This window comes from Flavobacterium sp. FlaQc-52, assembly GCF_044007495.1.
GTDB classification, from domain to species: Bacteria; Bacteroidota; Bacteroidia; order Flavobacteriales; family Flavobacteriaceae; genus Flavobacterium; species Flavobacterium cupriresistens.
The window spans coordinates 865,070-922,740 of sequence record NZ_JBIPCV010000001.1 but is presented as its reverse complement, the minus strand read 5'-3'; the positions used below and the strand labels follow the sequence as shown (position 1 = coordinate 922,740).

Here is a 57,671-nt window from a genome sequence, read left to right as displayed (position 1 = left end):
TTTGTTCCTGTGGTAGATATGGATTATGTGCTTCATGTACAGGCTGAAGGGCAAAGTTTTACTGCTGTTGAAAAGTTAACTTCCGTAACTCCAATTAATAAAGTAGAGCAAAAATATGTACCGGATATATCAGGTCCTGATGTGCTTGTGGTTCAGATTTATTTTAATGACCCGGCTGATAAGAGCAATTATTATCTCACAGATTTCAAAAGTGATTTTTTAAAGTTTCCTCTTTATGTAAATTCAGATGATGAGTTATTAAATGGGAATGAAATAAGTATTCAATTCGGAGATACAGATTTAAAACCGGGTAAAACCATTGCTATTGTGAATCGTGGTATTTCGAAGAACTTTTTTAACTATATGAAGCTAATTTTGGAAGCTTCACAAGGAAATCCTTTTTCTGTTCCGCCAGGCAATATCAGAGGCAATATTGTCAATACCAAAAACGCTGATAGTTACGCGATGGGGTATTTTAGGCTTTGTGAAGCAGATGCTGTTTCTTATTTAGTGAAATAAAGATTTTAATCCTCAGTGATTGATTTGTGATTACATCTGGCATATTCGTATTTATGTCAGATGTTTTTTTTTGAGGATAGTGGAGGAGAGGTTGAAAGTCACAAAGCCACAAAGGCTCAAAGTTTTTAGCGTCTGCCGCTGTATCTTTTGGACCTTTGAGCCTTTGCCTCTTTAAACCTTTGTACGAAACAATTATTGCTCTATCCATTCCCGAAAAGATGCGGTATTGCTTTGACTGGTCTTCAGGTGTTTTTCATATCCTTTTATTTTTAAAGCAAAAGCATTTTTAGAATAACGTTCGACTCTTTCAACATATTTTTTATGAACCAGTTCACTACGGTTAATTCTGAAAAAAGCCCGTGGATCGAGTAAAAATTCAATTTCTTTAAGCGTTGTCTCATTCAGCAAATGTTTTTTTCCCGTTGTGTCAAAAGCAAATAACACCCCTTCGTTGGCTTCAAAAAACAAAATACCATTTGTTTCTATAAAATAAATCCCTTTCGGACTACTGATCGTGAAACGTTCTTTATAGGTTTTTACCGGATTATTGTTTTGAAGAATCTGATTTAATTTAGCGACCAAATCACTTTCATTAGAGTTTGATTTTCCTAACAATAGGTACTTGTCCCAGGCTTTTTGAAAACGTTCCATCGAAAAAGGCTTCAAAAGATATTCGATACCATAATTCTCAAACGCATCCATCAGAAATTGATCGTAGGCCGTGGTGAAAATAATCGGACAGTTAATTTTAACTTGCGTATAGATTTCAAAAGCATTTCCGTCCAGTAATTCAATATCCGAAAGGATCAAATTTACTTCTGTTGTGTTCAAAAATGCAATTGCAGCCTCTACAGTATCTATTTCGCCCACTACTTCAATACTTTCGTTAAGCTGACTGAGAAATCTTTTCAGTTTGTTTCTTGCCGGAATTTCATCTTCTATGATTAGCACTTTTATCATTGTGGTTAGTTTGAAATTAGAGGTATAGAAACAGAAAAAGTAGTAGCCGTTTTTTCAATTTCGATTTGGTCTTTTGTTAACAGAAAGTATTGCTCTTTTAAGTTCTGTAATGCCCTTCCTGACAAGGTTTTTGAATTGCGTTTTGGTACAATAGTGTTGCTTACCGTGAGTTTAGTATCTCTGTTTATTTTTATACGAATCGGATTTGCCTCTGTTCCTAAATTGTGTTGAATGGCATTTTCTAAAAGCAATTGTAATGTTAACGGTACAATACTTCCGCTTAGATCTAAAGTTTCTGTTTGCAATTGGTAAGCAGTCCCGTATTTGTATTGCATCAGGTTGAAGTATTTTTTAGCAAAAGCATATTCTTCTTCCAAAGCAATTATTTTTTTGTCTGAAACTTGTAAAACATAGCGGTAAATTTCAGCAAACTCATTTAAGAAATCAGAAGCTTGCAGTTGATCTTCTTCAATAAGCTGATCCAGTACATTAAGATTGTTAAACAAAAAATGAGGGTTAAGCTGTGCTTTAAGCCGGTCAATTTTAGTTTCTGCCAAAGCCTGATTGTAAACTATAAGTTGCTTTTGATTTGTTTTGTTTTTTTGATAATAGTAATAAGTCAGAAAAAAACTTCCATAAATAATTGCATCCATTAGTTCCGAAAAGGTTGATAAAAGCAGCGTTTTCTGATTGAAGTTGCGCTCAAATGTATCAAATAGGAGGGCAAGCAGCAGCCCTATAGTTTTCATTGTTGTCAAAAAGACCAACAAGGAGAAGCTGAATATTTTTAATACTTCTTTGAAACTAAAGAGCTCTGATTTTTGCCAGCGTTTGATAAAAAAATAAAGGATCAGGAATAAAACACAGGACGACATAAGCGAAGCTATAGCAGCCTCCGGTGTAAAAATAAACCAGTTTAATTTCTGTCTTATTAAAAAACGGACTTGTATCGATTGTGCGTAAGAGAATAAAAAGACAAACAGTAGAAAATACCGGGCTTGTTTAAGTTGAGATAGCATGTTTTTCATTTTCTATAGACGATGTATCAATACAAAAATAGCATTTCTAATTTTGCAGCACTATTGACCTGAAGTTTATTTGGTTTTATTTTCCGGGAATGAAGCAATGATGGCACCGTTGTCGTCAAAGAAGTCCAATTTGGCTTTGTTTTCTTTATCTACATAAAACATCGCTTTTGGTTTTCCTTTATCATCAAATAAAAAGAGCCCGTTGTTTTGGCTTCTGGATTTTCCGAGCATGACGCGTGTAGCGCCTCCTAACAAGCCTTGTTCTTCATACTCCTTTAGTTTTTTCTCCATTGCCTGTGGATCTTTTTTGCGTAATTCTGCCAGTTCTTGTGTTATTTCAAAGGTTTTCAACTGTGATTCTTTTGCCGGGCGATCGTTAAAAGCAAGAGTGCTGGATACGACTCTTTTGTCTCCCTTAATGTAATCTTGTGTAAGCAATTGCATGACCTGATCACCATCGTATTGGTCGTAGGTAAGTGACAAACCGGCTGAGTGCCCGTTTTCTTTTTTCTGACCGTCATAGATAAAACCGCCGCATTCAATACCTTCTTCATTAAAGAAAAGCATGCCCGAACGTTTTTTTCGCCCTTCATTAGTAGGCCTTTTATTGATGATATCCTTTCCGTTTGGAAAGCGGTCTACATTGGTAATAATCATTTTTACCGTGCCGTCTTTTTCTACAATATTGAGGCGTTCTACATCAATTTCAGTAAATTTTGTATTGCTTTTTTCTTTGAAAGCGGAGCTTGTAAGGACAACCATTCCTAACGAGGTGGCGATAGCGAATGTTCTTAAAAAAACTAATTCTTTATTCATTGTTTTAGTGTTAAAGGGGTGAATTTATAAGACAAAACTATTTGAATAAGAACGGTCCGGCAAAGACAAAACAATAAGCTAAGGAAAAAAAAGGATGAATTAAGTATTTCAGGAAATGAGTTAAAATTGTATGAAAGAAAATCAGCAGAATCTGCGTGAAAAAATCTCTTAACCTAATGCCATTGAGCTAAAGCAGAAAGCCATTCAAATAGTAACAGATTAAAAAAAACTAACAACTTGAATTAGTTAGTTGATGATTGCCAACAGATAAACCCAAACAATAAAAAGGATTTGTAATGGAATCCTAAAATACAAATAAGTCGTTCCGTTTCCGTCAAAAGTCCCTTTTTGATAATCGATCTGTTTAGTAGCGGCGTATATATTAGCCGGAAGTATAAGAATAAAAAACACAATGAGCAGCCAAGCGGTTATTATTCTGATTTGCGGAATTAAGAGTCCGATCGCAGCAGCAATTTCAATGAATCCGGTTAACCAGATAACGACCGTCTTATACGGAATAAAGTCCGGTAACATCATACTCATTCCCTTTGCAAATACAAAATGTGCTATAGCCGTGAACAGTAACATCGCCGACATCGCAATTCGTGCCGCCAATGCAAAATTGTAATCTCCGGAAAGAAGAATAATAGAAACTAAGGAGATCAGAAAAACGCTGATTAATACTAATAGTGGTTTCATATCTTTTAGAAGGAAGGCTTTAGTGCTCCATTCAAAAATATAAAAAATAATTCAGCTTGTATGCTTTTTGGAAAGTAGAAGAGGGAGTAAATAAGATCCTTAGTTCTTTTTAAATGGCGGGTTAATGGATTTAAGTCGAATTGGTTTTCGGTTGATTGTTGTTAGAGAGGTGAAAAGTCAATGTGTTTTAAATCAGGTATTTATACTCTTTTTTGGTTCGTTTTGTTTAACGAGTTTTGTTGTGTTTAATGAATAAATCTTACAAAAATTAGAGTTTTTGTAAATAAAGTTGAACAAGTTTATTTTTCGAATACCAACGGATTACAATAAAACTATTCTTTACTAACCCTTAACCAACTGGAATTATGAAAATCAAAACAAATGTATTTTCTGAATGCTCTGGGATTATGAGTGACAGAAGTCCGCCTTTTTCTTATGAAGAGTTTATGAGAACAAAACAACCCATTAAAACAAAAATCATATGAAAAAATTATACAAATATATGCTCTTTTGCGTATGTGGAATAACGTATTCCCAAACGCAGAATGATATTCAAAAGATTAGGCAAAATTCAAATATAACAGAGCTGGAAGCGCTAAGTAAACAATACAAGAGTGAGTCAGACCGAAATAAGGACCGAGCTTTAAGTCTGGCCAAAACCAATGGCTGGAGTACCACATTTAAAAATAAAGACGGTACTGTGAGTGAATTGATGGGCGTTTCCGCAGATGGTAAACAACCTCTTTATTTTACACCTGAAAACGTAAATGCTGCCAAATCGACCCGTACAAACTTTCTGAATTCAGGCGGTGGTTTGGGACTCAACTTAAATGGACAATCAATGACTGCTTATGTCTGGGACGGTGGAGCCACGCTTCCTACTCACAATGAGTTTGGAGGAAGGGTTTCTATTTCTGATGGTGTTACCACTATCATAACGACCAGTAATAACAGCCAACATGCGAACCATGTTACAGGTACTATTGTTGCAGCTGGTTTAGTCGCCGCTTCAAAAGGAATGGCCAATATGGCAACTGCAAGAACAAATGAATGGAATTCTGATTTAGCTGAGGCTACGACCGCAGCCTCAAACGGAATGTTGCTGTCCAATCATTCCTACGGATGGGGATTAAGAAATTCTGTAGGAACTGTTATAATGGCACCTTGGCGATTTGGAGCGTATGAAACTTTCGCAAGAGACTGGGACAATTTAATGTTTAATGCGCCTTACTATTTGATGATAAAAGCCGCCGGTAACGACGGTACTGACAATACCGCAAATCCGAGTCCGCTGGGAGGGAATCCGAGCTACGATAAATTGACGGGATATGCGACTGCGAAGAATAATTTGGTAATTGCTAATGCCAATGATGCTGTGATCAGTTCAGCCGGAGCCTTAACCAGCGTAACGATTAATACTTCGAGTAGTCAGGGACCAACAGATGATTTAAGAATCAAGCCGGATCTTACCGGAAATGGAACCTCTGTTTATTCTACCGCTACACTTACGTCAGTAATTACGCCATTGACCAATACGAGTTATGGTAATGCAACGGGAACTTCTATGGCATCACCAAACGTTACCGGTACTTTACTTTTATTGCAGCAGCACTACAAAAATCTGAAAGGAAATTTTATGCGTGCGGCAACTTTAAAAGGATTGGCTTTGCATACTGCAGATGATGCCGGACCGACAGGCCCTGACGCTATATTCGGATGGGGTTTGTTAAATGCAAAATTTGCGGCAGAAACTATTACGAAAAATGGAACTTTAGCCATCATTCAGGAACATACCTTACCAAACGGTGGTTCTTATAGTTTTCCGGTAACATCAGATGGAGTAAATCCGTTAATCGCTTCGATATCCTGGACAGATCCTGCCGGAACTGCCAATCCGGGAAGTATTGTAAATGTGGGTACAGCCCGACTTGTAAATGACCTCGACATACGAGTAACAAATACGGCAGGTACAGTTTTCCCTTACAGATTGTTGTCAGCCACAACAAACGGATTGGGAGATAATACCAGAGACCCTTTTGAAAGAATTGCTATTGTAGGCGCTGCAGGTGTCTATACGGTAAAAATTACGCACAAAGGAACGTTGGTGAATAGCAGTCAGAAATATTCTGTAATTGTTACCGGTATCACTTTGCCAATAGCGGATTTATATATCAAAGACAGACCTTTTGATACAGGTTTAGAGCCAAATCCTGATTTAGGTCCAATGTGGATCAGTGATGACATTTGGGTAAGACAAAGTATCGATGCGGGACTTTCACATCAGAACCCTGAGTTTAAATTGAGTTCTCCAAACGGAGTATACATCAGAGTTTATAACAAGGGAACAAGTCCAAGTTCTTCTGCAAAAGTAAGGCTCTATTTTGCAAAAGCGTCATCCGGATTGGTATGGCCTACTAATTTTGTGAACTTTAGTGTCGGAGCAGTAAAACACGGTGATGAGATTGGTGAAGTAAGTATTCCATCAATACCAGTAGGGGGTAGCACTATAGTAATGGTGCCATGGTACCCGCCAAACCCGGCAGATTATACGTATGATCAGCACCATTTCTGCTTAATTGCCAGAATCGAATCTCCAAGAGACCCAATGCCTAATGAAGTCAATGGTGTTGTAATTACTCCAAATGCTAAAAACAATAACAATATTGCCTGGAAGAACCTAAGTGTTTATAATTTAAATACAACCGATTTTGTTCCGCCTACAGCAGTATTTATAAGAGGAGTGAAGTCTAAAACTATTAATATAAGATTTGTAGACAAAGGATTTAATGAAGAGCTTAAAAACAACTTCTTTGAATTAGGGGGAACAATCGTAGCGACACTGGATGACCGTCTTTTTGAAAGAGCGCAAGCAAACGGAAGTCTGAAAGGAGTTCAGATTATTGATAAAAACAAAATTCTGATCACCAACAGAGAAGGTGCAATTGCAAATTTACCGATTGACAATGAGGAAACTTTCGGAATAACATTTGACTTTAAAGTAGCGAAAGATTTCCCTCTGGATCAGCAGATCACATTAGACCTTATTCAGGAAGATGCTCTAAAAGGAGAACTGGAAGGCGGTGAACGTTTTGCCCTTGTAAGAGCCGAAAAACAGGCCAATACCAAAGGAAATGAAATTGCTCTTAAAGAAGCAGCCGAATCTCAATTGTTTACAATTTATCCTAATCCGACAGACGGAGTGTTTAAAATCAGCATTAACAATGAGCAACAGGGAACTTTAAGAATAGTAAGTATTTACAACAGAGTTGTATTTAAAGAAAGAACCGCTAAACAGAGAGATTTTGATGTAAACATTGCGAATCAGGTTCCCGGGGTTTATTTAGTTCAGTTTATTTCAGATAACGGAACAGTAACCACCAGAAAAATAATTAAAAAATAAAATTTAAAATTTTAAAAAGGATTGATAATGAATTGTTCAATTCATTGTTTTGATCAATTTTAATAACAAAAAGAGGCTGTTTTACTTTTGGTAGGACAGTCTTTTTTGTTGTATATTTTTATTTTCAAAGTGAAAAAGGATCAAATTATTTTAAAGCATTATACAATATGCTCACGGGATGTTGTGCATTTCGGTTAGTACCGTCTTTTATTTGATGTCTGCAACTTGTTCCTGATGCCGAGATTAAAGTAGCTTCCTTTTCGGAGCGAATGGAGGGGAACAAAACCAATTCTCCAATTTTCATGGAAATGTCATAATGTTCTTTTTCATAACCAAATGACCCCGCCATACCACAACAACCACTTGGAATATTTAGAACGGTATAGTTTTTCGGAAGCATTAGAATTTTTTTCAAAGGAACTAAAGAAGACAACGCTTTTTGAAAACAATGACCGTGCATGCGTACACGTTCTTCTTTATTTGTAAAACTAGCAGACGATATACGTCCTTCGTCTAATTCACGGGCCAAAAATTCTTCAATAAGTAACGTTCTGCCTGCAAATGTTTTAGCTTTTTCTTTCAATATGCCACGGCATAAATCAGGATATTCATCGCGAAACGATAAGATGGCAGAAGGCTCTATTCCGATTAGAATAGCATTCTCCGGCATTGTTTTTTCAAAAGCCAGTATGTTTTTTTCGGCAATTTCACGGGCTTCTTTTAACATGCCTTTTGACAAATAAGTTCTTCCGCTTATGCCAATTTGTGGAACTATTACTTCATACCCTAAATGGTTTAATAATTGAACAGCCGTTTGACCTATTTCGACATCATAATAGTTTAAAAATTCATCGTTGTACAAATAAACCTGACCGTGGATAAAATTCCCTTTTTGAACGTGTTTTTTAATCCATTTTGCAAAAGTAATTTTATGCATTTGCGGTAGTTGTCTTTCAACCGCAAATCCGGTTGATCTTTTGATGAGGTTACCCAAAAAACCTTTAGTAGATAAATTATAAACCCACGGAACTGTAGCAAAAACAGCATTTATTTTTGGTGTATTTCCAATCAGACTGGAACGAAATTTGACTCCATTTACATCATAGTTTTGTTGTAAGGTTTCCGCTTTTAACTTGGCCATATCAACATTAGAAGGACATTCGGATTTACAACCTTTACAACTCAAACACAAATCGAGTACTTCAAGAAGTTCTTCAGCGTCAAATTTGTTTTCTTTTGTTGAGGTAGTGATGGTTTCTCTGAGCATGTTTGCTCTTGCGCGAGTGGTGTGTTTTTCGTTTCGCGTAGCCATATAACTGGGACACATCGTACCACCACTTTTCTCGGTTTTTCTGCAATCTCCCGAACCATTACACATTTCGGCAGCACGAAGGATACCGTTATGTTCTGAGAAATCAAAGTAAGTTTCCGGCATTGGAGTATCCTGTCCCGGAGTATATCTTAAATTGGTGTCCATTGGAGGCGTGTTCACAATTTTTCCCGGATTAAAAACATTCCAGGGATCCCAGGTGTTTTTAAGTTGGATAAACAGTTGATAAATTTCTTCTCCGAGCATCAATGGAATAAACTCACCACGAAGTCTTCCGTCGCCATGTTCACCGCTAAGTGATCCTTTATATTCTTTTACCAAATGCGCAATGTCTGTGGCTATAGTTCTAAAAAGGGCGGCACCTTCTTTGGTTTTTAAATTGATAATAGGGCGCAGGTGCAATTCACCCGTTGCAGCATGTGCGTAATGAACACAACTTAAATTGCGTTGTTTTAATATCGCATTAAAATCTTCGATAAAGGCTGGCAAATCATTTACATCAACAGCCGTATCTTCAATAACCGCGACTGCTTTTGCGTCTCCGGGTATATTAGACAATAATCCAAGTCCGGCTTTTCGTAAATTCCATACTTTGTTAGTCTCTTCGCCATAAACAATCGGAAAATGGTAGCCTAAGTTTTTAGAACGCATTAAAAGCTCCATTTCTTTGGCTATCGTATCTATTTCTTCTGGTGTATCTCTTAAAAATTCAACCACAAGAATGGCTTGAGGGTCTCCTTCTACAAAAAAACGATTCTTACTTTGTTCCAAATTCTCTTTGGTACATTCCAGTATATAATGATCAATAAGTTCAACACTATCAGGATTGAATTTCAGGGCTTCCAAATTAGCTCTCAAAGAATCGTTAAGACTTTCAAAATGAATGCAGACCAGAGCAGCAAAAGGTTTCAGCGCAGGAACTAAGTTTAGTTTTATAGCGGTAGCAAAGAATAAAGTTCCTTCTGATCCGGCAATTAATTTGCAAAAATTAAACTTCTCATCAGTAGCAGCAAACGGCATACTGTCGACTAATAAATCTAATGCATAACCGGTGTTCCTCCTTGGAATTGATTTTTTAGGGAAATTTTTATCGAATAAATGTCTGTTGGTTTCAGATGATACTACTTCTTTAATTTGAATGTAAATCGATTGCTCTAACGGACTTACCGTATCAATGCCGTTGCATTTATTTTCAAATTCGGTGTTGGTTAATGCTTTGAAAGTGACTTCATTTCCATCAGCCAAAAAGCCCTTTATTTCTAAAAGATGTTCTCTTGTCGAGCCGTAGACAACCGATCTGGCACCACAGGCATTGTTTCCTACCATACCGCCAATCATACAACGATTGCTGGTAGACGTTTCAGGCCCAAAAAAGAGTTGATAGGGTTTCAGATGCAGATTAAGTTCATCACGAATTACACCCGGTTCAACCCATGCGGTTTTATTGATTTCATCCACCGAGATAATTTGGGTGAATTCTTGTGAGATGTCTACAATAATCCCATTACCCACTACCTGACCCGCAAGCGAAGTCCCAGCCGCACGCGGAATCACACTGCTCTTATTTTCGCGTGCAAAAGCAATGATTTTCTGAATGTCTTCCTTTGTTTTAGGAATCGCAACAGCCAACGGCATTTCTTTATAAGCACTTGCATCTGTAGCATATAACAAACGCATGGTATGGTCATAAAATAATTTACCTTCCAATTGTTTTTCTAAATTTTCAAGATGTGAAATTGGTTCCGAAAGCGGATTATTATTACTATTATTCATTTTAATACTTTTTAGGCAAAAGCCTTCTAAAAAATCATTTTCAGGTCAATCCTTAGCACTTAAGAAGGTTTCACAAAGCTTCACAAAGGTTGCACAGAGATTCACAAAGTTTTATGATTCTTTGTGAATCTCTGTGTGGCCTCTGCGAATCTCCGCGGAATTCTTATTCAAATCTTCACAAAACAACCATCCCACACAGAAAAAGAAAAATCCGCACAAATCCACGTTTTCGCATAGCGAATCCGTTTCATTCGTGTGCCAAACTTTTAGCTAATTAGTTCCTTGATTCCTTATAATTCACTCAATGCCTGATCTAATAAAGCAACCATTTCATCTGCATTTTGTTTATTAAAAGGCATAGGAGGCTTTATTTTTAAAACATTATACAAAGGCCCGTCTGTACTCAGTAAATACCCTTTCTCTTTCATTTTTTCTACGACACGATCAATTTCAGATACTGCAGGTTCCATGGTAATTGGGTCTTTGACCATCTCTGCACCAATAAACAAACCATGACCTCTAACATCACTAATAATCGGGTGTTTGGCCATTAAATTTCTTAAACCATCCATTAAATGATTCCCAACTTCGAGAGCATGTTGCTGCATTTCTTCTTCCTGAATTACATCTAAAACTGCCAAACCTGCTGTCATAGATACTGGGTTACCGCCAAAGGTGTTAAAATACTCCAAACCGTTATTGAAGGCATCAGCAATTTCATTAGTAACAATTACTGCTGCCAGCGGATGGCCATTTCCTATAGGTTTTCCTAAGACAACAATATCCGGAACAACATCTTGCAGTTCAAAACCCCAAAAATGATCCCCAATTCTTCCAAAACCAACTTGGACTTCATCGGCAATACAAACGCCTCCTGCAGCTCTGACATATTGATAGGCTGTTTTTAAATAATTCTCAGGAAGCGGAATCTGTCCGCCAACGCCTAAAAGAGTTTCGCAGATAAATACTGCCGGAGCTTTTCCTTCTGTTTTTAAATCTTCGATAATGCGTTGCACATCGGCAGCATATTTTTCACCTGCATTTGCATCCCCGTATTGGTAAGGACCACGATATAAATCGGGATTAATGGCTTTATGTATCCAGGGCATTTTACCAAAACCTCCTTTACTGTCAAATTTGTACGGACTCATTTCCATAGCCACCGTCGAAGTTCCGTGATACGCATGATCTAAAACAATTACATCTTTCTGTTTGGTATAATGACGGCTCATTCGGATGGCAAGGTCATTGGCTTCGCTGCCGGAATTCACAAAATAACAAACACTTAAAGCAGGAGGTAAGGTTGCCGTAAGTTTTTCAGCGTATTCAATAATAGTATCATTTAAATAGCGGGTATTGGTATTTAGCGATGCAATTTGTTTTTGCATTCTTCGAACGACTACCGGATGGCAATGTCCTACGTGTGAAGGGTTATTTACGCAATCCACAAAAGTGCGTCCTTGATCGTCATACAGATATTGCAAAGCGCCTTTTACAATTTTTAGTTTGTCTTTGTAACCAATGCTTAAATTACGACCAATCTTTTCCTGACGGACTTTTAAGAGGTCGCTATAATCGTTTTCTTTAATAATACCTTCAAAACCACAAGCTTTTCTAAAAGTATCCTGCGCTTTAATCGGGTTAATTTTGATAAGCTGATACAATAAATCCCAAGCCGGTCTTTCGGTAATAAAATGATGTTCGTTGTCACTGTCCAAAGAAGCATTGTAAGCCGATTGTGTAACGCTGATGCAAAGTCTTCCGGCTATTAAATAATACAGCAGATCTGTTTCCTGTTCGGTAAGAGGGTAGGCTTTATGGTATCCTGCTACAATTAAAGCCGCACAAGCCAATGGATCTTCCTGATCCAGCATAGCATATGTACAAGCAATCGCAAGATTGTTGATTAGGGTGGTAAAAACCATATCTCCGAAATCAATCAAACCACTTATCTTATCCTCCTGAACAAGTACATTATAATCATTGGCATCATTGTGAATATAAGCATGACGCAATTGATGTATTTTAGGAACAATTTCAGTATCAAACTGCAACAGGAAGTAAGCGGCAATACGCCTTCTCTCATGATTTAAAATGTACTTAAGACCATCGTTTGCTTCACTGGCACGACTAATATCCCAGGTATAGCTGCGATGCATTGCCGGGTGCGAAAAATCCTGAAGTACTTTATCCATATTCCCTAAAAAGGAACCTAGATTATGAAATAACGAATTAGGCTTATGCTCTTTTTCGACCCAAAAAGTACCTTCCAGAAAGTTTAAAATTCTCAGGTAATAGATTTTAGAATCTTTTTCAATTTTGGTTAGTTCTTCTCCTTCTTTATTAAGGCAAAAATGTTGAAACAAATCGGCCATATTGCTTTGGGACAAATGTCTGATAATTTTGACCTGCGCTTCCAAAAAGGGAAAGGAATGACTTTCGTTGGATATTTTTAGAATGTATTTTTCATTTTGATCATTAGACAGAAGAAAGTTTAATTCATCATATCCATTTAATGATTTGACACTAACGTTTAATCCGTAATGTTCCTTTACTAAGGTTTGAATAGCTGCTTCTGAAAAAGTCATTATTTTTAGTATTTATTTTTATATTTCTTTTTAGTGGTCTAGTTAATAACTAAAAGTACACACTTTTGTTTGTTTTTTTGCCACAGATTAAAAGGATTAAAAAGATTTAATTCGTGGAAATTAGTGCAATTATTTAACTGTATAAACTTTAGTCTGTTTAGCCCAAATTACAAACTTGTATCTACTTTTTTTGCCACAGATTAAAAGAATTAAAAAGATTTAATCTGTGGGAATCAGTGTAATCTGTGGCATTATTCATTTACATAAGTTTTAGTCTGTCAAGCTCAAATTACACACTTTTGCCTACTTTTTTTCACGCAGATTTAGCAGATCTAGCAGATTTTTTTATCGTTTCTTTTACGGAAATCTCCAAGATCTGCAAAATCTGCGTGCTATTTTTATTCTGTCAAAACTAAATTATAAACTTGTACCTACTTTTTTTGCCACAGATTAAAAGGATTAAAAAGATTTAATCTGTGAGAATCAGTGTAATCTGTGTCATTATTCATTTGCATAATTTTTAGTCTATCAAGCTCAAATTACACAATTTCGCCTACTTTTTTTCACGCAGATTTAGCAGATTTTTTTATCACTTCTTTTGCGGAAATCTCCAAGATCTGCAAAATCTGCGTGCTGTTTTTATTTTGTCAAAACCAAATTACAAACTTGTACCTAATTTTTTTGCCACAGATTAAAAGAATTAGAAAGATTTAATCTGTAGGAATCAGTGTAATCTGTGGCAAGAAAATAATTCGTGCCAATTAGTGAAATTCGTGGCAAAAGATCAGGATAATCAAAAGACCCTGAGAGTAATAGTTTATTTCCAAATTACCGCTTGTGCAGGTAATAACGGGTTTTGTCCAACCAGTATTTTACTGCCTTGCGGAATAGGTAAATTAACAGGTTCATTAGTATAATTTACACCCACATAAAAACCATCTCTCCATTCGATAAAAACACCTTTTGGTAAATTTTCAATAGCAACATTGGCACGAGTGTACATCGTACGAACAATTTCTCTTTCTAAGTTACCGTCATTGCTTTCAACACCAACGTAGGTAATTGTTCCTTTGCCTAATTTTCGAGTTACTGCTGCGGCTTTTCCTTTATAAAATTGATCTTCATAAGTCGCCAGAACTTCTGTTCCTTGTTTGGGTGTAAGCACATCTGCCCAAGTATTCCATTGAAAAGTAGTGTTTCCTGCTTTTACAACTCCATTCACATCCGAAACCAGCATATCGAAGAAATCCACGTCAGCACCTATTAGCGGTACGATTGGTGCACCCCAGTTGGCTTCAAAAAAATGTCCGTTTTTGTCTTTTTGTCCGGTACGGCAAGATAAGATTAGGTGACCTCCATTTTCAACATATTTTTGCCATTTGGCAACTAATTTTTGATCAATAAGCTGATAAGCCGGAGCGACGATAAACGGATAATCAGCAAAATTGTCTGCTTCGGTAATAAAGTCCATCGGAGCTCCCGTAGATTTAATAGCAGCCGTATAGGTATTTCTATGTTTCCAGGTATTCCAGAATTTCGTTTGTTTTTGGTTTTCTAAATCCCAAAGGTTATCATGACTCCATAAGAAACCGGTCTTTCTTTTTACAAGATTTTGAGGCAATACGGCTTTAGGATCGTACGCTTTACGCAACAATTTCATGTCTTGTATCGATTCAACAAATTCCTTACCACCTTGTGAAAGTGTAACGCCATCTGTACCCACAATGCCATCATGGTACATTTCACTACTTCCCAGCGGATGTCTGTATCGGTAGGTGCAAGTAAAAGAACAATTACCGCCAAAAGCCTGAGAAAGCCACATGTGCACGGTTCCCGGTAATAACTGCGGATTAATGCCCGCCCAGTTTACCTGTCCCGGTTGCAGTTCCATAACACCGGTTACACCAGTTATGGAGCGGTAATAATCGTTGGCTTCTGAAATTTTGCTTGGAGACCCCATTCTAAAACTCTGACCACCCAACTGATTCTGACCGCTTACGGGATACATGGTGTAGGTAATGAAATCCATTTTGTCGGCACTCCTTGGGTTAGCATCATAAATTACATTGGTGAAATTGGTAGTGATCCATTGTTTCGGATCAATGTATTTTCTAAGTATTTCGGCTTGTCTGTTCAGATACTCGGCTTGTGCGTCTGAGGTAAATCGTTTGAAATCCAAAACCGCATGTGGACTTAATTTGTCTTCAAAATAAATCTCGGCATTAGGCAAAATTATTTGTTCGAAATTGGAATAACGCGTACTCCAAAAACTACCGACCCATTCGGTATTTAATTTTTCGATGGTTCCATATTTAGCTTTTAACCAAACTTGAAAAGCTTTGCGGGCAGAAGGACTAAAATCGGCTGTTGCCAAAGGCTCATTATCGATTTGCCAACCCATAATGTTTTTGTTTTTTCCATATCGTTTTCCCAATTCAGCAACAATCTGATCGGTAAATTCGCGGTATTTTTCATTCGTTACCGATACATTGGCTCTGTTGCCATGTTCTCTGCGACGGCCATTAGCATCAGTAAGATAGATCTCCGGATATTTGTCGCCCATCCATGCCGGAGGCGTTGGTGTCGGGGTACAAAGAATTACTTTTAAACCTTCTTTTTCGGCTATTGCCAAGGCATCATCAAGCCATTTAAAATCATATTTTCCCTGTTCAGGTTCCATATAAGTCCAGGCAAATTCGGCGAAATGGGTGAACTCAAAACCTAATTTTTTAATGTTTTTTAAGTCGCGTTCCCATTGCTCCCTTGGCCATTGTTCGGGATAATAATAAACACCAATCTGCATTAAATCAGATTTGGTGAAAAAACGTTTTGGATCTGCTTTCTCTGTTTGTGGAGTTTTCTTTTCCTGTGCAACTAAAGAAACAGAAAAGCCACCCGACAGCAGTACTATTGATGCTATAAACTTGGTTAATCTCGAATTGTAATGCTTCATTTCTTAATTGGTTTTATCAATTTTTATAGTGTTGAATTATCATGAGGACGCAAAATTTTAAACCATATAAGTTATTTAAGAAAATATAAGCTTTGTTTTAAATGAACTTACATTACTTACATGGTTTAACTATTTATTATTGCTTCTGCACATGCTTCATTTCTTACTTGGTTTCATTAATTTTTATGGTGTTGAATTATCATGAGGATGCAAAATTTTAAACCATATAAGTTATTTAAGAAAATATAAGCTTTGTTTTAAATGAACTTACATTACTTATATGGTTTAACTATTTATTATTGCTTCTGCACATGCTTCATTTCTTAATTGGTTTCTCAATTTTTATATTGTTGATTAGGTTTGGACGCGGATTGTACGGATTCACTATCGTGAAGACGCGGATAAAAACGGATTTTTTTAATTTGTTTTATCTATGTTTCTTTCTTGACCTACAAGCTGCTGACTGCTATCGAGTCTTTGTTTAAATGCAAATGAATTTAAGCAAAGAAATAAACCCATTTTAAATAAAAAAAAATCCGTTTTTATCCGCGTTTGTGCGCCAGCACACCCGCATAATCCGCGTCCCATTCTATGTGTTCTTCAACCCCTAATCATTTAAAAGTAAAAGTAAATAATGTGCCGCTGACCAGCTAAAATTTTCCGATTCTAAACCTTTTCCGGTAATAGGATGGTAATTTTCGCGAATCGATTTTCCTTTCTCAAAAGCGCCTTCTGCATTGTGAATAAGTTTGTTTGAAAGCTGATTGGCTTCGTTCACATATCCATATTTTCGTAAACCATCAATTCCGAAATAACTTTGATCGAGCCAGATTGGACCTCTCCAATACCCATTATCCGGTTTGAATTTTGATTGATTTGCGGCTAAAGTCGGCAAAGGAACAAACGTGTTAAAAGATAATGGATCTAATAAGTTGTTTTTTATAGCTTTTGCCTGCTCGCTGGTTGCAGCTTCTACCCAAAGTGGTAAATAACCTTCGCAACCCATATCTTTTATAAAATTCTTGCCATCAATTGTAGTATCGTAAAACCAACCTGAACTGGCGTCCCAAAATTGGGTCTGAATCTGATTTTTTAATTGCTCACTTTCTGTCTTCCAATTTTTCTCGTCGTCAGCCAATTTTAAAACGTTAGCCATCATAGCCAAATAGTTTTTTTCGGCATATAAAAAAGAATTTAAATCAACACTTTCCTGATCCATTGAATACGCATTTTCACCGTTTTTAAGTATTTTACTATTGTCAAAACGTACGGCGTTATCCATACCACTTTCCCATTTTCCGGCAATTAAAGTACCGTCTGTTGAACCAAATTCGCAAAGACCATCCTGATCATGATCGCGATCTTTATACCACCACGCATGGTATTTTTTCAACTTTGGATAAAATTCTTTTATGAAATCAACATCTTTAGTCTGTTTGTAAATTTCCCAAACCGCCCAAGCGGCAAGAGGAGATTTTGTATTTCTGTAATTGTTAGGTTCAATGGAAGTATCTCTGTAAATACAATCCGGGATAAAACCATTTGGTGACTGATAATCAAATAAAGCACGCATTTGGTTTTTGGCTAATTCGGGCGCAAAATGAGCTGCCGCTGCCGCATGTTTCCAACTGTCCCATGCCCAGAAACCATGAAACCATTCGTAATGATAACTCGGAAATATACCTTCGTGTTTTAATCCTTCGGCCGCAATTCGGCTGTTGTTTTGTAAAGTAAGAACCAGTTTGGCTAGGAAAACAGAATAATCGGTTCCTTTATATATTGATTTCTTTTTCGAAATTAACTGAGACAGTTGCTTTTCTTTCTCTCGTTTTGTATTTTCTAAAAGCGTATTAAATTTTATTTTTGAGAGATCTTCCTTTTCTTTTTTCCAATCGTATTGTGGAAAAACATAGGTTTGAGAAACTACAATTTCCTTAGTTTCATTAGGTTTTAAAGTAAGTTCAGCAGTTTTGGCAGCGAAACCTTCTTTTGTGATTTCGATGGTACTTTTTGCGCTAAGAAATTGAACATGTCCAATAGCATTGCTTTTTGAAGAAACGATTTTGATCGCATTCTCTTCCGCTGAAAACTGTAGATTATCCAGATATATTTTAGAATAATATGCAGGAGTAAGTGTTATTGTTTTTGATGATCGATTTTTGATTGTTGTTTTTTGAATGGCAGATTGACCGGATGAAAATACTAGTTGTTGGATTACCTCCAGTTGATCGTTTTGAAATTGTTGTTCTAAATGACTGTTATAACTATTTTGTTGTACTAAAGCTGTTTTCCAATCGATAAGTTCTTGTTGTTTTTCATCGATTAGATGTAAAGAAATAAAAGAAGCACTTAGCCAGACTCCGTTTTGCTCTGTCATTAAAAAAGGGCCTGAGAATCCACCCTGAGCTACGGCGGGTTCCAAAAAGCCGAATCCAAACCAGGCTCCTTTATCAGAAAAAGCGAGTGATTTTCGATCGGTTGCATTTTTAGGGTCTCCTTTGTAATCCAGACTGTTTTTACTGGCTTCTAAGTTGGTGTATTTATTTTGAGCAAAAGTACTCTGCATCATTAAAAAGAACAAAAAAATAGAAAATGCTTCTTTTTTGGACATGATATTTAATTTATTTGATGTTTTGAAATAATTACCCTGAAAGAGTTTTGTACTGCTTTCAGGGTAAAAATAAGTCTAATTATTTTGTATTTCCGTTAAAGGAACCGGATAAAAGTTATTTTTTGCAGCATCAAAATTGGTGCGGCCAACGGCATCAAGAGCCGCTTTGGTTTTCCCCCAACGACGTAAATCGTAAAAGCGGAAGTTTTCTAAAGGAAACTCAATAATTCTTTCATGTTCGATTTGAGTTTTTACAGCATCATAGGTAGTACCTGTCATATTGGGCATGTCTGCACGCTCACGAACCGCGTTGATAAAAGGAATTGCTTCGGCCGGACGCTGTAGTTCGTTTAGGGCTTCTGCTTTCATCAAAAGAACATTCGAGTAACGCATTAAAGGAACGTTAAGTCCTAAAAATTCGGTATCCATTTGTTCCTGAGTAGGAGGCAGGTATTTGCGGAAAACGGGCTTGTCTAAAGTGCCAAATTTTTGATCGTAAGTAGCTCCAAAAATTCTAGGATTAGCCGCATCATTAAAATAAGGATCTTTAAAGAAAATATTGCTGTAAAGACGAGTGTCATAATTTCCTGTAGTCGCTATTTTGCCTTCTTTTTTAAACTCGTTCATCAACATAGTTGTTGGCAGGATTTCATCCCAACCACCCAGTTCGCTGGCCGCCATCCAGAAGTGTAAGGCTGTACGATAGAAAGCACCATTTGAAGTGTTCTCTGTAAATTGAAGTTCAAATATAGATTCTTTAGAGTTTTTATTAGTTCCGTTAAAAAGACTTACATAATCTTTTACAAGTTCGTAACCCTGAACTTTGTTAAAAGCAGCAAGGGACTCCGTAAGATAAGTTTGTTTCTGTGCTGTTTCTTCATAAGCTCTTGTTAAATAAGCAAAACCAAGATAACTGTTAGCTGCTCCGCTGGTTGCACGACCTGCTTTTTCTGCCGGTTGAGCAGCAGGAAGTACAGTGGCAACTGCTTTTAATTCGCCGATAATAAAATCCCATGCTTCTGCACGCTCAGAAAGTGGAATGCTAATTTGAGCTTGATCCGTGATGTATTTGTTTCTGATCTTGATTTTCTCCCAGTTCAAAATTAATTTTAAATGGTAATAGGCTCTCAAAAAACGTGCTTCTGCAATGACTTGGTTTCTGTCGGCATTGTTAATAGAGGAGGAGGACATTTCACCTACTTTGGTAATAACCTGATTGGCATTACTGATCCCGCGGTAATTGTATTTCCAATAACTGGTAAACTGAGTGTTTCCGTTAGTATAAGTAAAATCAGCCAATTCTACCCAGCTTTGATAATTAAGGGCATCACTTCCTAATTTGCAGATGTCTTCTCGATAGGCTTCTACGGGCCATTTTATTTCAGAGAAGGAATATTCGTCAATGGAGGCTTCCAAAAAGGCATAGGTGGCAGAAAGACCTGCTTCGGCGTCAGCTTTATTTCTCCAGAAGGTAGAAGAGTCGAGTTGATCCGGTGATTGTTGTTCGAGGAAATCATTACTACATGCCGTTACTGCTACTAAACTTAGAACAGTAAAAAATTTGAATATCTTTTTCATGATTGTTTCTTTATAAATTTCTTAAAATACGTACTGTACACCCAAAATAAATGATCTCGTAAACGGATACACAAAACGGTCTACTCCGGTATCCAATAGCTCACGTCTGGAGAATTCAGGGTCTGTACCGGAATACTTGGTGATGGTAAATAAATTTTCAGCACTGATGTAGAATCTTAATTTATCTATTTTGGCTGCTTCTAACAATTCCTGCGGTAAAGAATATCCGATTTGTAACTGACGCATGCGAACGAAATTTCCACTCTCCAGAAAACGATCTGACTCTCTGCTGTTTCCATTAGGATCTCCAAGTACGGCACGTGGTGTATTGCTGCGGTTTTCGGGTGTCCAGGAGTTAAGAGTAGAAGCCAGCATATTGGTTCCTGAACTCATGGATTCGTAAAAATAACGGTTTCCGTTGTACAATTTATTACCCCAGCCGCTTCCGATTAAAGTACTAAAATCAAAGCCTTTATAACTGGCTCCCAAAGTTAAGTTAGCCTCTACTTTTGGTAAACCCGTACCGGTATATTCTTTGTCTTTTTCATTAATTATACCGTCATTGTTTAAATCTTTAAACCTAATATCTCCCGGTTTGGCATTGGGTTGAATTAAAGTACCATTATTGGTATAACTGTTTACCTCGTCCTGAGATTGAAAAATTCCATTAGTGCGGTACAAGTAAAAGGCGCTAATCGGAGTACCCACACGTGCCTGAGTAGGGAAGTGCTCGTCATTAAATTTTAGACCTTCTCCATAAATCGCCTGATCGGCATTGGCAAGAGATTCAACATTGTTGCGTAACGTTGAAAAATTGAAACCTACATTGTATTTGAAGGCATTACTTTGTTCGCTATAATTTATTTCGAATTCAAATCCACTGTTGCTTACTTTACCTACGTTTAGAATTGGATCATCGATACCTGCTGATGGTGCCAATCTTTTTGTAATCAACAAATCGTTGGTGACGTTGCGATAGAAATTGATCGAACCGCTAATTTTTCCGTTTTTAAGGGTATAATCAATACCGATGTTTTTAGAGTCGGTAGTCTCCCATTTTAATTTTCTGTTTTCTAATGTTGTAGCGATACTTCCCGGCCATGGGTTACCTCCGGTTCCTTGCACATAACCCGAGTTTAAATAATTTCCTGAAGTAATTAAAGAGCTTGATGCATAGTAACCTAATGCTGCTTCATTACCCAATTGTCCCCAGCTGGCACGCAATTTTAATTTAGAAACGAAGAAATCTTCCGGAAAGAAACTCTCTTTATCAATTTTCCAACCCAAAGCAACAGATGGGAAGGCTCCCCAACGGCTGTCCTTTCCAAATTTTGACGAACCATCATAACGTAAAGTGGCCTGTGCTAAATAACGGTCTTTGTACGAGTAATTCAGACGGCTGTAATAAGAAAGTCTGTTGTATTGGTATTTAGATCCGTCAGCAGAATATGTTCCGCCTTTTCCGGCTCCGATGGTTTCGAATCCCGGATCTAAGAATCCTGAAGGGCGTTCAACAGAAACAAGTTGTCCATTTTCTACCGTGTGATCTATTGTTTTTCCTTCTACCGTAATGTCATTCCAATTAGAAGATGACGGGTTGATGGTTGCTCCCAAAAGAAAATCAATAGAATGAGCTCCGAATGTTTTGGCTACAGTCAATGTATTTTCAAAAATTTGCTCATCCCAAAAAGCTCTTCTTTCTCTGTGTACGGTATATTTTTCCGGTGCTTGTGTGTTGGCAATAAAAGGCGGATTGTGTGCCTCAAGCTGGGTGTTTATTTCATGATAAGAGTAAGCCGTTTTAAATTTTAACCAAGGAGCCAGATTGGCTGTTATCGAGATATTAGCCGTTAAATCCTGTGACTTTACAGCTCCGCTTCTAAAATGCTCATCTGCTACCGGGTTGGTATTAAAAGGCAAACCGTCTTTGTTGGTTAAACCGTAACCATAAGTTTCATTTGGATCTAATACGGGTACTAATGGCGAGATCGCGTAAACTTCTTTTAATTGAAAGTTAGGTTGCTCATTATTAGTAGTAAGGTATGATAATTTTGTATCAACATCAAAAATTGATTTTTTGAAACTCACTCTGGCACTTGCATTGCGTTGTCCAAAATTATTGTCAATTACAATTCCTTTTTCTGTTGAATAGTTCCCATAAAGTGCAAATTTAACCACACCCTGACGTCCCTGAACGCCTATACCATAATTCTGCGCTAACCCGGAACGGAAAACCTGATCTTGCCAGTCTGTATTGTATTGTCCCGGTTTGGTAATATAGGCCGGTAAAGTTACAGGAGTATTAGCATATTTATTGTATTCATCGTACATTCTTCTGTGAACGGTCTGATAGCCTTGTGCATCTAATAAATCTAAAGTTTTTGCGGTTGATGTACCTTTCACAAAAGAAGTAAAATCAACTTTAATTCCTTCTTTTTGACCTGCTTTAGTAGTCACGATAATGACACCATTGGCAGCAACAGATCCATAAATTGCAGCTGCAGCTCCATCTTTTAGAACTTCCATTGACTCAATATTGGTTGGATTTACAGAAGCTATATCTCCCTGAAAACCGTCAATAATGTATAAAGGTTCGGTGCTTCCGAAAGTATTGATTCCACGAATTTTAACTTTTACAGTTGCTCCGGCGGTTCCTCCACTTTTTTGAACATTTACCCCTGCTACTAAACCTTGTAAGGCCTCAGCAGCATTATTGGTAGCTCTGGTTTCGATGCTTTCTTTTTTTACGGAAGAAATAGCTCCGGTAACGTTTCCTTTTTTGATAGAACCGTACCCGATCACGACTACTTCGTCCAGTTTATTGTTTTCTTCCAGCAGTACAACGTTTAGTTCTTTGCTGTTATTGACTGCTATTGACTGACTGGTAAACCCAATATAAGTAAAGGTTAAAGTTGGGTTTTTGATATCGGATGGAATAAGTAATGTAAATTTTCCGTTTTCATCACTATTTGCGCTCACATTGGTCGCATCTAAGGTTATATTCACTCCCGGAAGGGTAAAACCTTTATTGTCAGTTATTTTTCCTGAAACGCTTTTTTGCGCCTGATTTGCTTGTGCAAAACCGATAGCTGGCAGCCACAAGCATAGAAATAAGACAATATAGCTTATTTCCTTACTTAATAAAATTGGTTTTTTCATTTGATAGTGGTTTTGGTTAATTGTTTTTTTTGATGATTTATAGGTCGAATTTAATTCCCTGGGCCAGTGGAAGGCTGGTCGTATAGTTGATGGTATTGGTTTGACGTCTCATGTAAATTTTCCAGGCATCAGATCCTGATTCGCGACCGCCACCGGTTTCTTTTTCTCCGCCAAAAGCGCCTCCGATTTCAGCTCCCGATGTTCCGATATTTACATTGGCAATACCGCAGTCAGAACCTGTTACAGATAAAAATCTTTCGGCCTCACGCAAATTATTAGTCATAATGGCTGAGGACAATCCTTGAGCTACTCCGTTTTGAAGGTCAATGGCGTTTTCTACTTCTCCGGAATATTTTACCAGATATAAAACCGGCGCAAATGTTTCGTGTTGTACAATTTCAAAGGAATTTTGAGCTTCGGCAATAGCAGGTTTTACATAACAACCACTTTCGTAACCTTTTCCTGAAAGAACACCGCCTTCTATAAGAATGTTTCCACCTTCGGCTACTACTTTTTGTAAAGCCTGAGTGTACATTTCAACTGCATGTGTGTCAATTAGTGGGCCAACATGATTGTTTTCGTTAAGCGGATTTCCAATACGTAGTTGTTTGTAGGCAGCAACTAACGCATCTTTTACTTTATCGTAAATACTTTCGTGAATGATCAATCTTCTGGTTGATGTACAACGTTGTCCCGCTGTACCAACTGCGCCAAAAACGGCACCTATAACGGTCATTTTGATATCAGCATCGGGAGTTACAATAATGGCATTGTTTCCTCCTAATTCCAGTAATGATTTGCCTAAACGTCCGGCAACGGTTTGTGCTACAATTTTTCCCATGCGGGTCGAACCTGTAGCAGAAATTAGAGGAATACGGGTATCAGCAGTTAGTAATTCTCCAATTTTATAATCACCGTTGATCAAACAGGAAATTCCTTCCGGTAAATTATTTTCTTTAATAACTTGGGCCATGATGTTTTGACAAGCGATACCGCAGATAGGCGTTTTTTCTGAAGGTTTCCAAACGCAAACATCACCGGAGATCCAAGCCAGAGCGGTATTCCATGCCCAAACGGCAACCGGAAAGTTGAATGCTGAAATAATTCCGACAACTCCTAAGGAATGGTATTGTTCGTACATACGGTGTCCCGGTCTTTCAGAGTGCATTGTCAATCCGTGAAGCTGACGTGATAATCCCACTGCAAAATCACAGATGTCGATCATTTCCTGTACTTCACCATAACCTTCTTGAAGTGACTTACCCATCTCATAAGAAACCAATTTACCAAGAGCCTCTTTATTCTCACGCAATTTTTCTCCAAACTGACGCACAATCTCGCCACGTTGTGGAGCCGGAATTAATCGAAATGTTTTGAAAGCTTCTGTTGCAGCTTGCAGTACTCTTTCATAGTCCTCAGGAGTTGACATTTTTACTGAAGCAATTAATTTTCCGTCTACCGGAGAATAACTTCCTAAAATGCCTCCTGATGAAAAGTTTTGCAAACCTGTCGATGTTCCTTCATTTATCGTTTTGATGCCCAGTTTTACCAGAGCCTCATTCATTCCAAATTGCGATGTTATTGATGTCATGTTTTGTATGTGCTTTTATACTTTAAAAGAAAAAGAATTGGAATTAAATCTTCTTTTAAAGCGTATTACTATTTATTGTGTTGTAATTGTACGTCTGTACTTTCAAATATCTTGTCAGCAGAAGAAGCAATAAATCCTTGGTACAGTTCACTGTTGGCCATTGGATAACGAAGCGCGAATTCGTAGTAACAAGAAGGGATTTCTAAAGCACCTTCCTCAAAATTAACGATGTGTAAATCTGCCAAGGTGCTGGATTGTTCTAATAATTGCTCGGGTGTACCTTTAATTTTTCCTCCTGAGGCATTTAATTTCCATCCGTTATCTTCTAAGAAAGCATTTAGATCTTGTAAAGTAGCAAAGCCTTTCAAGGCATTAGTATTTATTGTAAAATGGTTCGCACGGAATCCGTAAACATACATCCAAGCCGCATATTCAGATTCGGCCAATAAAGATTGGTAAGTGGCGTGTGAATTGGCGTTCCAAACGGTTCCGCTCAATACTAATTCCGGATGGTCAAATAGCTTTTGGTCACAACTGTCCAAAATGCTTTTTACCGTTGCCTGTAATTCAGGAGAACATTTTTCCAGTTCCAATTCAGAAATGAAAATTCTTGGTGCATTCTGATCCGTAGCATGTTCGTAATGTTTAGCGAACAATTTTTTAGACTCAAAATGGTATTCTCCTTTAGCTTCGTAACCAAGGTTTACAAAAAGCCTTTCTAATACGGTAATATTTATTCTATTATCATTGAATGTGCGGATCGCAATATGATCGTTTTTTATCTCTTCTCCTTTTTGTTCTAATAAGTCATGAATTTTTTTTGCTGATGGGGTAATTTCAGCGTATTGTTCCCATAATTTTGACAGTAATTGCGTCTTGTCCATCTGTAAAAAATTTTAAATGTTATTATTACACAAATCTATATATATAACTGTTATGTTATTATTATTACTGTACGATTATTTATAAATAAATGGATTAGCTGTTTTTTTTTGTAGATTTGACACTTATAAAAACAGTTTTAATCTTAAAGTTGTCAAAATAATAGAATCAAGTAAATCATTTGTAGCTATGTCAATCATAAAACACAACGAAAACACTGACTATTTAGATCAGGAAATTTTACGAAAGCTGGATGAAAATGGTAGAATCCCTTTTTCTGAAATAGCAAAAGATTTAAATATTTCTAATTCATTAGTGCATTTACGCGTTCGAAAAATGCAGGAATCTGGAATAATTAAAGGGTTTTCTGTTAAGTTAGATGCTAAGGGAATTGGTTTTGAAACGATAACCTACACAGGAATTGCAACCAAAGAAGCGCGTTTTGCTTATTCGATTTCTGAACAATTGGAGAAAATTCCCGAAGTAGTAGAATGTCACTGGGTTTCGGGAAAATATGCCTTGTTTATAAAAATTGTTGCTGCGAATAATGAAGAGCTTCGCAAAATTTTATACGAGCAGATTCATCAAATCGAAGGAGTAGGGGGAACGGATTCTTTTATTTCGTTTGGTTCTGCATTTGAGAAAAATCTGCCTGTGAAATAAGTTTTTTTGAAGTGATGTGTTTTAGCTGAGAGAATTGCGAGTAGATTTTTTGCACGCGGATTTTGCGGATTTTGCGGATTCTACGGATGCAGCGGATTTTTTTTATTTTATTGTGCTTAAATCTGGGTGAGACTTTTTTTGACAATCTTTGAACTTAATAAGGTTGGGCTAAAGCCATCATCGAGGGCTTTTTAAATCCGTTGGTTAAAACCAACGGTAATTAAAAAAATAGGTATTTGGTGTTTTTTTTAACAATAAAATTGCCCAAATGTACTACGGGTTATTTTTATTTAAGTAGACTTTTAGTTTCTTTAAATTCCCTTGAATTTGCATGTTATAGAGGTGTTGTTGTTTTATAATCAGGTGTGTATGTGTTAGTTCGAGCTGTAAATTATCACTAAGAGTTTGAATTGCCGTTGGTTTTAACCAACGGACGTTTGTGGCCAGAGCACTAGGCTTTAGCCAAAAAACTTAAGGCAAAGTTTTGGCTAAGACCCAATGTTATTAAGTTAAGAGATTTTTCACGCAGATTTGGCAGATTTGGCGGATTTTTTTTATTTCATTGTGTTTAAATCTGGGTGAGATTTTTTTTGACGGTCTTTGAACTTAATAAGGTTGGGCTAAAGCCATAATCAAGGGCTTTTTAAATTCGTTGGTTAAAACCAACGGCAATTATAAAAATAGGTATTTGGTATTTTTTTAAACAATAAAATTGCCCAAATGTACTACGGGTTATTTTTATTTAAGTAGACTTGTAATTTCTTTAAATTCCCTTGACTTTGCACGTTATAGAGGTATTGTTGTCTTATTATCAGGTGTGTATGTGTTAGTTGGTGCTGTGAATAATCACTAAGAATTTGAATTGCCGTTGGTTTTAACCAACGGTTGTTTGTGGTCAGAGCACTAGGCTTTAGCCAAAAATCTTAAGGCAAAGTTTTGGCTAAAACCCAATGATAGTAAGTTAAGAGATTTTTCACGCAGATTTGGCAGATTTGGCGGATTTTTTTTATTTCATTGTGCTTAAATCTGGGTGAGACTTTTTTTGATAATCTTTGAACTTAATGAGGCTGGGCTAAAGCCATCATCAAGGGCTTTTTAAGTCCGTTGGTTAAAACCAACGGCAATTAAAAAAATATGTATTTGATGTTTTCTTTTAATAATAAAATTGCCCAAATGTACTACGGGTTGTTTTTTCTTCAATAGACTTATAATTTCTTTAAACCTCTTGATTCTGAATGTTGTAGTGAGGTTGCACTTTAATAATCAGGGATATCCATTTTTTAGCTCGTTGTGTAAATAATAAATAGGAATTTGAATTGCCGTTGGTTTTAACCAACGGTCGTTTGTAGCCAGAGTAATAGGCTTTAGCCAAAAATATTAAGGTAAAGTTTTGGCTAAAACCCAATGTTATTACATTAAGAGATTTTTTGCACGTGGATTTTGCAGATTCTGCAGATGCAGCGGATTTTTTTTATTTCATTGTGTTTAAATCTGGGTGAGACTTTTTTTGACAATCTTTGAACTTAATAAGGTTGGGCTAAAGCCATAATTAAAAGGCTATTCAAAAAAGGCATATTTAATAGACAATATTTCCATTATGAATAAGAGAGCGCACCGGAGACATTCGGGATACAGCCTCAGCAGAGCAGCTGGCTTCTATCAATACTACATCTGCAGTATCACCCGCTTTTGGCCATTGTTGAATTCCTTTGTCATCTAATGGTAATGGACCTGCGGTAGCGAGTTTTAGCATTCTGGATAAGCCGAATTCTGTAACTTGTCCGTACAATTGTGCTGCAAGATTGGCTTTTTGCAAAACACTTCCGGTTCCAAAAGTATTCCAATGATCGATAATACTGTCGTTTCCGGTCATTACTTTTACGCCATGTTTCAGTAAAGTTGGAATAGGCATCACAAGATTACCGAAAGGAACAGTAGAAACAATGCCTATTTGAGCTGCGGCCAGTTTTTGTGCCATTTCTTCCTGTTTGGGTTTGTCCAGTTTTGCAAGAATGAAACAATGACTTACAAAAGTTTTTCCTTTCAGACTGGTATTTTCGTTGACTTTGTCTATTAGATATTCAACGGTTTTTAATCCCGATTCGCCAGATTCATGCAAATGGATATCAATTCCTTTGTTGTGGTCGAGAGCCAGTTGTATGGTAAAATCCATTGTTTTTTCGATCGCGCCGTCAATCGTGTAAGGATCGACTCCTCCAATAAAATCAATATCCATTTTTGCAGCTTCTTTTAGATAAGGAACCGTATCGGTATAAAAAACACCGTGTTGTGGAAAAGCTACCAGTTCTGCTCCAAAACCATTCTTTTTATTTTCTAAAGCAATCTGTAGATTTTTTAAGGATTGTAACTTAGAAGTGGGCTCAATGTTCACATGGCTGCGGGCAAATGAGGTTCCGTGTGATTGTAACAGTTCGATTAGTTTTTCAGCTTTATAGGTTGAGTTTTTTAGAAAATCAGGCATAATTTGCTGCTCTAATGTTATCATGCCTTTTACACCACCATTTCTCTTTTTTACTGCTTCCCAAGAATCGCCGTATAAAGTTTTATCCAAGTGAATGTGCATATCACGAAAAGCCGGAAGCATTAAAAAACCTTTTGCATCTATGGCCTCTGAGTTGGGTTTATTAGGTGAAATAGCCTTGATTTTGCCATCACTAATTTCTACGCAGAAGAGTGCTGTTTTGGTGTGTATAATTTCTTCTTCTTTATATTCAAAACCTGTTTCTAATCTAACATTTTTTAGGGTGTACGATTTACCTGCTGCTATTTTTATATTGGAATCGGTTTTCAGGGAAGAGGCCACTGCCGAATTTAGAAATCCGGAGCCAATGGCCAGTCCGGCAACACTTAATGCGGAGTTTCTTAAAAAGTCTTTGCGGGATATTCCGGAATTTTTCATAGTAGTTATAGTTTCTACAAATATAACCGCCATAAAGAATCCGAATGTGAAGGATTTATTCCAAGGCTTGTAAAATTTATAACAAATCCCGAAAATCAGTAGGTGTTGTTCCGGTTTGGGTTTTAAAGAAATTGGAAAAATAAGCATGGTCAATAAATCCCAGTTCAAAGGCAATTTCCTTAACAGACACGGTGGTAGTTTTGAGAAGACGTTTGGCTTCCAGTACCGTTCTTTGCTGTATGAGTTGTGTTGCTGAAATCTTTAAATATTTCTTGCAAAGGATATTGAGATAATTAGCCGATATGTGAAGTTTTGCCGCGTAAAAGGAGACTAGTTTTTGTTCTTTAAAAGAGACATCAATCAACTGTTGAAATTTTACGATGCGTGGCTCAGCCTCATAGTTGTTCAGATCGGTAAAAATTTTAGCAGCAGATTTACTTATAATAGAAGCAATGACGGCCGTACGGGAACTGATTAATTCTGAGAGGGAGTCTTCAGCTGCCAATTCATTTTTAATCGCATCAAATTCATAATGAAGCAGTTTAAAGGAATCCGGTTCCAGCTCAATAACAGGATGATTGTGATACTCGACGAATGAAAATCTGAAACTGGCAGAAAAACGTTCAAAAAAATGACGATCAATCATCAATTGATATCCTGTTGTTTCCGGTTCGATATTCCAGGTATGAACTTGTCCGGGGAATAAAAGATGAATTTGTCGGTTACTAATTTGATACTCTTTAAAATCAATAGTATGATTGCCTTTTGCCTGATCAAAAAGAATGATGATAAAAAAATCGTGTTGATGTGGTTTGTGAATATGTCTTTCGCCATGCAGTTCATTAAACAAAAGCGGCTCTTTAGAATGGAGTCGGTCTTTTCTAAACTCTTCTAAACCGAGAAGCGGAATATGTTTGTTTTTGTTTGTTAGCATCACATGGGGGTAGATTTCTTTGTAAAGTTAACTATAACCGTATGATTTTGCAAAAGGGAACAATGGAGTACATGGGTTTTGCATTTTCTCCAAAGAAGTCAAATTTAAAAAGCAGATACAAAAAAACCTGACAATAAAATTGCCAGGTTCAAAATACTCTACTTCGGATTAATACAAACTAAAGAACGCTCATAATTCCAGAGTATTTTGCAAAAAAAAATATAACTAAAATGACTTAGCTTTTATTGCTTTAACATTTTGCTGCAAAGTTCTTAGTTTAAGAAGTTTGCTACTTTGAAAGATTTTTTGTTTCCTGCTTTGTTTGTTACTACAACGATAAACAATTGTTTCGTTGAAAAACTATAATTCTGAAGCAGTATTTCGTTAGTGTTCATCCTGTTTTTGTAACTGGTTAAAGATTGTCCCAATGTATTAAACACGTCGACCTGAGCAATATCTTCCGTCTCGCTTTTAACTAGTAGACCATTATTTTTGAAATAAACCACTGTATTGTTTTTTGCTTCAATTTTGTCAAGAGATAACTGTGCTGCAAAATAAGCAGCATACGCATTTGAAAATTCATATCCGGTTCCGCAGCCTGCATCCCAGTTAATCGACCAGGTCATTACTCCTCTCATATCAGGATAAGGACCACCTTTAAGTGTGTAATTTCGTCCTGTATAATTGATTCCGCTTCTTAAATAATTAAAAGCTTCAATTCCTTTTTGCGGAGTTATGTAACTTGCGGCTTGAGCTGCTCCGGTACAAGCCGGAAGGGCTATAACCACTTTGGACGCGGGTAATGGGGGAAAATAAAATCCTGTAGTGCTTACATTAAATCCTTTCATTAACATCTCTGACATAGATACTAAGAAATCAGGTTTTCCTTGTTCATAGGCAAGGTTGTCCAGCGCTACTATTGATCCTGTATTGTATAATTGCACCATCAAAAGATCCAGCTCGTTGCGTAGATTATGAATTACCGGTAAGAAAGAACCAACTCCGTTTCCATAGGTATTATAACCTGCCTGAACGTAGTAGGCTTCGGGAGCAGCTGTCAGAATGAATCCGCTGCCATAATTTGTTTTTAATTCTTTAAAAGCATCTACGACATTTTTTAATTTTGGATAAGTGGAAATCGACGAATAAGAGAAATCTTTAAGTGCTCCTGCTTCGAAATTCATTGATGATCCTTCAAAATCGATATCAAGACCGTCAAAATGATATTGATCAACAATCGTTTTTATGCCGCTTACAAAAATGTCTTTTTGAGCGACTGTTTCTAACACTACATGACCATTTTGCCCTCCTATGGATACAAGAACCGGAATTCCTTTATCTCTTAAGAATTTGATATCGTTTTTTAATAACTGAGGATCAAAAACACCATTTGTAAAATATCTTGGCTCGTTTACCACAAGGACTGGTGTATAACCGTCTCTGTTTTTAGTTTCAATGAAGGAGTAAATGACTACATTAAATTTTTTATCCCCCATTTGATTGAAGTATAAAAACGGTGCACTTGAGTTTTCCCATCCGTGGGCATAACCAACAATTACCTTCGCCGGGAGAAGATTAAATGTTGAATTAACGATATTAATCGATTGGTTTAAGGTGTTTTCGCCTCCGGAGTTATCCTTGGCTTTTACAACTATTGCATATGTCTTGAAGGCAGTTGGAGTGAAAGTGTAATTGTAAGTACTTCCAGCGCCCTTTGTCATCGTATTAGATACTCCATCAATACTAATAGAAGCACTGGCAACTGTACCATCTTTATCCGTAACATTTACGCTTACCAGTATAGTCTTGAATCCCGAAGCCTGATTGATAGTAGTTGATGCCGGATCAATCCAGGTGATTTCGGGTACTATATTTGGACAATTGACACCGGAACATTGTAAATAAAACGTTTTACTGTCTTCTGCAGTGATTGTATTTGAGGCTGTTGCCGTTGCTTTTAAGGTGTAATTTTTATTAAAATCGGCCAAAGTTGGTGTCCAATTGGCTACATATTCGGTTGCTGTTGAAAGTGTTCCTGTAATCGTTTGTCCATTGATGTTAAATACTACAGAAGAAATAGTCACGGACGGATCTGCAAAAGTCAAATCAGCATTGGCTTTGAGTTGAACAACCGTTCCTGGTGTAATTGCTACTGTTGTTGCTGTTGGACTTGTAATCGCAATTTGTGGTGTGACAGCGCTTGAATTGAAATTATAAACTTTTGATACCGTTGGAATCTCAAAGTTTGCCAAATCAGTTGGGAAATAGTCAACTCCCTTGTTATCCCAAGTGTTCAGTTTTAAGGTTTGTACTTTTGAATAACCCGCTAAATCATCATTATTAAAATGATACGCCCCTTGTGTATCTGTAGTTGCAATTATAGTTTTATAAGCATGACTGGAGTCGGTCCAGGGTAAGGTTAATTCTAGTTTTGCTCCCGAAACCGGAGTTGAACCCTTTTTAACTGTACCACTAATTTTGTTTATAATGGCATCTTGAGTAAAGTCTAACGTTTTGTTGGCATCAATTGCAGTATAAACGGTATTAACAGGAGTATAAGTTGTACCTGCTTTAGCGGCTGTTACAGCGTAATCTAATCCTGCGACCAAATTGGTAACAGTATAATTGCCCGTAGCATCTGATGTAGCGGTCAGAGTCATAGTTCCGGAAGTTGCAGAAACCACCACTCCTGAAACTACAGTAGTTCCATTTTTAATAGTTCCGCTAACGGTGTAAGTAGGGCGTGCTGTTCCTTGAAGTGCTACTGCAGTTTGATCCGTCGTCACATTTGTAAAATTTGTAGCTGTAAATGTATACGCCGGATGAACAGCGATAAGGCTGTAATTTTTTCCGGAGGCTAAATTATGGAAAGTAAAATTACCAGTAGTACTAACTGTAGTCTGCAGAATTGCATTGTTTGAATCTCTTAATTCAACTGTGGTGTTGGCAATCAAAGCAGTTCCGTTTTTTACAGCACCACTAATACTTACTGTTCCGGGTAAGATAGCCTCAAACGAAGTATCTATCTGGTTTAGTAATGCATTTGGAATTGCACCTCTGGTATCCTGAGAAAGTTCCCAAATCATGCCTCCAGCCAGGTTTTTTGATTTAAGATATTGTACTTTAAAGTCTATAGATTGTTTGTCTTCATAACTGATAAACTGGTGTGTACGGTCGTTGTATAGATAAGGAACTTTAGTAGTGTTGTCAAAGTACCTTACCCAACCGGCAGCAGCTGCGGTGGATGTTACCAGCATGGTAGTTGGATCTAAATAAGGATGCGGATTTGTCGTTGGATTTCCCACTAAATCACAGATTTCAATACTTCCTGAATTTTCACAGGTTTTACCTGAATCCCAGGTTCCTAATGGAGGTTGATGATTAGTACATCCTGAAACGATATCTTGTGGAGCTGAAACAAATAGACCCGGATGATTTGGATCTGTTCCATTATTGGCAACATTGTTAAACAACTTTCCGTAGTAAGGTAATCCCATGATTAATTTATTGGATGGAATACCGACAACGTTTAGAAATTGATTCGTTAACTCGTCTAATGATTCAGATTGTGTTGCTCCGTATAAAGGATCGTTTGTGTTTTCGCTGGCATATAAAGGAGCATTATAGCACGTTTTATCATACCAGTTTCCACCAAAATCATATCCAAAATAAGTGATATAATCGCAGTAAGTCGAAAGGTCTTCTGTCATCCCATATAGAGCTCTATTGTTAGGTCCCAGATATTGCTGAGAAACATTTTTTACATTATTCCCGGCAGCGATCGAGATTAATTTATTAGGCATTACACGACGCATTTCTTTTAATAGGTAGACAAAATTTTTGTTATCATCCGGATTGTGATTTTGTGCAGGAACCGGAGCATCATTAAGCATTTCCGTTCCGTCTGTTCCTCCTTTTACAGGATATTCCCAATCAATGTCAAACCCGTCAATAAAGGGATAAGTGGTAATAAACTGTGCCATATCTGCTACCAAAGCATTTCTTGCTATAGGGTTTGCTGCTATTGGTGATAAATCCTGACCTTTAGTCCAGCCCCCAATCGAAATTAAAACCTTTAAGTGCGGATACTTTTGTTTTAACTTCATTAAGTCATAAAAGTTCCCTTTTACCGGAGCGTCCCATGGTATTCCGCCTTCCATATGTTCAAAATCAGCATAGGAGTCTAAACATCTTAATTTGGTGTTTTCGGGATGGGCGGGATCGTAGGTTGTTCCATAAAAGGAATAGTTTAAATGGGTTAATTTACTGCCGTCTATTTTTGGAATATTAAAATCCCGTGCATAAATAGACCATTGTGCATAGTAGCCTATTACTTTTTTACCATGAGCTGGTTGAGCTACTGCCAGTAAAGGAAATAGTAATAAAAAGATTAATTTGTAGTACTGTTTCATAGGTTTAATTTTTGATTAAGAAAGTGTGAAAAACCCCAATTTGTATCAACTTGCCAAACTTAAATACAGTTTATAAATATGATAATCATAATCCAATCGGTAAGGATTGATAAACATTGAAATTATGGAAATCAATTCATGATTTTTTTACTGAAATAATTCGGATCATGCAAAAAGTGTAATAAAGCAGGTTGATAAAAGAATGAGGGCGAAATAGCAATACCTTCATTTTTTTTCAAAAATATTAAAGAGCAGTGTAACAGAAATAGTTGGTTGTATAGCTGTATGATTAAAAATTATAATTGATATAATAAATTCAATACTTATACTATTAGGGGTTTACACGAGAACAACCGGAAAAGCTTGGGGCAATATATTTTTTTCAGTAGAGGAAAAGGCATTTAATTTAGGATGCTTTAAAAACAAAAAAAAACAGTTACAAGAAAATCTCGTAACTGTTTAATGGGTATTTTTTTAGCCAAATCGGTTATGATTTGTCTGTAGTCTAATTAGTTGTCCCTGCAGCACTTTTGTCTACCAAAAACAATAATTCTCCTGTAACAGGTTGGATCAATTGCATCGGATAAGTAGTAGGGTTATAATCGCCATGTAACACTTCTTTTAATGCCGGAGCTTTCTTTTCTCCAAAAGCCACTACGATAATCTGCTCTGCTTTGTTAATCAGAGGAGCGGTCAACGTAATGCGGTGCATGTTTTGAGATTCTAAACGGTAAGCATCTACCCATTTTGTTTGTTCATGCAAAACAGCTTCGCCCGGGAAAAGAGAGGCGGTGTGCCCGTCATCACCAAGTCCCAGTAAAATAAGGTCCAATTTTCCGTCCGGACCAGTAATATCTTTTACGGATTGCTCATAAGTAACCGCATACGCTTCTGGTGAAACACCCTCTTTGTACATCGGAAATATATTTTCTTGCGGAATTGGAACGTGGCTCAAAAGCGTATCAAAAGACATTTTTGCATTACTGCGGTCATCATCAAGTGGTACCCAACGCTCATCACCCCAAAAAATATACACTTTGCTCCAATCAATTTTTGATTTGTAATCGGGAGAAGCCAAGAGTTTATAAAGACCGGCAGGTGAAGAACCACCGGTAAGTACGGCAGTAAATTTTCCTTTTTCCTGTATGGCTTTCTGTGCTGACACTACGAAAAGAGTTGCTGCTTTAGTATTAATCTCTTCTATGGTGTTAAAAATCTGTATCATTTTAAATTTCTTCTTTTACGGTAGTTGTTGTGTTAGAAACCCAGGCATGTCCTTGACGGGCAAGTAATTCGTCTGCGGCTTCAGGTCCCCAGCTTCCGGCTTTGTAATTAGGGAAATTGGCAGGGGCATTGTTCTTCCAGAATTCCTGAATGGTGTCGATTGCATCCCAGGCCTGTTCTACTTGATCCCAACGCATAAACAGGGTAGGATCTCCTGCTAAAGCATCTGCAAGCAGGGTTTCATAGGCTTCCGGTGACATTGTAGAACATTGAAAATAGTCAAAAACCATTTCTGCAGGTCGCAAAGAAAGCGAAAGTCCCGGTTTTTTAGTCATAAACTGCAGTTTGATGTCCATAGACGGCTGAATGTTTATGATCAATCGGTTAGGAGTCATTCCTTCATTGCCATAAGAAAAGGAGGAATGCGGTACCGGTTTGAACTGAATCACGATCGAGGACTGTTTTTCCTGCATTCTTTTTCCGGTGCGCAGGTAAAAAGGAACGCCTTGCCATCTCCAGTTATCGAGATAAATTTTCATCGCCACATAGGTTTCTGTATTAGAATTCGGTGCGACTCCTTTGTCCTTACGGTATTCTGGAACGGGATTTCCTTGTATAAATCCTGCATCGTATTGACCTCTTACGGTATAATGATCGACTTCATTGGGTTTTATACGACGAATAGAACGCAACACATCTGCTTTGCGACTTCTGATATCATCTGCATCTAAAGAAGCGGGAGCTTCCATGGCAGTCATACACAAAATTTGAAGCAGGTGATTTTGGATCATGTCCTTTAAGGCTCCGACTCCTTCATAGAATCCGCCACGATCTTCAACTCCTACTTCTTCTGCCACAGTAATTTGAACAAAATCAATAAAATTGCGGCTCCATAAGGGTTCAAACATAGAATTTCCAAAACGGAAAGCAAGGATATTTTGAACGGTTTCTTTCCCTAAATAATGATCAATACGGTAAATCTGTTCTTCCTTGAAAGTTTCAGAAAGCATCTCGTTAAGTTCAATCGCCGAAGTCTTATCGTATCCGAATGGTTTTTCGATAATAATACGATCTTGTTTGGCATTCGCAGCAAGACCTATTTTCTTGATATTACTCGAGATAGTGGTAATGAAAGAAGGGGCTATAGACAGGTAAAAAAGACGATTGGCACGCAGACCAAAAGACTCATCGATGGCATTTAACTTGGAATCTAATTCCTGATAGGATTCTTCTTTGTCAATGTCGTGTCTGAGATAGGTAATATGCGAAATGAATTTCTGAGTATCTTCAAGGGAAAGCCCTGATTTTCTCGAAAATTTCTCTAAATTTTCCAAAACATAACTGCGAAACTCCTCATTGGTTTTTTCGGCTCTTCCCAGTGCTATAATCTGAAATTTTTCATCCATACGACCATCGAGATATAGATTTTGAAAGGCTGGGAAAAGCTTTCTTTTAGCTAAATCACCCGAGGCTCCAAAAATAACAATGATTGTTGGGTTTATATTTTTAACAGTACTCATTTTTGTTTTGCTTAAAGGTTCTTAATCATTCCATTGGGTATGAAAGATGCCCGGAGCATCAATACGTTCATAAGTATGCGCTCCAAAATAATCGCGCTGAGCCTGTATTAGGTTGGTTGGAAGATTTTCGGACCTGTAAGAATCAAAATAAGCCAAAGAATTCATTAGACCGGCAGTTGGTAAACCATTTTGCACGGCAAATTGAATTATAGTTCTGATAGCTTTCTGACTTTCATTCAGTTTTGCTGCAATATTCGAATCTAAAAGGATGTTGGGTAAGTCGGTATTTTGTGCGAATGCTTTTCTGAAATCTTCCAGCACTTCTGCACGAATGATACAACCACCACGCCATATTTTTGTTACGGTCTCTAAGTTTAAGTCGTAGTTGTATTCTTTTGAAGCCGTTTTTAACATGGCTAAACCTTGTGCATAAGTAATCAGGGTAGAAAAATACAAAGCCGATTTTAACGACGCAATTACTTCCGTTGTGTCCACAGTTGTTTTTGCATTTTCCCAGATTAATTTTGTTGCAGCCTCAATTCTTTCCGGTTTGCTTTTAGACATATCACGCATAAACACTGCGGCATCAATAGTAGGGACAGGTACTTGCAGATCCATCGCATTTTGTGATGTCCATTTTCCGGTTCCTTTAGACTTTGCCCAATCCGATATTTGATTGATTAACCTTGAACCATCCGGTTCTGTTTTTTTAAGGATCTGTGCTGTTATTTCGATTAAGAATGATTTAAGATCGCTCTCGTTCCATTCTTCAAACGTTTTTTGAATAGTATCTTCATCGAGATTATAACCACGCTTCATCAGATCATAAATTTCTGAAATAAGCTGCATAATTCCGTATTCGATTCCATTATGAACCATTTTTACATAATTACCCGCTGATCCGTTCCCCAGATATTCCACGCAAGGTTCTCCATCGACTTTTGCGGCAATAGCTTCAAAAATCGGACGAAGTCTTTCGTACGCTTTTTTATCTCCTCCAGGCATCATACTAGGACCAAATCTCGCTCCTTTTTCTCCTCCCGAAATTCCCATACCAAAGAAATGAATTCCTTTTGCAGATAATTCAAGGAATCTTCGGTCAGTATCGGTAAAGTAAGTATTACCGCCATCAATCAGAATGTCTCCTTCATCAAGGTGAGGTAAAAGGCTTTGGATGGCGCTATCGACAGGTTTACCGGCTGGTACCAAAAGCATAATGGCTCTTGGACGTTTGATAAGTTCCACAAAATGCTTAACGTCTGTTGTTGCTTCGAGGGTATGCTCCGCATCGGCTTCTTGCTGAAGTGAATTTACTTTTTCGGCATCTAAATCTAAGCCCGCTGCGGCGAATTTTTGGCTGGCAATGTTTAAAAGTAGGTTACGGCCCATTACGCCGAGCCCAACAATGCCAAAATCAAATGTGTTCATAATTTTTTAAATTAACTAAATTGTTAGTGTGTTGTTGTTTACAATACGACAAGGAAATACGCTGTATTGCTAATGTTCCGCTAAATTAGACAAAAAGGTTGGAATATTATAAAATAAACTCGAGCCTTTAAAGCTTTGCTGAGTAAACAGGAGATTTAAACAAAATTCAAGGAAAAGTTGGATGAAATTTATTTGTGCTCGAAAACAGCTATTTTTAATCCTACCGCTTTTTTTGTTTTGAAAAAGGAGGATTGCTTCGGAAGGGCATATTAATAAATCATTAAATGAATGGGTTATCAAAATAAGGAAAGTTAGTTTAAGGTAATTTTGTAAGGATACCTTACACCTTTAAAATTGCATTATGAATACTATTTTGATTACCAGATTGCGCGACGGAGACGATTCTTGTTTTAAAGAAATCTATGAGCTATATCACTTCAAAGTGTATTGTTTTGTTAAAAAGTATGCTGCTCAGCCTGCCGACGTAGAGGATATAACACAGAATGTCTTTATTCATATCTGGAAATACCGTACTAAAATAGATCCCTCCATTCCGTTAGATTCGATTTTGTTTAAAAGTTGCAAACAGGAAATTTCAAAGTGGTATAAAAAACAGAATGAAATTTTTTCGATGGAGTATGAACAGTTGGTAAAAGATCTGGATGAAACCGATGAAGCAGAGGAGACGGTCTCTTTAAATCTGGAAAAAATAGAAATACTATTGCAGCAGATTCCGGAGAAAAGAAGAAAAATTTTTACCCTGCACAAGTTTGACGAAATGAGTTACAAGGAAATTGCCACCGAAATGGGAATGTCCCAAAGCGCCGTGGCCAACCAGATCTCCAAAACCTTGCAGTATCTTAAGAAGAATTCTATAAAGAGCCATGAACTTTATTGGTTTCTTTTAATGTTCATTAACCATAATTAAACTTTGATTTTTCGGACTGTATTTCGGAAATATTTAAGGCAAATTATTGATTGTGATTCTGTTGATTTTTTCTTTTAACACATAGAAACATAGATGCGGAATTTATAATTTGTGGTGTTTTAAGGGAAACATAATTTTTTCACATAGCTTTATGTGAATTGTTTTTTAGCGCATCATCTTTTTACGCTTTTTTGACCCTATCTCTATGTATTAAAATTAGTTGCATCCAACGCGCTGTGTTATAAAATTGCGTGACAAGTGTAAATTAAATGTAAGTTGTTTTGAGCCGTTTTTTTCTAATGAATTGTTTTTTAATCGGTTTCATTGTTTTTTGCTTTTTTAGGCATTAACAAATCGTTAAGTGTCACAACCCCCCGTGATTTTTTGGAGTAAAAATATCTAATGTAGTTAGACAGGAGAAATTCTGGAGTTTTTCCTAAAATATTAATTTTTACTAAGATAAAATGAAATCGTACAGACTACGTGAAGAATGGGATGAGTTGCCACAAAAAGGATTATTTTCGGAAGAGGCAAAACTCAGAATGTGGACTAACATTCTCCGCGCAACAAGCAACAGACGCAGACGTAATTACCAAAGAGCAATCGCAGTTTGCGCGGTGCTTTTTCTATCGATTGCCGCTTACCACACTTTTTTGGCATTCAATTTTTCCAGGAAACCCGAAATTATCACACAGACATTTCCTCAGGACATAAGACTATTGCGTCTGTCTGACGGTACCCGTGTTTGGGTAAATGAAAATACTCAGATTGAATATCCGGAACATTTTGCGGCTAATGAACGAATTGTAAAATTAAAAGGAGAAGCTTTTTTTGAAGTAGCAAGAGATACTACGAGGCCTTTTATTATCAGTTCCGGTGATATCAAAACGACCGTTTTAGGAACTTCATTTAATGTAAAAGCCTACGGAAAAATAGCAGAGGTAAATGTGAGAACCGGAAAGGTAAAAGTGGAAAGTACTCAAAATGCTGTTTTTTTAGAACGAGGATATGCGGCACTATTTTTTCCAAAAGAAAACAGAGTTAAAAAACACAAAACTACTGAGTTGGAACCACAATGGAAAAAAGCGCTGCTTGATGTTGATGGCCTAACGCTTGTTGCTGTTATCGAGAAACTTAAATCCGATCATGTCTTTAAATTGGAATACGCCAGCGAAGACCTGAAACAACTTCAAATAAAAGGAACACTTGATACCAGACAAGGTCTTTCCGAAATACTACAAACAATTGCATTTGCTCTTGAAGTTAAAATCAAACCCATCGGGGAGAATAAATTTTTAGTAAGCAAATAAGCTTTATCTACTAAGAAAACATGCGATTTCCTATAACCTAATATACCATTAAAACAAATTATTTACTTATGAGCTATTTTTTCAGGCAATTTCCGATTGCCATACAAATGCTGTTTTTTAGCCTATTCCTCTGTACAACCGCCACTTATGCACAATCTGGAACCGTGTCGGTAGATTTTAAAAATACTTCACCAAAAGAAATTTTTGAAAATTTAGAATCTCGAACTCCTTATCGCTTTATTTATCAAAAAGATATAGATTTTAGTAAACCATTGATCAATCTTAAAAAAGAGAATGTAACGATTGATGAAGTATTAAAAGAATTAGAGCTGCTTACCAATCTAAATTTTAGAAGAAACAATACCAATATTGCCGTCAATAAAAGGATCGCATCGACAAAAAAAGTAGGAGGTATTTCCGGAAAAATTGTCGACAAAAATGGTTTGGCTTTACCGGGAGCTTCAGTGAAAGTGATAGAAACCGCAAATGCAATTGTTTCTGATTTTGACGGAAATTATTCTTTTGCACTGGAAGAGGGTTCTTATACCTTGGAAGTGAGTTATGTTTCCTTTCAAAGCCAGAAAATTACAGATATAAAAGTAGGAGATGCAGCAGAAATAGTCTTAAATGTAGTTTTAAAAGACGATGCGGAATCATTGGATGAAGTTGTAATCACCCAAACCTATCAAAAAGCGACCGCTTCTACGGAAGGAATGCTGCTTCAGCAAAAGAAAGCCGCTCAGTTTTCTGATGGAATTTCTGCGGAACAAATTGCCAGAACACCGGATAAGGATGTCGGAAGTACCCTAAAACGTATTACAGGAGTAACTACAATTGATGATAAATATGTGGTCGTACGTTCGATGGGAGAACGTTGGAATCAAGCTGTAATGGACGGTGTTAATTTACCAAGTACAGATCCGAATGTACAACAATTTAATTTTGATATTATTCCCACGGCAATGGTAGAAAGTGTTGTGGTTAGTAAAAATGCAACTCCGGATATGAATGCCAATTTTGCCGGAGGGTATGTAGAAGTAAAAACAAAAGATATTCCGAAGAAAAATTTTATGTCATTTACCGTCGGAAGTTCTTATAATAGCCGTAGTACGTTTAAAGACCGTCTGAGCAAACAAGAAGGTTCAAATGATTATATCGGGTTTGATGATGGAACGAGAGATTATCCTTCCGGTTTAGTAAATATTGCTTTGCCTACCACGGAGGCGACATCAGGGCCTTTTTTAGAGCAATCGAAAAAATTTACGGAGGATAATTTTACCACTTATAAAACCTATGCCGCTCCCGGAACTTCGCTACAGTTTGCTTTGGGGCAGGTATATGAGTTAAAAGACAATAATAAACTTGGTTTTGTGGGTTCTGTTATTTTCAAAAACACACAAGATCAGTTGCAAATTGACCACACCGAAAGAGGTACCTATATGACCAACTCGGAGTTTACACCGGAACAGGAAGAAGGTTATTCGACTTTTAAAAGATATGGATTTAAAAACTCGGGTGCTTCCTATAATTTCAATTCGACTTTAGGCGGAATGTTGAATGCGGGTATTCAGCTGGGAAAGCATAAAATTGCCATTCGCAATACCTACATGCACATGTACGACAACCAACTGACCCAAATTACAGGTTGGAATTTCTACGCAGGAAACGTCGAAGGAATTGTAAAAGGAACTTATTTGCCTTTTACCAAAGAAACCGATTATCCGGTTTACCAGACTTTTATTCAAAATAAAATAGAAGGAAATCATCGTTTTGAGAATTTCGAGATCAATTGGTTTGGGGCTTTTGCGAGTACTTCAAAAGATACTAAAGACGCTACTTTTTTAACCAGTTACAGAAGAAAAGTAGGAAGTGATGTTCAGTTGTATCAACAAATTTATAATGCAGATCCGGATGCTTTCAAAAGATCCAATTTCACAAACAACGAGAAAGATTATAATGTAGGAATCAATTTTAACTATGCTTTTGATTTAGGAGAATCGGTCAAAAACAACGTAAAAGCAGGATATTTCGGGACTTACAAAATAGCAACCAACCAACAGGAATCATCGGCTCTGAATGTTGTCGGGCAAGGAACAGAAACAGCTATTGTTGATTTTCCTCTTTCACAATTGCTGGACGGTTCTTATTATCGCTGGGGTGGTTATGGCTGGAACAGGATTACGACTTACGGTAATGAATATGAGGGAGATGTCAAAATTCATTCTCCTTTTTTAATGCTCGATAATAAATTTTCGCAGTACATCAGACTGGTTTGGGGATTGCGTGCCGAAAGTTATGTTTACACCCAAATCGCCAGTCAGTCAGACAATTCGGCTGGTTTTGAAACAACGCAAAAAGATGAGGATGTGTGGCAATACCTTCCTTCTGCGAATTTGACCATTAGTCCTACCAACAAAATGAATGTCAGACTGGGGTACACCAAATCGGTTTTGCGACCACAATTTGCAGAGCGAATCAATATGCCTTATTACGACCCAATACGCGATGCAAAAGTGCTGAATTATACAGGTGGAATTGTTTCTACTCTGGTTGATAATTTTGATTTTAAAGCAGAATGGTTTCCTTCTCAGGGTGAAATTCTGTCTTTTGGAGTGTATCATAAAAACATAAAAAATCCAATTGAAGGAGTGACCCAGATTGGTAATGACGGAGGTTCGCGCACCATCTTTAATATGAACTCCGACAGTGCCAAACTATTTGGAGTAGAATTTGAAATTTATAAAAACCTCTCTTTTTTGGGTGAAGGGGATCTTTTGAAAAAAATCTTCCTATGCGGAAATGCCGCTTTTAATGATACAAAAGTAACCGGATATGTAAACATTGACGGTACAGGCGGACTTTATGAAGCCAATCGTCCTTTATACGGACAGGCTCCTTACAATTACAATTTAGGATTGGATTATGTAGGAGAACGCTCAGGGTTCAGTATCAGACACAATGCTATTGGGGATCAGTATATTCTGGTTGGTTTTGATTATCAGGCCGAAGAGATCCGTATGCCGTATGCCGTTACCGATGCTCAGGTAAGTTATAAGTTTTTTAAAGAACGAAATTTAGAAATAAAACTCGGAATCAAGAATCTTTTTGATACGGCTATTGAGACGTATAATAATGCCAATAGTTACTCAAAAGATGTGGATTACGATTATGGTTCAAATCCAAGAGATCAAAAAGCACTTGGGGCAGGAGCAACCGATAAATACGATCCGTACATAGACCGAAAAATGTTTAAAGCCTGGAGTGGGAGAAGCTTTAATTTCTCTATGAATTATTCTTTTTAGTAACATTAGATTGTTGATTTCACGGATAAAAGACCATTAAAATTAAGAAAACGTTAAGGAAAGATTTTAGCGTGATTTTTTCCTCTTTTGAAATCTAATGTATATAAATGAGACGATCTATTTTTAGCTATAAAGTAAATCTGTTTTGATATTAATTTCTTTGAAAAACTGTTACAAGTCAACACTACATCTTAACAGACGTACACAATCTGCAAAAAAAATCCAGACCGAAAAAAGCGCGTCAGAATGGTACAATAGATTTTTACGTTCTCTACAACTTATAGTATGGTTTGTTTCAGATTTTGAAGAAAATAAACCTTTCACCGGAACCCTAAAAGTGAAAGAGGAATACTCAGGGATAGTCTCCGGAGGTAAGACGGAAATCTATAAAATACATTACCAAAAAAAGGAAAGGTCAAAGGGAAGAAAATTTGCTGCTCCTCCCAAAGACCTCAAGTGTAAAATATTAGCAGCAAAGTTAATCAAAATTCAGTTATCATGAAAAAAGTTTTTTTGTTCGCGATTGCCATTCTTTTCTTCAATTCTTGTCAAAATGATGAAGCAACAAGTGCTGATTCTTCATTTGCAATGAAATCTGCAAGTGCAGATTATTCAGGTTACCCAGCTACAGTACAAACAGTAAGTGGTAACATTACAACTAACACTACTTGGACAAACGACAGAGTTTGGGAAGTTAGCGGAGTAGTTCGTGTTATTGGAGCAAAATTAACGATACAACCGGGAACTTTTATTAAAGCTAAAGTATTAGGTTCAGGAGTTGCTACAGGGGTATTGGTTATCACAAAAACAGGTCAGATTGATGCTCAGGGTACTGCTGCTTCTCCTGTTATTTTTACAAGTTTCAATTTGTTAGACGGAAACGCTGCTACTAAAGCGACTCCTGGTGACTTTGGTGGTCTTGTTCTTTTAGGAGATGCACAAGTAAATACAGGAGTTACTACTAACGTTATCGAAGGTTTAGGAGATCAACCAAACCCTTCTGATTTTTACTACGGAGGAACAAACAACGCTCACAATGCCGGAGCTTTAAACTATGTTCGTATCGAGTTCGCTGGTCGTATTTTAGATGCTACAACTGGTGTTGAGATCAATGGTTTAACTCTTGGTGGTGTAGGTAGCGGTACTGTTATCGATCACGTTCAGGTATCTTATGGAAGAGATGATTCATTCGAATTTTTCGGAGGAACTGTAAATGCAAGCCATTTAGTTTCTTTTGCTCCGGATGATGACAACTTTGATTTTGATTTTGGTTATACAGGATCAATCACTAAAGCGATCGCTATTGCAGATAAAGATTCTACACACAGTTTAAGCGGTGGAAACCCGGATTCAAATGGTATAGAATTAGACAATAATGCTACAGGTACAAGTACTGCAATCATTACAAGACCGGTTATCTCTCAATTGTCTATCATTGGTGCTAGTTCATCTACAAATGCTGCTCTTTATGAGAATGCAATTCACGTACGTAGATTAGGTCAAATCAACCTTTCGAATGTTACTGTTACAGGATACCTTACAGGAATCAGATGGGAAAGCCCTTCTTTACCTGCAAACTCTACATGGAGTCTTTTATCAGTTCACGGTTTCACAAATCCGGTATTGCCTGTTGGTACAGCTTTAGGTTTTGGTAGTACTACTTCTACTGTAAGCCCAGCTACAGCATGGGGTTTAACACAACCATTCTTTAATGATGGTACATTAAACTTCGCTGGTGCAACTGGTGCATTTAAAACGGAAGCAAACTGGACAAATACTTGGACTAAGTTTACTAACTTTTAATAGTACTGTAAATTAATAATACAATTTAACGGGGCTGTCTGAAGAGTTTTTTATTGTTTTTTTATAAAGAGTAGGATATGGTTTGATTCCTCACTTTTTAGGCAGCCTTTGTTTTAAATAGATAAAAATGAAGAAAAAATTACTCGTATTGGTTTTTATGCTTATATCTGGAATTGCATCTGCACAGTTTGCAATTTGGGAAGATGATTTTGACGATGCCGAGGCATCAGATTGGACTTTTTTGGATGCTGATGGTGATGCCATAAAATGGATTACGCGAACCAATATTCAGATTGATGGAAATGGTGTCGTAACAGACGGGACTTACAAAGTACTGGGAACTTATAATATTGATATGGCTTCAGGAGCGCCTCTTGGAGTGGAACAGAAAAACTGGGCCATTATGCCGGCGGTAGATTTATCCTATTATGCAGGAAACATGCAATTAATTTTAAATGCTCAAAAAGCGATTTATGACGGACCTGATAATTTATATGTTTATGTTTCTACAACAGATACTGATCTTAAATCGTTTACTCAGATTGGGGTTTTAGAATTAACAAGAGTATCCTCTTTAGATGCAGAATTTAAAGATTATACACTGGACATTTCTCAATTTGCAGGAAAAACTCAAGTGTATTTTGCGTTTTTAAATGCGCCTAATTTTGTAGTAGGTTATGAAATTGATAAAGTTTCAATTACAGCAACATCATTAGGATTGAAAGACTTACAAGGAAAAAAAGAAATTGCATTAAAACAAAATCCTGTTGAGAATGATTTGCAATTAGAGTTGGACAGCACCCTAAATGAAGAAGAAATCGCAGTAAAAATATACAATACAGCAGGTGTATTGGTTAAAGAATCGAAATATAATAAAACAGGAATTACTGTCGGTAACTTGTCGGGAGGCGTTTATTTTCTTGTTATTGAATACGGAGATGCAGTCGAAAAAATAAAATTTATCAAAAAATAGATTGGTATTGTAAAAAGAGAATTGATCTATACCAACACCAACAAGAATATCATTTTTAATAGTTTACAACTCATGACGAATATAGTAAAAGCAATAGTTCTCTTTTTTATTACAAGCCTTTTGATTGCCGCTTGCAGCAACGACGAATTAACACCCTTGTACGAGGAACAAAAAGCAGGAAAAGTAGTGATACGCGGTTATAATGCAGCACAGGATTCCATTCAGGTTTCCCTAAATGGTAAATTGCTGGTGGTTGATAAACGCAACGCCTTTTTGAAAAAAACAGAAAATAATTACGAATTTGTATTTTACGGTCAGAGCAGTAAAACTGTAGTGATTAGTCTAAAAAAAACAAAGCAAATTCTACATTCATATACTTTTACTACCGCAAAACCGGTAGATACAGTTTCATTTTACACCAAAGAAAATGTTTGGATAGAAAATGTACTCGCTAATAAACCCGGAACCCTTAGCGCAGCAGGAAACACAGGCTATAAATTTATTTTCCCTTCCGTAAATCAATATTCTAAAAGTGGCTACAACGGTACCTTGGATGCGATCTTAAGAAAAACCAACGGACAACAAATAGGCCGAATAGAAAACATAAAGAAAGACCGTTTCAGCACTTTTTTTGAGTTTCCGTTCAGTTTACCCCCAATCGTCAATGTTGAGTTAGTCAAACACGGAACAGACGAATCTTATGTACCAGGGAGAAAAGTATCTTTTTTAATGGTGATGCAAAAGAATAAATCAAAGTTAATCGTACTGGAAGAAAAAGCGGATGCAAATGGTGCTTTTTCAGGAGTAGAAGGGAGTATTAATTTGACTGATTATTTTTCTTTTTAAATTTTGAATGCCTTTCAATCCATGAAAAAATATCATTTTACTTTACGTTTTTTCGTCCTCGTTTTTTCTTTGATGATTTCCTGTCAAAGTGATCCCGTTCCGGTTACTTACGAAGAAGGAACCAATCAATATGTAAATGACTGGATGTACGAACAAATGAAAAAGTATTATTTATGGAACGAAAGTCTGCCTAAAAACACAGATAAGTCGCTAAATCCAAAAGAATATTTTGGGAGACTATTAAATACGGAGGATTGTTTTTCTTATGCAACAAATGTGATGTTGCCGGAAACAGCCCCCAAAAGCATTAGAATCTCCTACGGATTTGACATTTCTTTTATTGAATATGAAGCGCAAGTTTATGGTGTTGTTTTATATGTACTTTTCGATTCGCCTGCGGAACGATCAGGTCTTAAAAGAGGTCAATTGATAAAAGCAATAAACGGGGTTGCGGTAAACAATCAAAATTTGGAACGTTTGTATGCCGATATTCTCAATTCTGAACGTATAAATTTGAAAATCACTGAATATTCCTCACAGTCCGGATTTTCAACTGCAAAAGAAATGGAGATAATTCGGGGGTTTACTTTTTCTCAGTCTGTAATTCATAAAGTTATTTCAAATAATAATCAAAAAACAGGGTACATCGCAATCGCTCATTTTGATAGCGGACTTGCAGCGACATTGTTGTCCGTCTTTAGCGAGTTTAAAAAGGAATCAGTCACCAAAGTGATCGTCGATTTAAGATATAATGGAGGTGGAGACGTCTCATCGGCAACAGCATTAAGTATTCTTTTGGCTCCAAACATTAAACCGGATGATTTGTTTATAAAATTTAAAGGAAATAAAAACGGAGGTTTTGTAAATAAGTCCTTTAAAGAAGCATTGGAAATGAATGAAACTCAAGTCGGTTTTGAATCCTTAAGAACTGCACACCCATTATTAATTCAGGAGCTGTATGTGTTATGTGGAACGCATACCGCATCGGCTTCTGAAATAATTATCAATAATTTAAAGCCGTTTATGCCCGTAATTTCGATAGGCGAAAAGACCGTAGGAAAAGATGTAGCGGGTTTTGCTATAGAAGATGAAAGACCTTCTTCAGGTAACAAGGGATGGGTTTTATATCCCGTGATTTATAAGTTATTTAATGCCAACGACGAAGGCAATTATGCCAAAGGAATAAACCCTGTTGTTGCGCTAAACGAACTGCAGGAAATGGAGATTTTTCCCTTAGGAGATCCCAGAGAAATTTTAATCAATAGGGCCTTGAATGGGGTAGTGAACGCTAAACAAAATAAAAGCTCAGCTGTAAAAAGACTATCCTTAAAAACAATTTACAAGGATACAGATCCTTTCTTACAGATTAATTTGAAATAAAAATTTAGCGATTCTAGAGAGAAAAAGTAATCTTGTACAGCTATGGGCAAAAAAATCTGTGCGAATCTTTTTAATCTGTGGCAAAAAAAGGTTGACACGAATTACACGAATTTGCACGAATTAAAATTTTAATTAATAAAAAATTAGCGTCAATTCGTGTAATTCGCGGCAAAAAAAATCTGCGCGAATCTTTTTAATCTGTGGCAAAAAAAAATTAGTGCCAATTCGTGAAATCCGTGTTTAAAAAAGATCAGAACAACCGAATAGGTATAAAATGTTTTGTTGTGTTTGTGTCTCGTTCCGAATAAGCCAATTTTGTGTCAACTTATTTTGGGACGGGACTTTTTTATGACAATCGTTTTTCGTTAGCATGTCTAGCGGCATTATGGGAAATGAAACGAGTTTTATTTTTTTTCAAAATTTGTAGAAATCTTGTCAACGATATACCAGACCCCATTTAGTTTAATCATATTGAAATAATCAGTAAATACCCTTTTGGGAGTTTCAATTTCACATTTTGCAGAAGCAACATTTTTTGTAAAATTGATATCGAGTATAGAACCTTTCGTATTTTCCATTTTCGGACGAGGTTTAAACCCGGCCAGATAGTTTTTTCTGTTAATTATGGTAATCTGATCGTCTTTGATGAATTTTAAATGGCAGGAAGCATGCATTGCCTTTCCAACTTTTAAAGTATCGCCGGTCATCCAGCCGTCAAAATAGGTTTCGATAGTTTGTTTGATCAAATCCTTTTCTTCTTTTTGGGCATGACTGTTAAAAGAAAAGAATAAGGTTAGCCCCAGGCATAAAATTCTTGTTGTTTTCATTTATAAGTGTTTAATAATTACAATAAACCTAATTTTTTAGCCTTGTCGATTAAGTCTTTATCTCCACCTTTACCTTCTAAAAGCTGGTCTTTTATATTGGCTTTGCGTTTTTCAATAGCACTCATGGATAGTGGAATGTAATTGGGTAGATTAACCGTTTTTACGCCTTCTGCCAATAATATCAAAATCTGACTATCATGATTATCCCAGTTTATATTTTTCTTTAATAATTCTCTTTGTGATTCTATTATTGTTGGACTTTTGTAGAATTCTCCATTTAAAACTTTTTGACATATGACCGGAAATAATTCAAAATTGATATCGCTTTTTGAGATAAATCCTTCGGGTTTTATTTCTTTAATTATTTTATCAACCGTCAAAGCTTCACTGTGCATGGTAAGAAGAACGACTTTACAGAAAGGGAATTTTTTTCTGAGAAGAGAAGCCAAATCAACTCCACTGTTAATGTTTAAATCTTTATAAGGAGGGATGCTAATGTCTAGTAACGCAAAGTGTATTATACTATTCTGTTTTTCGTATAAGTTTATTTTATTATATGCCTCTTCACAATTATAACTTTTTATAAAATGCAAGTTTTTTTCTTGTAAGCTACTGTATGATAGTAGGTTAATGTAACTATCGACGGTCATCGGATGATCGTCAACTATTAAAATGTTTAATCCCATAATTTGTAATCTCAATTTACATCAAATCTAGTTAAAATGTTACGGAAATCCCGTACAATTTAGAAAAAATAAAGCTTTTTTTTTACCAAATATTCATGATTAATAAAAAAATACAATTTTATGAAAATTAAATTCTACTTACTGGGACTTGTTTTTGCTTCATTATCAATGGTTTCATGTTCAAATGATGATATTGAAAATGAGCAAGTTAAAAATTTAAAAACACAAAAAGATGCATTTGCGCGCGAATTGGATTCAAGCAGTATCAAAAGGGAGATAGCACCAACTAATTGTGACGGGGAACATTATGGCGACCCAAGTAATCCGAAACCACCAAGACACTAAAAATTTATTTGCTAATTATTAATATCATTAAGTTCCGATTTATTTCAAAATGTTATATTTGAGATTATAAACAACAATTGTATTTTGGCTATTTCGACCCGGGTTCCTTATTATTTTATTTTTCTCCTTTTTTTCTCGTGTAAGAAAAATGATACGTTGAGCTTTGAAAGTAGCCCAACGGATTTGTTTGATAAAAATTACGTTTGTAATCTCGAAAACAATAAAAAAGAGGCCTATTTAGATTATCGGGTTCTTGTCTTAAAAAAGAAAAAGAATGATTCGGCAGTAAGGGATGCTTATTTAGAAATTGCGTCAGAATATTATTATATTAATAAATCAAAAAAATCTTTAGAGGTTAGTTTGAAAGCTTTAGAATTATCAAAATTGGCTAGTGATAGTGTCAGAATGGCAAAGTCCTCTTATTTTGTAGGAGACTGCTATGAAAATACACAAAAAGACAGTGCATACTACTATTATCTTAGAGCTGAAAAAATATACCATAAAATTCATGACAACGATAATGTTGCCAGAATGTTATTCAACAAAGGCTATGTTTTATTTTATGACGGTAATTATATAGAAAGTACTGTTGAAATTTCTAAAGCTTTACAATATTTAAAAAAATCCAAAGATTACGAACTGATTTACAGTTGTAATACTTTAATGGGGAATTGCCTGGAGAAACTGGTTAAGTACAATCAGGCTTTAAAATACCATCGCATGGCTTTGGAAGTAGTCGGTAAAATGAAAATTACAGACAAAGCTCATGTTAACAATTACAATGTAAGTTCTATTATTAACGTTTGTAATCTGCATGATTTAGAAGGCGAATACGATAAGTCTATAAAAATGCTAACCCCATTAGTAACCGAAGACTTAAAAAAGAAATGGCCTAAATTGTATGCGAACGTTTTAAGTAATCTGGCTTATTCAAAAATGAAAAGCAAAGACTATAAGAATGTAAGTTCAATGCTTTTTGAATCCCTTAAAATAGTCGATAGTATAGGTTTAGAACCGGATATTCTATATAAAAAGATACGTATAGGAGAGTATTATTTGTCTCAAAAAGATACGGTACAATCTATTAAGATTCTGGTAGAAGCAAATCGACTGGCTGTTAAACTAAAAAGCAGCAATGAGATTCTGACCACTTTGAGATTACTTTACAAAATTGATAAAAAGAAAAACTTATATTATACAAATGAGTACATTAAATTAAGTGACAGCATTAATGCCATTCAGAAAAATGCACACGATAAGTACTCCAGAATCGAATATGAGACGTCAAGAATTGAGGACGAAAATAAGATTCTGACCAAGAGAAATTTTTACATCTTAATCACCTCCTTTGTATTAATTCTGGGACTATTAATAATTATCCTTTTTCGCTATTTGAAATATAAAAATCAGGAAATGCGATTCTTTAAAAAGGAGCAGCTGGCCAATGAGGTCATCTATCAATTATTGACCGATCAACAGGAAAAAATTAATACAGCACGTGAAGACGAAAAGACAAAAATAGCGAAAGAATTACACGATGGCATAATGAATAAAATTTATAGTGTCAGAATGAATTTGGGCTTTTTTAATTCACAGAACAATGCGGAAATTATAGAAAAGCGACGTTATTACATTATTGAATTGCAAAATATCGAAAATGAAATACGTACGGTTTCACATGGCTTAAGTCACAGCTCGTTCTTGGAGCATAGTGATTTTAATATCTTGTTGATGGCATTGATAGAAAATCAAAAGGAAATTACGGAAACCAAGTTCAATTATTTGGATAATGATGGGATCGAATGGAGAAGTATTCAGATTATTTACAAAATAAACTTATACCGAATCATTCAAGAGGCTATTTTAAATGTCAACAAATATGCTAACGCAAAAAGTTGTGAAGTAAAAATCAGTAAAAAGAAAAATAATATTCTGAAACTGACTATTACAGATGATGGTGTTGGCTTTGATGTTCGAAGCAGAAAAGCAGGCATTGGATTAAGTAATATGAGAGACCGAGTAAATTCTTTGAATGGGAAGTTTATCGTAATTTCAAAAACAAATGAAGGAACCAGAATCGAAGTTACGATCAACCTTCATACACAAGGGCGACAGGGCTTATTTTAATTTTTAAACCGTGTTTTTTTTAAATCCGGATGGAGCGGCCTGGTAAAACTCAATATTTTAACTTCTATGATTAAAGTGGTTTGGCATAATTCTTCCAAATCAAAAATTCCTATTTCCTTTTCTTTTAGTGTTGTTTCGGTATGGAAGCTCCATGTATTGTGATATTAGTTGTTTTATTTGAAGCGTTGTTGCAAGTTTCTGAAGACCGTAATTATTAAGTCAAAAGCCCGTAATTTTTAGACCTATATCTCTGTTACCTTAGTGTTAAATTGGTTGACTGAAATAATTAGAATAAACATTTGAAACTGAGGTTGATGAAATCATAAGGGAATGAAATAGTAATTAGGTTTCTTATTTTTTTCTTATCCTGTTTGCCATTTTTCAGTGAGATAATTTAATAATAAACAGAGACGCAATGCAACAAATCAATCAGATTACTACTAGAGAAAATTGGCATAGAGAGATAAGTAAGATTGCTTCTTATGAAGGAAGTGTTTCTGAAGTTTCTACAATAGATTGTATGATAATAAACGCTTCAGATCTTTCTTATTTTTATGAGTTAACAGCTGGAAATACAATAGCAGAATACACTGTGTTAATCGGTTTGTACAATATACTGCTTCAACATTATTTTGAGGATTGTAACAGGATAGCGGCAAATATAGACTTGGATTTTAAGACGGTATCGGTAGGTTACGAATTTGACAGTATTGCTCAAAAATCAATAAAAGAATTTCTCCAGGAAGTCAGAGAAGAAGTGCAGACGGTTTATAAATGTATTAGCTATTCCGAAGATGATTCCTTTTTTGCTGCTGATGTACGTAATATCCCTTTTCATTTTAATTATGGAGCAGAGGAGACAGAAGGGGATTTAAATTATGGATTCTCATTTCAAATAGAAAAGCTGGAGAATAAAGATTATGAAATTTTAGTTAGTCATTCTCCAAAATTTATAGACAGCGCCATTGTTTCTGATTTTTTAATGAATTTTAAAAATTGGTTGAAAAATTTAAAAGAGAACATTGATACTCCGATTTCTAAAATTCCACTGCTTTCAGACAGAGAAAGAAAGTGGCTTACTTATAATTTTAATGCAGTGAATTTTAATAGTGAAATTGCTGGTTCTTTAGGCGAGACCATTGTTGAAAGAAAAATTAATATGATTCCAATGGAGATTGATGTTATTCATACACAAACTAGTTTCTTGTTTTGATTTTTCTTTTTGAGTAGTGTATTGCCAAAAATAATGCAATAAAAAGTTGGACACGAATTACACGAATTTTCACGAATTAGTTGTTGAGATTCTTGGTTGGAATTTTACACTGATTAAAGGATTAAAAGGATTTAAGCTATTTTGCAATTCGCAAATAACTTAGTGAAAATTCGTGTAATTCGGGATCAAGACATATTGTTTTGGAGGAACAAATATCTTGTAGTTCTGTAATTTCGAATCAAGTTAAAAAGTTGTGAAATAATTTTTAGAAATTTCTTTTATTAGAAGTAGCAGATTATATACTTTTTGACCAGAGCTTTTTAAGTACCTAATTTTCTAACTTCTCGCTTTGACGATCTCGCAAAGACGCCAAGCCGCTAAGTTTTTTTCCTATTTTTAAGCTCCACCTTTCTGTTTTCTACTTTCTCGCTTTGGATTTCTAAAAATAGTATAGGGTCTCAAAGTTTTTCTGTTTTTTCATTAAAACTTTGCGATTTTGCGACTCTGCGAGATTTTTACTTCCCCACAACTTTCGAACTTGATCCGTAATTCGTGGCAAAAAAAAGACTAAACCTGTATTATTACTATGTGTAATAGCATTTTACTAAGTAGCAAGTTAATTGCTTATATTCGTGTTGAATAAAAGAAGTGTGAAATATTTAGTATTAATGCAATCTGGCTGACAATTAGATTTTCATACTATAAGTACATTTGACTTATAAAATTGTACGTTATGAAAAAGATTTTTTATTTGTTTTCAGCGATTGCACTATTGATTTCGATGGGATTTTCTACGTTTAAAGAAAAAAAGGTAGAGGAGTCTAAGTCATTTGTTGTCTTAGAATTGTTTACCTCCCAGGGCTGCAGTAGCTGTCCGTCCGCCGACAGATTAATGGGGAAATATGCTGTGGCAAACAATCCCGATATGATGCTGTTGTCATTTCATGTAGATTATTGGAACTATATTGGATGGAAAGATCCGTTTAGCAAAAAAGAATTTTCAGAAAGACAAAGACAATACGCAGCAACATTAAATTCCTCAGTTTATACGCCGCAGTTGATCATCAACGGAAGTGAATCGGTTGTAGGTAGTCAGGAGAGTAGTATCACAAGGCTAATTAAAGAAGCACGACAACAGAAACCTTTGGCTGAATTAAATATTACAGCCGAAAAAAATCTTGCTAATATACAGGTGCAATACCATTGTAAAGTACTTTCGACGAAAGATAAAATTTGTTTTGCTTTGGTAAAAAAAGAGGAGTCCACTGCAATAAAAAGAGGAGAGAATTCAGGTCTGACACTCACCAATTATAATATAGTAACTGATTTTAAAACCGTTCCTTCTGATTCGAAATCAGGTAGCATAAATTTTGTTTTGAATGGCAATGCAGCTGCTTCCGAATATCAGATTATTGCGTTTGTTCAGGATGTGAAATCATTGAAGATACTTATTGCTGCAAAAACAGAAATTATAACCCAATAGTTTGGAGAGCAGGTATTAAATAATTTACAAGCTGATCCCACGTTTTGCAGATCGTATTAACTTGGAAGGAATATTATAGGAAACAACTAATGGTATATTTTATATGAACGTAGAAGAGCAAATCAAAGAATATATTGCGAGTCTGCCGGAACCAAAACGTAGTGAAATAGAAGAGTTACACCGGGCCACACTGGAGGTATTACCGGGATGTCAACTATGGTTTTTTGATGGTAAAAACAATGAGAATAAAGTTGTAGCTAACCCTAATATCGGATATGGATTTTTCGTGATGGAATATGCTGATGGAAAAACCAAAGAGTGGTTTCAAATTGGGATCAGCGCAAATAAAACCGGAATTTCTGTATACATTTTAGGCATTAAAGACAAAACCTATCTGGCAAAAAACTTTGGAGAAAAACTAGGCAAAGCAAGTGTGACAGGGTACTGCATTAAGTTCAAAACGCTAAAAGATATCGATCTTGCTATTCTTCAGTCGGCTATACGATACGGAAGCCAGAACAGTTGATTTTGGTGCGTCATTGGTGTCATCATTGTCAACTGTTTTTGGGTTGACGGCAAGCGAAAAATTTATTTTGCCCTGTATTCTGATAGTCAATCAATAAACGGGTTTGTTTACTTTTTATGAAAATTTTTTTAAGCTTATTTTTTGTAATGGCACGATTAATGCAAAGAAGCCAACGATATGCTTTTTTAAAGCAGATCGAGTTTAATCCCAATTGTAGGTATCAGCAATACTTCTGCACCTATAATGGAATATTTTATAATCAAATACTTATGAGTATTACAAAATTTGAAACGATGAAAAGATTTAAGAAGATGTACGTTTTTATGATGCTATTGCTAGTGTCAGCATTTACCTATGGACAGGAAACAATCAAGATGACTGTCAAAGAAAACAAAGTGCCTTGTCAGGGTGTAGCTCCGATGGAATGTCTAGAAGTGAAATATGATAATGGAAAGGATTGGGAGCTTTTTTATGATCATATCGAAGGCTTTAATTTCGAAAAGGGTAACCGATACGAAATTATAGTAATCAGAACAAAAAGACAAGGAATTGTGCCGGCAGATGCTTCTTCTTATCTTTATAAATTAAAAAGTATTGTTTCCAAAAAACCGGTAACAAGGTCTAATGGGATTTATAATACCAAGATGATATTAACGCGTTTGAATGGTAAAACAATCAATACAAAGAGTGTATATATGACCATTGATCCAACTACCGAGACGATTAGCGGGAAAAGTGGATGCAATAACTTTAATGCAAAATACAAAAAACTGAATTCTAAAAACGGGATTCAAATTAGTGCAGGGGCAGGAACTTTAATGGCTTGTAATGATGCTGCAATGAAAGTAGAGAGAGACTTTCTTGACGCTATAAAAGATAAAAAATACAAAATCGTTAAGAAGAAAAATGTTGTTCAGTTTAAGAACTCAAAAAA

Annotated in this window: 36 protein-coding genes (2 of these 36 running past the window's edge); 16 read left to right on the top strand and 20 right to left on the bottom strand. The window is 36.3% G+C overall.

What is annotated here, in order from left to right:
- On the top strand, nucleotides 1–519 hold the 3' portion of the coding sequence (locus ACHRV5_RS03635) for a DUF4249 domain-containing protein (protein ID WP_395425811.1). Its footprint begins 321 nt before the window's first position; only the last 519 of its 840 coding nucleotides appear in the window; the start codon falls outside the window, past its left edge; the stop codon is at nucleotides 517–519.
- 192 nt (nucleotides 520–711) lie between these two features.
- Here ACHRV5_RS03635 and ACHRV5_RS03630 read toward each other — a convergent pair whose 3' ends face one another.
- The 4 genes from ACHRV5_RS03630 to ACHRV5_RS03615 all read right to left on the bottom strand — a co-directional run bounded on the left by ACHRV5_RS03630 (nucleotide 712) and on the right by ACHRV5_RS03615 (nucleotide 4,022).
- Entirely contained in the window at nucleotides 712–1,479 is a 768-nt protein-coding gene (locus ACHRV5_RS03630; RefSeq protein ID WP_395425810.1) for a LytR/AlgR family response regulator transcription factor, read from the bottom strand.
- 5 nt (nucleotides 1,480–1,484) lie between these two features.
- Nucleotides 1,485–2,228: a sensor histidine kinase gene (locus ACHRV5_RS03625; protein ID WP_395425809.1), complete on the bottom strand. Its 744-nt coding sequence runs from the start codon at nucleotides 2,226–2,228 to the stop codon at nucleotides 1,485–1,487.
- Nucleotides 2,229–2,573: 345 nt separating this feature from the next.
- Entirely contained in the window at nucleotides 2,574–3,323 is a 750-nt protein-coding gene (locus ACHRV5_RS03620) for a hypothetical protein (protein WP_395425808.1), read from the bottom strand.
- 246 nt (nucleotides 3,324–3,569) lie between these two features.
- Complete coding sequence (locus ACHRV5_RS03615; protein WP_395425807.1) at nucleotides 3,570–4,022, bottom strand: hypothetical protein; 453 nt, start codon at nucleotides 4,020–4,022, stop codon at nucleotides 3,570–3,572.
- A 481-nt stretch (nucleotides 4,023–4,503) separates the two neighbouring features.
- Here ACHRV5_RS03615 and ACHRV5_RS03610 point away from each other — a divergent pair, with 481 nt between their 5' ends.
- Complete coding sequence (locus ACHRV5_RS03610; protein ID WP_395425806.1) at nucleotides 4,504–7,422, top strand: S8 family serine peptidase; 2,919 nt, start codon at nucleotides 4,504–4,506, stop codon at nucleotides 7,420–7,422.
- A gap of 145 nt (nucleotides 7,423–7,567) precedes the next feature.
- On the opposite strand, the gene ACHRV5_RS03605 is transcribed toward ACHRV5_RS03610, so the two are convergent.
- From ACHRV5_RS03605 to ACHRV5_RS03570, 8 genes are all read right to left on the bottom strand, one after another.
- Nucleotides 7,568–10,525, bottom strand: a complete 2,958-nt coding sequence (locus tag ACHRV5_RS03605; RefSeq protein ID WP_395425805.1) for an FAD-binding and (Fe-S)-binding domain-containing protein — start codon at nucleotides 10,523–10,525, stop codon at nucleotides 7,568–7,570.
- A 290-nt stretch (nucleotides 10,526–10,815) separates the two neighbouring features.
- Nucleotides 10,816–13,113 (bottom strand): aminotransferase class III-fold pyridoxal phosphate-dependent enzyme, encoded by a 2,298-nt coding sequence (locus ACHRV5_RS03600; protein ID WP_395425804.1) that lies wholly within the window; start codon nucleotides 13,111–13,113, stop codon nucleotides 10,816–10,818.
- Between the two features lie 817 nt (nucleotides 13,114–13,930).
- Nucleotides 13,931–16,066 (bottom strand): beta-galactosidase, encoded by a 2,136-nt coding sequence (locus ACHRV5_RS03595; RefSeq protein ID WP_395425803.1) that lies wholly within the window; start codon nucleotides 16,064–16,066, stop codon nucleotides 13,931–13,933.
- 607 nt (nucleotides 16,067–16,673) lie between these two features.
- Nucleotides 16,674–18,677, bottom strand: coding sequence for an MGH1-like glycoside hydrolase domain-containing protein (locus ACHRV5_RS03590; protein WP_395425802.1), 2,004 nt, complete (start codon nucleotides 18,675–18,677; stop codon nucleotides 16,674–16,676).
- 75 nt (nucleotides 18,678–18,752) lie between these two features.
- Nucleotides 18,753–20,255 (bottom strand): RagB/SusD family nutrient uptake outer membrane protein, encoded by a 1,503-nt coding sequence (locus ACHRV5_RS03585; protein ID WP_395425801.1) that lies wholly within the window; start codon nucleotides 20,253–20,255, stop codon nucleotides 18,753–18,755.
- Between the two features lie 21 nt (nucleotides 20,256–20,276).
- On the bottom strand, nucleotides 20,277–23,414 hold the full coding sequence (locus ACHRV5_RS03580; protein WP_395425800.1) for a SusC/RagA family TonB-linked outer membrane protein: 3,138 nt from the start codon (nucleotides 23,412–23,414) through the stop codon (nucleotides 20,277–20,279).
- 37 nt (nucleotides 23,415–23,451) lie between these two features.
- Entirely contained in the window at nucleotides 23,452–25,005 is a 1,554-nt protein-coding gene (locus ACHRV5_RS03575) for an aldehyde dehydrogenase family protein (RefSeq protein WP_395425799.1), read from the bottom strand.
- A 68-nt stretch (nucleotides 25,006–25,073) separates the two neighbouring features.
- Nucleotides 25,074–25,889 carry a DUF1338 domain-containing protein gene (locus ACHRV5_RS03570; protein ID WP_395425798.1) on the bottom strand — a complete coding sequence of 272 codons (816 nt, stop codon included), beginning with the start codon at nucleotides 25,887–25,889 and terminating at the stop codon, nucleotides 25,074–25,076.
- Between the two features lie 187 nt (nucleotides 25,890–26,076).
- Here ACHRV5_RS03570 and ACHRV5_RS03565 point away from each other — a divergent pair, with 187 nt between their 5' ends.
- Complete coding sequence (locus ACHRV5_RS03565) at nucleotides 26,077–26,550, top strand: Lrp/AsnC family transcriptional regulator (protein WP_047778841.1); 474 nt, start codon at nucleotides 26,077–26,079, stop codon at nucleotides 26,548–26,550.
- A 1,576-nt stretch (nucleotides 26,551–28,126) separates the two neighbouring features.
- Here the strand turns inward: ACHRV5_RS03565 and ACHRV5_RS03560 are convergent.
- From ACHRV5_RS03560 to gndA, 6 genes are all read right to left on the bottom strand, one after another.
- Entirely contained in the window at nucleotides 28,127–29,470 is a 1,344-nt protein-coding gene (locus ACHRV5_RS03560; protein ID WP_395425797.1) for an amidohydrolase, read from the bottom strand.
- Between the two features lie 76 nt (nucleotides 29,471–29,546).
- Nucleotides 29,547–30,404 (bottom strand): helix-turn-helix domain-containing protein, encoded by an 858-nt coding sequence (locus ACHRV5_RS03555; protein ID WP_395425796.1) that lies wholly within the window; start codon nucleotides 30,402–30,404, stop codon nucleotides 29,547–29,549.
- A gap of 272 nt (nucleotides 30,405–30,676) precedes the next feature.
- Entirely contained in the window at nucleotides 30,677–34,816 is a 4,140-nt protein-coding gene (locus tag ACHRV5_RS03550) for a glycosyl hydrolase family 18 protein (RefSeq protein ID WP_395425795.1), read from the bottom strand.
- Between the two features lie 505 nt (nucleotides 34,817–35,321).
- Entirely contained in the window at nucleotides 35,322–36,041 is a 720-nt protein-coding gene (pgl, locus tag ACHRV5_RS03545; protein ID WP_395425794.1) for a 6-phosphogluconolactonase, read from the bottom strand.
- 1 nt (nucleotide 36,042) lies between these two features.
- Nucleotides 36,043–37,560 carry a glucose-6-phosphate dehydrogenase gene (gene zwf, locus ACHRV5_RS03540; RefSeq protein WP_395425793.1) on the bottom strand — a complete coding sequence of 506 codons (1,518 nt, stop codon included), beginning with the start codon at nucleotides 37,558–37,560 and terminating at the stop codon, nucleotides 36,043–36,045.
- 21 nt (nucleotides 37,561–37,581) lie between these two features.
- Nucleotides 37,582–38,988 (bottom strand): NADP-dependent phosphogluconate dehydrogenase, encoded by a 1,407-nt coding sequence (gndA, locus tag ACHRV5_RS03535; protein ID WP_395425792.1) that lies wholly within the window; start codon nucleotides 38,986–38,988, stop codon nucleotides 37,582–37,584.
- Between the two features lie 361 nt (nucleotides 38,989–39,349).
- Here gndA and ACHRV5_RS03530 point away from each other — a divergent pair, with 361 nt between their 5' ends.
- From ACHRV5_RS03530 to ACHRV5_RS03500, 7 genes are all read left to right on the top strand, one after another.
- Entirely contained in the window at nucleotides 39,350–39,916 is a 567-nt protein-coding gene (locus ACHRV5_RS03530) for an RNA polymerase sigma factor (protein ID WP_230002190.1), read from the top strand.
- A gap of 464 nt (nucleotides 39,917–40,380) precedes the next feature.
- Complete coding sequence (locus ACHRV5_RS03525) at nucleotides 40,381–41,226, top strand: FecR family protein (protein WP_395425791.1); 846 nt, start codon at nucleotides 40,381–40,383, stop codon at nucleotides 41,224–41,226.
- Nucleotides 41,227–41,294: 68 nt separating this feature from the next.
- A complete protein-coding gene (locus tag ACHRV5_RS03520) occupies nucleotides 41,295–44,528 on the top strand; it encodes a TonB-dependent receptor domain-containing protein (protein ID WP_395425790.1) in 3,234 nt (1,077 codons plus the stop codon).
- 498 nt (nucleotides 44,529–45,026) lie between these two features.
- Nucleotides 45,027–46,331 carry a hypothetical protein gene (locus ACHRV5_RS03515; RefSeq protein ID WP_230002187.1) on the top strand — a complete coding sequence of 435 codons (1,305 nt, stop codon included), beginning with the start codon at nucleotides 45,027–45,029 and terminating at the stop codon, nucleotides 46,329–46,331.
- A 127-nt stretch (nucleotides 46,332–46,458) separates the two neighbouring features.
- The gene (locus ACHRV5_RS03510; protein ID WP_395425789.1) at nucleotides 46,459–47,304 is read left to right on the top strand and encodes a choice-of-anchor J domain-containing protein; all 846 of its coding nucleotides are present in this window, start codon (nucleotides 46,459–46,461) and stop codon (nucleotides 47,302–47,304) included.
- A gap of 72 nt (nucleotides 47,305–47,376) precedes the next feature.
- Nucleotides 47,377–48,150: a hypothetical protein gene (locus tag ACHRV5_RS03505; RefSeq protein ID WP_395425788.1), complete on the top strand. Its 774-nt coding sequence runs from the start codon at nucleotides 47,377–47,379 to the stop codon at nucleotides 48,148–48,150.
- 21 nt (nucleotides 48,151–48,171) lie between these two features.
- Nucleotides 48,172–49,530 carry a S41 family peptidase gene (locus ACHRV5_RS03500; RefSeq protein ID WP_395425787.1) on the top strand — a complete coding sequence of 453 codons (1,359 nt, stop codon included), beginning with the start codon at nucleotides 48,172–48,174 and terminating at the stop codon, nucleotides 49,528–49,530.
- Nucleotides 49,531–49,934: 404 nt separating this feature from the next.
- Here the strand turns inward: ACHRV5_RS03500 and ACHRV5_RS03495 are convergent, their stop codons facing one another.
- Both ACHRV5_RS03495 and ACHRV5_RS03490 read right to left on the bottom strand, forming a co-directional pair.
- The gene (locus ACHRV5_RS03495) at nucleotides 49,935–50,357 is read right to left on the bottom strand and encodes a nuclear transport factor 2 family protein (protein ID WP_230002183.1); all 423 of its coding nucleotides are present in this window, start codon (nucleotides 50,355–50,357) and stop codon (nucleotides 49,935–49,937) included.
- A gap of 17 nt (nucleotides 50,358–50,374) precedes the next feature.
- Nucleotides 50,375–51,043 (bottom strand): response regulator, encoded by a 669-nt coding sequence (locus tag ACHRV5_RS03490; RefSeq protein ID WP_230002182.1) that lies wholly within the window; start codon nucleotides 51,041–51,043, stop codon nucleotides 50,375–50,377.
- 120 nt (nucleotides 51,044–51,163) lie between these two features.
- Between ACHRV5_RS03490 and ACHRV5_RS03485 the strand changes: the two genes are divergently transcribed.
- The 6 genes from ACHRV5_RS03485 to ACHRV5_RS03460 form a co-directional block, all read left to right on the top strand.
- A complete protein-coding gene (locus ACHRV5_RS03485; RefSeq protein WP_395425786.1) occupies nucleotides 51,164–51,388 on the top strand; it encodes a hypothetical protein in 225 nt (74 codons plus the stop codon).
- Between the two features lie 156 nt (nucleotides 51,389–51,544).
- Nucleotides 51,545–53,515, top strand: coding sequence for an ATP-binding protein (locus tag ACHRV5_RS03480; protein ID WP_395425785.1), 1,971 nt, complete (start codon nucleotides 51,545–51,547; stop codon nucleotides 53,513–53,515).
- Between the two features lie 415 nt (nucleotides 53,516–53,930).
- On the top strand, nucleotides 53,931–54,728 hold the full coding sequence (locus ACHRV5_RS03475; RefSeq protein ID WP_395425784.1) for a hypothetical protein: 798 nt from the start codon (nucleotides 53,931–53,933) through the stop codon (nucleotides 54,726–54,728).
- A 733-nt stretch (nucleotides 54,729–55,461) separates the two neighbouring features.
- A complete protein-coding gene (locus ACHRV5_RS03470; protein ID WP_395425783.1) occupies nucleotides 55,462–56,211 on the top strand; it encodes a DUF1223 domain-containing protein in 750 nt (249 codons plus the stop codon).
- 103 nt (nucleotides 56,212–56,314) lie between these two features.
- Nucleotides 56,315–56,737 (top strand): DUF1801 domain-containing protein, encoded by a 423-nt coding sequence (locus ACHRV5_RS03465; RefSeq protein WP_395425782.1) that lies wholly within the window; start codon nucleotides 56,315–56,317, stop codon nucleotides 56,735–56,737.
- Between the two features lie 269 nt (nucleotides 56,738–57,006).
- Nucleotides 57,007–57,671, top strand: partial view of an META domain-containing protein gene (locus ACHRV5_RS03460; RefSeq protein WP_395425781.1) — the 5' portion only. Its footprint extends 388 nt past the window's final position; the window shows 665 of its 1,053 coding nt (coding positions 1–665); its start codon is at nucleotides 57,007–57,009; its stop codon lies off the right edge, out of view.

Bases quoted from the DNA above. Each gene is read 5' to 3' on its own strand.
- ACHRV5_RS03630 (WP_395425810.1), bottom strand. From the start codon at position 1,479: ATGATAAAAGTGCTAATCATAGAAGATGAAATTCCGGCAAGAAACAAA.
- ACHRV5_RS03625 (WP_395425809.1), bottom strand. From the start codon at position 2,228: ATGAAAACTATAGGGCTGCTGCTTGCCCTCCTATTTGATACATTTGAG.
- ACHRV5_RS03620 (WP_395425808.1), bottom strand. From the start codon at position 3,323: ATGAATAAAGAATTAGTTTTTTTAAGAACATTCGCTATCGCCACCTCG.
- ACHRV5_RS03615 (WP_395425807.1), bottom strand. From the start codon at position 4,022: ATGAAACCACTATTAGTATTAATCAGCGTTTTTCTGATCTCCTTAGTT.
- ACHRV5_RS03610 (WP_395425806.1), top strand. From the start codon at position 4,504: ATGAAAAAATTATACAAATATATGCTCTTTTGCGTATGTGGAATAACG.
- ACHRV5_RS03605 (WP_395425805.1), bottom strand. From the start codon at position 10,525: ATGAATAATAGTAATAATAATCCGCTTTCGGAACCAATTTCACATCTT.
- ACHRV5_RS03600 (WP_395425804.1), bottom strand. From the start codon at position 13,113: ATGACTTTTTCAGAAGCAGCTATTCAAACCTTAGTAAAGGAACATTAC.
- ACHRV5_RS03595 (WP_395425803.1), bottom strand. From the start codon at position 16,066: ATGAAGCATTACAATTCGAGATTAACCAAGTTTATAGCATCAATAGTA.
- ACHRV5_RS03590 (WP_395425802.1), bottom strand. From the start codon at position 18,677: ATGTCCAAAAAAGAAGCATTTTCTATTTTTTTGTTCTTTTTAATGATG.
- ACHRV5_RS03585 (WP_395425801.1), bottom strand. From the start codon at position 20,255: ATGAAAAAGATATTCAAATTTTTTACTGTTCTAAGTTTAGTAGCAGTA.
- ACHRV5_RS03580 (WP_395425800.1), bottom strand. From the start codon at position 23,414: ATGAAAAAACCAATTTTATTAAGTAAGGAAATAAGCTATATTGTCTTA.
- ACHRV5_RS03575 (WP_395425799.1), bottom strand. From the start codon at position 25,005: ATGACATCAATAACATCGCAATTTGGAATGAATGAGGCTCTGGTAAAA.
- ACHRV5_RS03570 (WP_395425798.1), bottom strand. From the start codon at position 25,889: ATGGACAAGACGCAATTACTGTCAAAATTATGGGAACAATACGCTGAA.
- ACHRV5_RS03565 (WP_047778841.1), top strand. From the start codon at position 26,077: ATGTCAATCATAAAACACAACGAAAACACTGACTATTTAGATCAGGAA.
- ACHRV5_RS03560 (WP_395425797.1), bottom strand. From the start codon at position 29,470: ATGAAAAATTCCGGAATATCCCGCAAAGACTTTTTAAGAAACTCCGCA.
- ACHRV5_RS03555 (WP_395425796.1), bottom strand. From the start codon at position 30,404: ATGCTAACAAACAAAAACAAACATATTCCGCTTCTCGGTTTAGAAGAG.
- ACHRV5_RS03550 (WP_395425795.1), bottom strand. From the start codon at position 34,816: ATGAAACAGTACTACAAATTAATCTTTTTATTACTATTTCCTTTACTG.
- pgl (WP_395425794.1), bottom strand. From the start codon at position 36,041: ATGATACAGATTTTTAACACCATAGAAGAGATTAATACTAAAGCAGCA.
- zwf (WP_395425793.1), bottom strand. From the start codon at position 37,560: ATGAGTACTGTTAAAAATATAAACCCAACAATCATTGTTATTTTTGGA.
- gndA (WP_395425792.1), bottom strand. From the start codon at position 38,988: ATGAACACATTTGATTTTGGCATTGTTGGGCTCGGCGTAATGGGCCGT.
- ACHRV5_RS03530 (WP_230002190.1), top strand. From the start codon at position 39,350: ATGAATACTATTTTGATTACCAGATTGCGCGACGGAGACGATTCTTGT.
- ACHRV5_RS03525 (WP_395425791.1), top strand. From the start codon at position 40,381: ATGAAATCGTACAGACTACGTGAAGAATGGGATGAGTTGCCACAAAAA.
- ACHRV5_RS03520 (WP_395425790.1), top strand. From the start codon at position 41,295: ATGAGCTATTTTTTCAGGCAATTTCCGATTGCCATACAAATGCTGTTT.
- ACHRV5_RS03515 (WP_230002187.1), top strand. From the start codon at position 45,027: ATGAAAAAAGTTTTTTTGTTCGCGATTGCCATTCTTTTCTTCAATTCT.
- ACHRV5_RS03510 (WP_395425789.1), top strand. From the start codon at position 46,459: ATGAAGAAAAAATTACTCGTATTGGTTTTTATGCTTATATCTGGAATT.
- ACHRV5_RS03505 (WP_395425788.1), top strand. From the start codon at position 47,377: ATGACGAATATAGTAAAAGCAATAGTTCTCTTTTTTATTACAAGCCTT.
- ACHRV5_RS03500 (WP_395425787.1), top strand. From the start codon at position 48,172: ATGAAAAAATATCATTTTACTTTACGTTTTTTCGTCCTCGTTTTTTCT.
- ACHRV5_RS03495 (WP_230002183.1), bottom strand. From the start codon at position 50,357: ATGAAAACAACAAGAATTTTATGCCTGGGGCTAACCTTATTCTTTTCT.
- ACHRV5_RS03490 (WP_230002182.1), bottom strand. From the start codon at position 51,043: ATGGGATTAAACATTTTAATAGTTGACGATCATCCGATGACCGTCGAT.
- ACHRV5_RS03485 (WP_395425786.1), top strand. From the start codon at position 51,164: ATGAAAATTAAATTCTACTTACTGGGACTTGTTTTTGCTTCATTATCA.
- ACHRV5_RS03475 (WP_395425784.1), top strand. From the start codon at position 53,931: ATGCAACAAATCAATCAGATTACTACTAGAGAAAATTGGCATAGAGAG.
- ACHRV5_RS03470 (WP_395425783.1), top strand. From the start codon at position 55,462: ATGAAAAAGATTTTTTATTTGTTTTCAGCGATTGCACTATTGATTTCG.
- ACHRV5_RS03465 (WP_395425782.1), top strand. From the start codon at position 56,315: ATGAACGTAGAAGAGCAAATCAAAGAATATATTGCGAGTCTGCCGGAA.